The organism is Steroidobacter agaridevorans, assembly GCF_009932555.1.
Lineage (GTDB): Bacteria > Pseudomonadota > Gammaproteobacteria > Steroidobacterales > Steroidobacteraceae > Steroidobacter > Steroidobacter agaridevorans.
The window spans coordinates 445123-498069 of sequence record NZ_BLJO01000008.1 but is presented as its reverse complement, the minus strand read 5'-3'; the positions used below and the strand labels follow the sequence as shown (position 1 = coordinate 498069).

38 protein-coding genes and 1 pseudogene (1 of these 39 only partly in view) are annotated in these 52947 nt (G+C 59.9%); 12 read left to right on the top strand and 27 right to left on the bottom strand.

Annotation, left to right across the window (positions count from 1 at the left end; genetic code table 11):
• Nucleotides 1-98 precede the first annotated feature (98 nt).
• Nucleotides 99-389: pseudogene (locus tag GYH35_RS35195) on the top strand (reverse transcriptase/maturase family protein); the annotation flags it as partial.
• Nucleotides 390-446: 57 nt separating this feature from the next.
• Nucleotides 447-1118: a group II intron maturase-specific domain-containing protein gene (locus tag GYH35_RS27885; protein WP_268894965.1), complete on the top strand. Its 672-nt coding sequence runs from the start codon at nt 447-449 to the stop codon at nt 1116-1118.
• A gap of 534 nt (nt 1119-1652) precedes the next feature.
• On the opposite strand, the gene GYH35_RS27880 is transcribed toward GYH35_RS27885, so the two are convergent.
• The 9 genes from GYH35_RS27880 to zorA all read right to left on the bottom strand — a co-directional run bounded on the left by GYH35_RS27880 (nt 1653) and on the right by zorA (nt 18767).
• Nucleotides 1653-2918, bottom strand: coding sequence for an HNH endonuclease signature motif containing protein (locus GYH35_RS27880; RefSeq protein WP_161830124.1), 1266 nt, complete (start codon nt 2916-2918; stop codon nt 1653-1655).
• 370 nt (nt 2919-3288) lie between these two features.
• Complete coding sequence (locus GYH35_RS27875; protein ID WP_161830123.1) at nt 3289-6447, bottom strand: type I restriction endonuclease subunit R; 3159 nt, start codon at nt 6445-6447, stop codon at nt 3289-3291.
• A gap of 30 nt (nt 6448-6477) precedes the next feature.
• On the bottom strand, nt 6478-7602 hold the full coding sequence (locus GYH35_RS27870) for a hypothetical protein (RefSeq protein WP_161830122.1): 1125 nt from the start codon (nt 7600-7602) through the stop codon (nt 6478-6480).
• Nucleotides 7603-7631: 29 nt separating this feature from the next.
• A complete protein-coding gene (locus GYH35_RS27865) occupies nt 7632-8948 on the bottom strand; it encodes a restriction endonuclease subunit S (RefSeq protein ID WP_161830121.1) in 1317 nt (438 codons plus the stop codon).
• Nucleotides 8938-10593: a class I SAM-dependent DNA methyltransferase gene (locus tag GYH35_RS27860; protein ID WP_161830120.1), complete on the bottom strand. Its 1656-nt coding sequence runs from the start codon at nt 10591-10593 to the stop codon at nt 8938-8940. The genes GYH35_RS27865 and GYH35_RS27860 overlap by 11 nt, the downstream gene beginning before the upstream one ends.
• A gap of 153 nt (nt 10594-10746) precedes the next feature.
• Entirely contained in the window at nt 10747-14472 is a 3726-nt protein-coding gene (locus GYH35_RS27855; protein WP_161830119.1) for an SNF2-related protein, read from the bottom strand.
• Entirely contained in the window at nt 14469-16109 is a 1641-nt protein-coding gene (locus tag GYH35_RS27850) for an EH signature domain-containing protein (protein ID WP_161830118.1), read from the bottom strand. The genes GYH35_RS27855 and GYH35_RS27850 overlap by 4 nt, the downstream gene beginning before the upstream one ends.
• Before the next feature lie 3 nt (nt 16110-16112).
• A complete protein-coding gene (locus tag GYH35_RS27845) occupies nt 16113-16835 on the bottom strand; it encodes an OmpA family protein (protein WP_161830117.1) in 723 nt (240 codons plus the stop codon).
• 3 nt (nt 16836-16838) lie between these two features.
• Nucleotides 16839-18767, bottom strand: a complete 1929-nt coding sequence (gene zorA, locus GYH35_RS27840) for an anti-phage ZorAB system protein ZorA (RefSeq protein WP_161830116.1) — start codon at nt 18765-18767, stop codon at nt 16839-16841.
• Nucleotides 18768-19783: 1016 nt separating this feature from the next.
• Here zorA and GYH35_RS27835 point away from each other — a divergent pair.
• Both GYH35_RS27835 and GYH35_RS27830 read left to right on the top strand, forming a co-directional pair.
• Nucleotides 19784-21955 carry a DUF262 domain-containing protein gene (locus GYH35_RS27835; protein ID WP_161830115.1) on the top strand — a complete coding sequence of 724 codons (2172 nt, stop codon included), beginning with the start codon at nt 19784-19786 and terminating at the stop codon, nt 21953-21955.
• A gap of 595 nt (nt 21956-22550) precedes the next feature.
• Entirely contained in the window at nt 22551-22970 is a 420-nt protein-coding gene (locus GYH35_RS27830; RefSeq protein WP_235936868.1) for a helix-turn-helix transcriptional regulator, read from the top strand.
• 128 nt (nt 22971-23098) lie between these two features.
• Here GYH35_RS27830 and GYH35_RS27825 read toward each other — a convergent pair whose 3' ends face one another.
• The 7 genes from GYH35_RS27825 to GYH35_RS27795 all read right to left on the bottom strand — a co-directional run bounded on the left by GYH35_RS27825 (nt 23099) and on the right by GYH35_RS27795 (nt 32748).
• The gene (locus tag GYH35_RS27825; protein ID WP_161830114.1) at nt 23099-24439 is read right to left on the bottom strand and encodes a tyrosine-type recombinase/integrase; all 1341 of its coding nucleotides are present in this window, start codon (nt 24437-24439) and stop codon (nt 23099-23101) included.
• A gap of 570 nt (nt 24440-25009) precedes the next feature.
• Complete coding sequence (locus tag GYH35_RS27820) at nt 25010-25633, bottom strand: plasmid pRiA4b ORF-3 family protein (protein WP_161830113.1); 624 nt, start codon at nt 25631-25633, stop codon at nt 25010-25012.
• Between the two features lie 189 nt (nt 25634-25822).
• The gene (locus tag GYH35_RS27815; protein ID WP_161813475.1) at nt 25823-27433 is read right to left on the bottom strand and encodes a Fic family protein; all 1611 of its coding nucleotides are present in this window, start codon (nt 27431-27433) and stop codon (nt 25823-25825) included.
• A gap of 427 nt (nt 27434-27860) precedes the next feature.
• On the bottom strand, nt 27861-28748 hold the full coding sequence (locus tag GYH35_RS27810; RefSeq protein WP_161830112.1) for a ParB/Srx family N-terminal domain-containing protein: 888 nt from the start codon (nt 28746-28748) through the stop codon (nt 27861-27863).
• A 160-nt stretch (nt 28749-28908) separates the two neighbouring features.
• Nucleotides 28909-30267: a Kelch repeat-containing protein gene (locus GYH35_RS27805; RefSeq protein WP_161830111.1), complete on the bottom strand. Its 1359-nt coding sequence runs from the start codon at nt 30265-30267 to the stop codon at nt 28909-28911.
• Nucleotides 30268-30474: 207 nt separating this feature from the next.
• On the bottom strand, nt 30475-30717 hold the full coding sequence (locus GYH35_RS27800) for a hypothetical protein (protein WP_161830110.1): 243 nt from the start codon (nt 30715-30717) through the stop codon (nt 30475-30477).
• A gap of 144 nt (nt 30718-30861) precedes the next feature.
• Nucleotides 30862-32748 (bottom strand): winged helix-turn-helix domain-containing protein, encoded by a 1887-nt coding sequence (locus GYH35_RS27795; protein ID WP_161830109.1) that lies wholly within the window; start codon nt 32746-32748, stop codon nt 30862-30864.
• Between the two features lie 222 nt (nt 32749-32970).
• Between GYH35_RS27795 and GYH35_RS27790 the strand changes: the two genes are divergently transcribed.
• The 4 genes from GYH35_RS27790 to GYH35_RS27775 all read left to right on the top strand — a co-directional run bounded on the left by GYH35_RS27790 (nt 32971) and on the right by GYH35_RS27775 (nt 37042).
• Nucleotides 32971-33324 carry a UrcA family protein gene (locus GYH35_RS27790; RefSeq protein WP_161813470.1) on the top strand — a complete coding sequence of 118 codons (354 nt, stop codon included), beginning with the start codon at nt 32971-32973 and terminating at the stop codon, nt 33322-33324.
• An 85-nt stretch (nt 33325-33409) separates the two neighbouring features.
• Entirely contained in the window at nt 33410-34396 is a 987-nt protein-coding gene (locus tag GYH35_RS27785) for a Gfo/Idh/MocA family protein (protein WP_161830108.1), read from the top strand.
• 161 nt (nt 34397-34557) lie between these two features.
• Nucleotides 34558-36498 (top strand): HAMP domain-containing methyl-accepting chemotaxis protein, encoded by a 1941-nt coding sequence (locus GYH35_RS27780; protein ID WP_161830107.1) that lies wholly within the window; start codon nt 34558-34560, stop codon nt 36496-36498.
• A gap of 13 nt (nt 36499-36511) precedes the next feature.
• Nucleotides 36512-37042 carry a chemotaxis protein CheW gene (locus tag GYH35_RS27775; protein ID WP_161813468.1) on the top strand — a complete coding sequence of 177 codons (531 nt, stop codon included), beginning with the start codon at nt 36512-36514 and terminating at the stop codon, nt 37040-37042.
• On the opposite strand, the gene GYH35_RS27770 is transcribed toward GYH35_RS27775, so the two are convergent.
• Entirely contained in the window at nt 37039-37194 is a 156-nt protein-coding gene (locus GYH35_RS27770; RefSeq protein WP_161813467.1) for a hypothetical protein, read from the bottom strand. The two genes, GYH35_RS27775 and GYH35_RS27770, sit on opposite strands and share 4 nt — an antisense overlap.
• A gap of 182 nt (nt 37195-37376) precedes the next feature.
• On the opposite strand from GYH35_RS27770, the gene GYH35_RS27765 reads away from it, so the two are divergent.
• Complete coding sequence (locus tag GYH35_RS27765; RefSeq protein WP_161830106.1) at nt 37377-38084, top strand: sensor histidine kinase; 708 nt, start codon at nt 37377-37379, stop codon at nt 38082-38084.
• Here GYH35_RS27765 and GYH35_RS27760 read toward each other — a convergent pair.
• Together GYH35_RS27760 and GYH35_RS27755 are read right to left on the bottom strand one after the other, a co-directional pair.
• Entirely contained in the window at nt 37993-39261 is a 1269-nt protein-coding gene (locus GYH35_RS27760; protein WP_161830105.1) for an MFS transporter, read from the bottom strand. The genes GYH35_RS27765 and GYH35_RS27760 overlap by 92 nt on opposite strands.
• A gap of 79 nt (nt 39262-39340) precedes the next feature.
• The gene (locus GYH35_RS27755) at nt 39341-39784 is read right to left on the bottom strand and encodes a helix-turn-helix transcriptional regulator (RefSeq protein ID WP_161830104.1); all 444 of its coding nucleotides are present in this window, start codon (nt 39782-39784) and stop codon (nt 39341-39343) included.
• A gap of 91 nt (nt 39785-39875) precedes the next feature.
• On the opposite strand from GYH35_RS27755, the gene GYH35_RS27750 reads away from it, so the two are divergent.
• A complete protein-coding gene (locus tag GYH35_RS27750) occupies nt 39876-42761 on the top strand; it encodes an ATP-binding protein (RefSeq protein WP_161830103.1) in 2886 nt (961 codons plus the stop codon).
• On the opposite strand, the gene GYH35_RS27745 is transcribed toward GYH35_RS27750, so the two are convergent.
• Together GYH35_RS27745 and GYH35_RS27740 are read right to left on the bottom strand one after the other, a co-directional pair.
• Nucleotides 42722-43042 (bottom strand): winged helix-turn-helix domain-containing protein, encoded by a 321-nt coding sequence (locus GYH35_RS27745; RefSeq protein ID WP_161813462.1) that lies wholly within the window; start codon nt 43040-43042, stop codon nt 42722-42724. The two genes, GYH35_RS27750 and GYH35_RS27745, sit on opposite strands and share 40 nt — an antisense overlap.
• Nucleotides 43043-43103: 61 nt before the next feature.
• Nucleotides 43104-43577 carry an SGNH/GDSL hydrolase family protein gene (locus GYH35_RS27740; RefSeq protein WP_161830102.1) on the bottom strand — a complete coding sequence of 158 codons (474 nt, stop codon included), beginning with the start codon at nt 43575-43577 and terminating at the stop codon, nt 43104-43106.
• Between the two features lie 243 nt (nt 43578-43820).
• Here GYH35_RS27740 and GYH35_RS27735 point away from each other — a divergent pair, with 243 nt between their 5' ends.
• Together GYH35_RS27735 and GYH35_RS27730 are read left to right on the top strand one after the other, a co-directional pair.
• The gene (locus GYH35_RS27735; protein WP_161830101.1) at nt 43821-45317 is read left to right on the top strand and encodes an ATP-binding cassette domain-containing protein; all 1497 of its coding nucleotides are present in this window, start codon (nt 43821-43823) and stop codon (nt 45315-45317) included.
• A 130-nt stretch (nt 45318-45447) separates the two neighbouring features.
• Nucleotides 45448-45846, top strand: a complete 399-nt coding sequence (locus GYH35_RS27730; protein WP_161813459.1) for a YciI family protein — start codon at nt 45448-45450, stop codon at nt 45844-45846.
• 14 nt (nt 45847-45860) lie between these two features.
• On the opposite strand, the gene GYH35_RS27725 is transcribed toward GYH35_RS27730, so the two are convergent.
• From GYH35_RS27725 to GYH35_RS27700, 6 genes are all read right to left on the bottom strand, one after another.
• On the bottom strand, nt 45861-46631 hold the full coding sequence (locus GYH35_RS27725) for an SDR family NAD(P)-dependent oxidoreductase (RefSeq protein WP_161830100.1): 771 nt from the start codon (nt 46629-46631) through the stop codon (nt 45861-45863).
• Nucleotides 46632-46693: 62 nt separating this feature from the next.
• A complete protein-coding gene (locus GYH35_RS27720) occupies nt 46694-48484 on the bottom strand; it encodes an acyl-CoA dehydrogenase C-terminal domain-containing protein (protein WP_161830099.1) in 1791 nt (596 codons plus the stop codon).
• Entirely contained in the window at nt 48484-49917 is a 1434-nt protein-coding gene (locus GYH35_RS27715; protein ID WP_161830098.1) for an aldehyde dehydrogenase family protein, read from the bottom strand. Before GYH35_RS27715 ends, GYH35_RS27720 begins: the two co-directional genes overlap by 1 nt.
• A gap of 10 nt (nt 49918-49927) precedes the next feature.
• A complete protein-coding gene (locus GYH35_RS27710) occupies nt 49928-50692 on the bottom strand; it encodes an SDR family NAD(P)-dependent oxidoreductase (protein WP_161813455.1) in 765 nt (254 codons plus the stop codon).
• Nucleotides 50693-50705: 13 nt separating this feature from the next.
• Nucleotides 50706-51818 (bottom strand): NAD(P)-dependent alcohol dehydrogenase, encoded by a 1113-nt coding sequence (locus GYH35_RS27705; RefSeq protein ID WP_161830097.1) that lies wholly within the window; start codon nt 51816-51818, stop codon nt 50706-50708.
• Between the two features lie 25 nt (nt 51819-51843).
• Nucleotides 51844-52947 carry the final stretch of a TonB-dependent receptor gene (locus GYH35_RS27700; RefSeq protein WP_202624773.1) on the bottom strand. The gene runs 1218 nt beyond the window's last position, so 1104 of the gene's 2322 nt are visible here — the last part of the coding sequence; its start codon lies off the right edge, out of view — the gene reads right to left on this strand; it ends in the stop codon at nt 51844-51846.

Genomic DNA, 52947 nt, shown 5'->3' with positions numbered 1-52947 from the left:
AATAGGTGCCCGGGTGGGTCAAATTTACTTCGGCGTTTCTGAGCTGGGGTGGGTCAAAATTCAATCGGCGTTGACAGTCTGGGAAGCTCTTCCCGACGGAGGCAGGTACCCCACAAGGAGGCGTGGCCTCGCCCACGATCGCGAATATCGCACTGGACGGGTTGGATGCGGTGCTGACCGAACGATTCGGTCGGCCTCGATCTGCACTCGAACGAAACCGTGTGCGACTCGTGAGATATGCCGACGACTTCATCATCACCGGCAGCTCGAAAGAGCTGTTAGAGAATGAAGTCAAACCGTGTGTCGAGGACTTCCTCGCCGAGCGGGGGTTGGAACTATCCAAGGAGAAGACCCGGATCACGCATATCTCAGAGGGCTTCGATTTTCTCGGGCAGAATGTACGCAAGTACGACGGTAAGCTTCTCACCAAGCCGTCGGCCAAGAACGTGAAAACGTTCTTGGAAAGCGTCCGAGAGATCATCAGAGTGAATCGCGCGGTGAAGCAGGAAACTCTGATCCATCTGCTCAATCCCAAGATCCGGGGTTGGGCGAACTATCACCGACATATCGTCTCCAAAAAGACGTATGTGAAGGTGGACTACCACATCTGGCGAGCACTGTGGCGTTGGGCACGACGCAAGCATCCCCGCAAATCATGTCGATGGGTCCGGCAGCGATACTTCCGGACCCAGGGTCACCGGCATTGGGTGTTTGCAACTCAACCCCGAGGGTATGACGGCACACCGAGAACGCTGTCGCTGTATTCTGCGTCGAGCACTCGGATCGTCCGATATCGCGAAGTTAAAGCGGACGCTAACCCATGCGATCCGGCCTGGGACTCCTATTTCGCGCATCGTCAAGGCATGCGGATGTTGGAGCGACTACAAGGACGTGGCTTCCCAGATAATCTTTGGCGGCAGCAACAAGGCAAATGCCCGGGATGCGGCCAGCTCATCGTCGAAGACGATCGATGGGTGATACGGCCTATCGTCCCCTTCAAGGCTGGTGGCGGCCGCACTGTCACTAATCTGAAGATGCTGCACTCTACCTGTCAACGTTCCTTCCGTATCGCCGCTGGAAAAGCTTCTGGTGGCGACAACCGCGTGCCGGCTCCTTAACAAGGGGGCTTTCACCATGCTTGAGCCGGATGCCGGGCTAACCTGCATGTCCGGTTCTCAGAGGGGCGCGGGCCAGCAATGGCCCGCGCCTACTCGACGACCCGCGTCCTCGCGGGGAGGCAGCCGTTTATGCGGCGAAAGCCCGCCAGGCTTTGCTTGACGGCGAGCACGCCGTGATAATCTGCATCAGCAGCGGCAAGCTCACCGTTCTTCTCTCTTACTCCACTAGTGATGGGTGAGAAGAGGCCCTTGTTGTGGCCATGCATTTAGCGCTTCATCTTCCTAAAAATCTCGATTCATGCGCTCGGTCCGAACTGCCCCACGGCGAAGGGTTGATCCCAGTGGTGACTAAGAACTGAACCTAGCGCTGGCAGAAGTCGATCGATGATCGAGAGAACTTAGTTCGAAACGAGCGCCATGTTGTCAGGTGCACTCTGTCAGATAGAGAGCGCTAGTCGGCTCACAACCGCAAGCGACTCAGCACCATTACGAATAAGCCGGCTTCATCGACGTTTCCTTTTCGATTTCTTGCAACTAGTCGCCCTCGTTTTCATCCTCTTCCCCGTCTAGGCTTGCGAGCGCACGCTCGAAGAGTTGACGCACTCGCAAGTACGGCAAATCAGTCATTAGAGCTCCTGTTCGTTCGAGGTCAAGCCACATCTGAAGCCCAAGTCGCTTACCCCGCACTCCTTCATCGACACCGTCCAAGAATGCGTCGGGCTTGACCAACATGTCTTCGGGATGCCAGTGCAGACCATCAGTCGGAAGTGCGCTATCGAGGCCGTATTCCAGAAATTTCTTACCTTCTCGCAGTTCGCGTACTCGATCGATGGGAACCCGTCGCCCCAAGAGGTAAACATGTGCTCTCCATGCTGCCGCAACACATGCTGCCAGGTAGCCTCGAGCCTTCCAGTAGCTTGCTAACCAGTTGTTGCAGAGATGGTATCGGTAGATCTGCTTTGCGTTCAGTTCCCCTATCGGCTCTTGGATAACAATCAGAGCATCCTCCTCGTGTTCGGTTGTCTGCGCCAACAGAACGACACCGGTGCAACCGTTGGCGCGACTCGCAAGCTCGCGGACAAAATGCTCAAAGCGATCGTGCTCTTTGTAGAAATCATGAAGCGGATAGATCTCATCGACCGCCCCTTCCAACCAACCGTGGTTGATGCAAAAGAAGTCGGAAGCGGTCTCGAGGAGGTCCGTGTCCAGTGCATCTAGCAGTGCATCATTATTACGCATGTCCGCGAGCTTTAACCCATGCCCCAAGACCCGAGGTATTTGGTTCCGATGAATCCCGTGCATTTCGAACAGCTGAACGAATCTTTCTGCGATTACCGACCCTGACCCATGACTTGGATCCTTCTCACCAGCGATTACGATGTTCATCGTGCCAGCCGAGAATCCGCCGACCTGACCGACCGAAACAATCTCTTGGTTCGTGAACGACTGCTGCCACATGTGTGCCTCTTCGGCAGGAACGGACGTGGCATTCTTCTCGTGATCGGTCTTCATCGCCCTCAAAGTCTCGACCGAGTAGCGTTCAACATCCGTGTCGATCTCTCGATGATGAGTAGGACAGAGCAAAATCAGATTCTCAGCAGCTCGTCGCTGGTCAGTATTTTGCGTCTCATCATATCGAGGCGACCCTGGTTTCTCGCCGCGGATGTGGCATACATCGGCCAGCACAACATTTCTCTTCACGAGTTGCGCCTTGCAGCCGGGAAAGGCGCACTTGTTCGAGGAGAGCGAAAACAGAGCTTTTAGCGTCGAATTCGTTGGATTCATCTGGAAGAGCGCCATGCAAATGGCCAATCAAGGGCTGGCCACATCTGTCATATCTTCGACCAATGTCCCCACCTTCTCCTCCGAGACAGGGAACTCACGAGCGAATTGCTCAGACGCGTAGCTTCATAGCTAGCTCGTTACGCACAGTTTTTGACAATGGGATAACAGCTCAGCGCCGATGCGTGGCGGACTCATTCGCTTCGTTCCTTTCCCCATCACTATCTGAAACCATCGACCACGATCTCGGATGACGGTGAATATCTTCTCATCCTGCGTCGCCGCGACGGGCACATATAGACAAAATCGACCACCGGACGCCACTCGCGATACGGCTTGGTCTTTGACTTCACGGCGGACTCGTGGCATCCGAAAAGCGCAGCCGGAATCACACCCAATCCGCACACAACAACTCCGCCTGACGCAGCACCGTCTTCACCGCCTCCTCCTGCAGATCCGGCGGGTAGCCGTATTTGTTGAGGATTCGCTTCACCATGACGCGGATCTTGGCGCGGGCGCTTTCGCGCAGCGTCCAGTCAATCGTGACGCTCTTGCGTACCTGGCTGATCAGTTCAGCGGCAATGACTCGAAGCTTCTCGTCGCCCATTGCTTGGATGGCGCTTTCGTTAGCGGCGAGCGCGTCGTAGAAGGCGACTTCGTCTTCGGTCAGGCCGAGGTTTTCGCCGCGCTTCGTTGCCGCATCGAGTTCTTTCGCGAGCTTGATGAGTTCGTCGATGACTTCCTGCGTGGCGATCGCGCGGTTGTGATATGCGTTCAGCGTCTTTGTTAGCTTCTCACTGAACAGTTGGCTTTGAACGAGATTGCGTTTCGCGCGCTGCTTGATTTCATCCTTAAGCAGTTTCTCGAGCAATTCCGCAGCGACATTCTTGTGCTTGAGGCCACGCACCTCTGCCAGGAACTGGTCCGAGAGGATGCTGATATCGGGCTTCGACAAGCCCGCTGACGTGAACACGTCGATCACGTCACCTTCGGTCGTGATCGCTTTCGAAACGAGTTGACGAACTGCGGCATCGATTTGTTCTGGCGTCTTGCGACTTGCTCCTCTGTGCTTGCCAAGCGCTGACTGGATGGCCTGGAAGAAGCTCACATCGTCTCGTATCTCCGTCGCCTCGTCGCTCGCGGCACAGAGCGCAAACGCTTTCGACAGATCCGCGACGATCTGAATGAAGCGGGCTTTGCCGTCGTCCTGTTCCAGAACGAGTTCCTGCCCAGCGGGAATCAGCGCCAATCGTTCGGCGGGCTTGCCGGTCACCCATTTGGACCAGTCCAGCCCATGCAGCATGTCGCAGGCGACACCGTGCTTCTCGAGCATGACGGCGATTGCCTGTTTCGGATCGTAAGTCGGATCGCCTTTGCCGCCGCTTTCCGTGTACGTCGCGAGCGCTCGCTTGAGCTGGTCCGCGAGCCCAAGGTAGTCCACCACCAGACCGCCCGGCTTGTCACGAAACACGCGGTTAACACGGGCGATTGCCTGCATGAGCCCGTGACCTTGCATCGGCTTGTCGGCATACATCGTGTGCAGACACGGCGCATCGAACCCCGTGAGCCACATGTCCCGCACTATGACGATCCGGAATGGATCCTTGACGTCCTTGAACCGGTTCGCGAGGTCACGGCGCTTCTGTTTGTTACGGATGTGCAGCTGCCACTCCGGTCCGTCCTCAGCGCTGCCAGTCATGATGATCTTGGCCACGCAACCCTTCCGCTCCTCGGCCTCGACATCATCCCCAACGCTACTCGCCCATTCGGGCCGCAGCGCAATAATTGCGTTGTACATGTCTACGCAGATCCGGCGGCTCATGCACACGATCATTGCCTTGCCATTCATCGCATCCAGACGCTTCTCGAAATGCTGGACGAGATCCGCAGCGATCAGCTTGATGCGCTTCGGGTGGCCGACAAGAGCTTCCAGCGCCGCCCATTTAGTCTTAATTTTCTCTCGGCGAGATTCCTCTTCGCCTTCCGTGATCTCTTCGAACTCGTCATCGATTTTCGGCAACTCACTCGCATTCAGGCCCAGCTTAGCGATTCGACTCTCGTAGTAGATCGGGACTGTTGCACGATCGGCGACGGCACGTTGGATGTCATAAATGCTGATGTAGTCGCCGAACACCGCACGAGTGTTCGCGTCCGTCTTCTCAATTGGTGTGCCGGTAAACCCGATGAACGACGCATTCGGCAGCGCGTCACGCATGTGCCGCGCGAGCCCGTCAATGAGGTCATATTGGCTGCGGTGCGCTTCGTCGGCAATCACGACGATGTTCCGACGATCGCTCAAGGAAGGCATCTTCTCGCCTTTCCCCGGCAAGAACTTTTGAATCGTCGTAAACACCACGCCGCCACTCGCGACGGAAAGGAGCGTGCGCAAGGCTTCGCGATTCTCCGCCTGCACTGGCATCTGACCGAGAATCTCGTGGCATCGCTGAAACTGCCCGAACAACTGATCGTCGAGATCGTTGCGATCCGTCAGCACCACCAGTGTCGGGTTCTGCATGGCCGGATGCCGAACAACCCGTGCCGCGTAAAACAACATTGAGAAGCTCTTTCCGCTGCCCTGCGTATGCCAGACGACACCAGCGCGACGATCACCGGGCCTTCCGCCGTGCATTTCGCCAGACCAGAACACGCCGTCGCCATCTCGCACGAACATCTCACCCGTTCCGCTGGCACGCACCGTCTCGGCGACTGCTGCATTGACAGCGTGGAATTGGTGGTAGCCGGCCAGGATCTTGTGAACGCTCCCGGTGTCTGGGTCTTCATCGAACGCGATGAAATGCTGTAGTAGGTCCAGGAAGCGATGACGATCAAACACGCCACGGATCAGCACCTCTAGTTCGAGCGATCCCTTCGGTGCATCGCGCTCACCTTCTATCGTCCGCCATACCTTGAACCATTCCTGGTTTGCAGTGATCGAACCTATGCGCGCCTGCACACCGTCGGAAACCACGAGTGCCGCGTTGTACTGGAGGACCGACGGAATCTCTGCCTTGTATGTCTGCAGTTGCGTGTAAGCGCCCCAGATGTCCGCGTCCTCATCGGCCGCGTTCTTGAGTTCGACCAATCCCACGGGCATCCCATTGACGAACACGACGATGTCGGGCCGCCGATTGTGCTGGCCTTCGATGACCGTGAATTGATTGACTGCCAGCCAGTCGTTGGCTGTGACGCAGTCAAAGTCAATGAGCCGAGCGTGGTCGCCCGCAATGCTCCCGTCGGCACGCGAGTACTCCACCGGCACCCCTTCGCGCAGGAAACGGTGGAAGGTACGGTTTGTCTGTGTCAGCGATGGCGTCGCGATTCGAAGCACCTTACGGAGCGCGTCTTCGCGAGCCTCCTCGGGAATGCGGGGATTCAGTCGCTGAATTGCCGAGCGAAGGCGTTCGAGCAGGACGACGTCGGCGAAGGAAGCACGTTCTGCTTCCCGCTCGCCTGGCGCGAGCTTCGGCCCCGTTATGACCAAATATCCAAGATCCCCGAACCATTCGAGGGTGGCTTCTTCGACGACAGATTCGGTAAAGGAGGTCATGGCTGGCTCGGCGCATTCCACTATTCGAAGTTACGCCCTCGCGGTCTCGACCATGGCCTTGGCAGTGCTAGCAATCTCACCACTTGGTGTAACAGTTAGCGCGTGCTTGTCGTAGATGCGACCTGGCGGCGTAGCGATCGTGGCCAATGTATCCGCACATAACTTGATAGAAGGAGCCACGGACTCGCCCGTCCCCGCCGCAGCTTCGGACATCTGCTTGAAGAAGCCCTGAAACGAAGCGGCAACCGCGGCCTTATAGCCGTAGTCTTCCTCAAGACGCTTGGCAAGGGCCGACTCTCGGCTTGCGTACAACGCTAGCCAGATGAGCGCACCCGCGATCGGCAGCCTGGCCAACCAAAGGCGAAGCAAAGCGTCATAGGTGAGCGAGTCCTGCACCGTGTACACATGCCAAAGCCCAGTTGCCGCAAGGACAACTAGAAGACTTACCGAGCCAACGAAAAGCCACTGCCACCGAGTTGCAGGTTTCAAGAATGTCTTACGGCGCTCGTCGAAAGCATGGGCGAGCCCCGCACTGGTTGCGCCTGGAAGTAACGCCTCGATCGCTTTCAACTGTTCTTGGCACTTAGCTTCGAAGCCAGCGAGGCGCTTCTCATACTCAGCAACCTTGGCCTCTATTTGTTCCGCTTTGTCTGCAAGGCCCTTCGTTCTCGCCGCAGAGTCGTCCGCCTGCGCTTGCGCAGCGCGAACTTCTGCGATATCTCTCTTCGCTGCGGCTTCGGCCGCCGTTATCTCTGCGACGAGTTGCGTGGCGCGCTCAGAAGAGTTTAGTGCAGCAGTCCGCGCTACCTCGGCCTCAGTCTGGTGCTGCTTACAAGTCGTGAAGATCTTGTCGAGGTTTGATCGCACCGAGTCAGCATGGGTCTGCGCATTCTGTATGTGTTCAGACTTCGTTGCGATTACAGCCTGATCGCTTACTACTTGCGATTGAGCGGCAGTGATTTGTGCCACGATCGGCTGAACTTGTCCAAGCAGCGATCGAGCCTCGCCCAAGATCCTTTCGATCTCAGCGCGAGAATTGATCGCGGCGTTGCGCTCGCTTTCGGCTGACTGCCCAATCCTCTCAATCTGCTCAAGGGCGGATTGCGCAGCGGCGCGAGTCTCGTCGATCGCTGCCCTATTCGAACCGGTACTCACATTGTTTCCCTCTCGTTGAGCACGTCGCACTAATTCGATACTCGTACTTCTCCAGAAAGAAGCTTCGGCAGCAAACCATCCCGCATGACGGACAGATCGCGGCTTTCTTGACGAGCCAACGCAATTCGATCGTTCAGCGCGCGCAGCGGCTGCGAAAGGCGTGTTTGTATTGGAAGGCTCGGCATCGATATTCGGTGAGAAAGCAGGACCTCGGTGGGCAGTTTTCCCGTTCCATGCCCGGAGGTTTCGACTCGTTTGAGAAGAGAGGGTTGAGCATGCAACAGCGAAAACAGTAGCAGGACGGGATCAATGCCGTTTGGCACGAGGGCCTTTACGTCCTGATTGAATGTTACTGGCGCACGCACTTGGCTTACACGGACACCTTCGTGCAGCCCCATACCGCGAACCATGATAAGCGTCGAATCGACAGGAGCCAGCCGCGTACCAGAACCGATCGCTCGTTCTGTTACATGTGCGTCGGCCTCGTCAGCATGAATCGAGGTCATCACCTTTGGACTGACCCATGGAATCTCACCGTCCCAAAAGGTGGATTGGGCTTTCGACGGTGTGCCGCCAGAGAGAGCATTGGCCCATACCCCGAGCTCCTTCGCGCTCCAGCCTTCTGGCACCTCCCCAGGATTCGACACCACGAGGCGATCCGGAAAGAGATCGGCGATGTCTTTCGGCAGGCCGAGATCGCGGCCAGCCATCTTTGCGCGAACGGGATCGAAGTCCACGAACCATGACTTGAATAGCGCGCGGGCCATCGCCTCCAGCGTTTCATTCATTCGGCGGTTCACTTCGATCTTGTCGTCGAGGGCGCCGAGGATGTCGGCGATTCGCCGTTGATGGCCGATGGGCGGGAGGTGAACGGACAGACCCCTTTGCGATGTCAAGCTGACATAGGGAGCCATGTCAGTTTCGCCCGAGCGAGTCCTCAACTGCTCATGGAAGCCAGGCGACCTCAGAAATGCGTAAAGGTATCGACGGTCAACTCGGTCTTCATCGAGCGTGCGCCAGAAAGTTGTCTGAGGACTGCAGACGAAGGGTGGTGCGTCATCTCGCACAAGCGCCACCTTGCCGACCGTGCCCTTGTGGGAGAGCAACACATCGCCAGGTTTGCCAACCCCTTTGGTTATCCTCTTGCGAGCCAAATCGCTAATCTTGGAGGCCCCGTCGAAGAGCACTTGACCATCCTCCATATCCGCAGCTCGGATAAAACTGATCCCGCTCTGGACGAACTCATCAGGCCGAGGCCGATACTCCCCGTGGTTCCCGTCTTCCACAAGGAGCGCGCCCTCGCGCTGCAGCTCACTTACCGTCGCCGATCGCCAGTTAGCCCCCATAACCCAATTCCTTGAGATTGGCGGCGATTTCAGCGTCTAATCTTCGCGCTTCCTCTTGCTGCCGACATAGCAGTGTCGCTAGCCGCCTCATCATTTGCTCGAATGGCTCTCCATTATCCTGCTGCTCTTCTGCCCCAACGTACCGTCCCGGGGTCAACACAAATCCATGCGACGCAATCTCTTCGAGTGCTGCGGATCTACAGAAGCCGGGAATGTCGGCGTACTCGGTGACGTTGTTAGCCTCCTCCTCTCCTGGAAGTGGGAGAGAGGTAGACACAGGGTCACCACGCCATGCGTGATAGGTGCTGGCGATCTTCTGAATGTCGTCATCAGTCAGCTCGCGGTGGACGCGATCGATGAGCGCTCCTAACTTGCGGGCGTCGATGAAGAGGGTTTGTTTCCGTCGATCTCGGAGCTTTGACTCCCGCGCCCTCTCCTCGGCCCTCCCTTGCTTCACGGAGGAGGGTGCGGAAACTTTGTTCTTGCGGAGAAACCAAAGGCACACCGGAATCTGCGTGCTGTAAAAGAGTTGGCCGGGAAGTGCGACCATGCAATCGACGAGGTCGGCTTCGATAAGCGCCTTGCGGATCTCGCCTTCGCCGGATTGATTCGACGACATGCTGCCGTTCGCGAGCACGAAGCCGGCGACGCCATTCGGTGCGAGGTGATGCACGAAGTGCTGCACCCAGGCGAAGTTGGCATTCCCCTTCGGCGGCACGCCGTATTGCCAGCGCACGTCGTCGTCTTTGCGGAACCAGTCGGAATCGTTGAAAGGCGGGTTGGCGAGCACGTAATCTGCGCGCAGATCCGGATGCAGATCGCGGCGAAATGTATCGGCATGCTCCGGACCGAAATCTGCTTCGATTCCACGCAGTGCTAAATTCATCACAGCCAGGCGGCGGGTGGTCGGGTTGCTTTCCTGTCCGTAGATGCTGATGTCGCCGATCTTGCCGCCGTGGGCTTCGACGAATTTTTCGGACTGGATAAACATCCCGCCTGAACCGCAGCACGGGTCGTAAACGCGGCCTTTGTATGGCGCAAGCATCTCTACCAGTACACGCACGACACATGAAGGCGTGTAGAACTGCCCGCCGTTCTTGCCCTCGGCGCTCGCGAACTGGGTGAGAAAGTATTCGTATACGCGGCCGAGAATATCTTTGGCGCGATTCTCCTTGTCACCAAGGCCAATCGTACCGATAAGATCGATCAGCTCGCCAAGCCTATGCTTGTCCAGTGCTGGCCGCGCGTAATCTTTCGGGAGCACACCCTTGAGCCGAGGATTGTCGCGTTCGATCGCGACCATCGCGTCATCGACGATCTTGCCGATCGACGGTTGCTTCGCATTCGCCTGCAAATACGACCAGCGAGCTTCCTTCGGTACCCAAAAGATGCTCTCGGCACGATACTCGTCCTGATCCTCCGGATCCGCGCCGGCATAGTCGCCCTCGCCTGCCGCGAGCTTCGCGTGATGCTCCTCGAATGAATCGGAGATGTACTTGAGGAAGATGAGCCCAAGCACGACGTGCTTGTACTCCGCTGCGTCCATGTTGTTGCGCAGCTTGTCTGCGGCGAGCCAGAGCGTAGCTTCGAAGCCCAACGGGCTGTTGGTACCGTTCCCGGATTTCTTGGTTCGTGCCTTTGCCATCGAGTCGAGTGATTCTTCGGTTAGTGCTGAGAGACAGTCCCGGCCAAATGACGCCATCCGCCGAGCTGAGCATTGTAAGCTATTGATCCTGATAGCCAATATAGGGCATCGCAGATATCATGTCGATGCCCGAGGCGCCCGATGGCTCTTGCCCTACGAGCCGTGCCAAAGCATCCGATCAACCTCGTCCAGTGTGATGTCGTACTGATGGTGCTGCTCGGCCAGCCGCCGTCCGTCCACCAACTCCACGTCGTTCAATCGCGCGTGCCGGTGCGCGCCGGCATTGAACATCTGAGTGGCTACGCAAACCTTCTTGAATCTCACCCCCGGGTATCGCTGTGCGTAGCTCGCACAGCCGGTCACAACATCTTTGATCGCCTCCCAACTGAGTTCGCGGTCAGAGCGCTGCGATGTCTTGCATTGAATCAGCTCGCCCTCGCCATCCCTGATTGCCACGACATCGATGCCGTCGTCACCGGCAGCTGGTGTCAGCGCAACGGAGGAGTAGCCTTTCCGCCCTGAGAGGACGGCGACGTACGCTTCGAAGTATCTCGGCTGCATCGTCAGAACGTCATCGAAGGTAAGTGATCGGGATTCAGGCTTCGGGCTCTCCGGTGGCGCGACCTGGCCAATGTCGAAGTCTCCCGCGCCGAGGTCGCCACTGCCATTCAACATGTCTTCCGCAAGACTGCGCTTGTACTCGAGTAGCTCATCGAGCCTGACATCAAATGTCTTGAAGTCGTCGGCACTGACTACGGGACAATAGACATAGACATCCTTCTCTTGACCGATGCGATAAGCGCGATCAGTTGCCTGATCCTCCTTGGCAGGGTTCCACGTACGCGTGTAGTGGATGACGTGATTGGCCGCCTGGATGTTCACGCCAAAGCCAACAGCCAGCGGAGACAATATGATGACGGCGAATCCTTGCCGCTCCTGAAACCAACGGATGCGCTTTTGACGGCTTTGATCATTCGCAGAGGAAGCTGACGTGTCGCCGTTGACGATGTCCGCCGCGTAGCCGAGTTCTTCCTGGACGTAGTGACGAATCAGAATCTGCATGTCCCTGAACTCGCAGAAGATGAGAGCCTTCTCACCCCTGCTTCGAATCGTCTTGAGCGTCCGTAGCAGCCAATCCATCTTCGGAGCTTTCGCACGGTATTTCGATAGCGGCTCTGGCTTGAAGCCCGACAGACCGTAGGGTCGTGGATCTGTGCAGATGAGCCGAAGGTATTGCAGCAGCCCAAGCGCGTTCTTGAACGGAGTGATGGCATCTGGCTCCGATCGGCGCGAGTACTGCGTAACGGATTGCGCATAGAGATTGCGTTGAAACGCAGACAGCGACAGCGCGCGGCATTCCTCAACAGACACCTTCTCGGGCAGGTCCTTTGCCACATCTGATTTCAGGCGCCGCAACGTTTGAGGCGTGGTCAGCTTGCGCAGATCATCGACCTTGGCCTTCTGTTCATCGGTCTTCGCTTCGATCGGCCGTCGATAGAGCTGACCGAACTCGTTCAGTGCACCAAGCAATCCCGGCTGAATGAAATCAAAGAGACACCACAGATCGGTCAACGTGTTCTCGACTGGCGTACCTGTGCAGGCAACGCGAAATCTAGCGTTCTGCTTCTTGGCCGCGCGAGTGACGAGCGCGTTGGGATTCTTGACCTTCTGCGCCTCGTCGCAGACGACGATGGACCACTTCTCGGCGGCGAACGAGAACTCAAGGTCTCGCAGTGTTTCGTAGGTCGTCAGCACTACATTTGCGCGACCTCTCCAGCCGGGCTTGAGGAACTTGACCAATCCCTCGCGCCGGAGTTGCTCATCGACTTCGTGCTTGGGCACGCGCAAGTTGGCAAGCGTGTCTCCGTAAACCTCCAGAATCGTCAGGACGCCGGGCTTGAAGAACTTCCGGGCCTCGTCCCTCCAATTCTCCAGGAGCGCTACCGGCGCCACCACGAGAGCCGGCGGCAAGCTCGCATCCTTTTCATGAGCCCAGGCAATGAGCGTCAGGAGCTGCAACGTCTTTCCCAATCCCATATCGTCCGCGAGCAGTGCCCCCCTGCATTCATCGGGTGAGCAACTGAAGAGGTGCTGCAGCCATGCGACGCCCTCCACTTGATGCTGCTTTAGTTGAACGGTGTCGCGCAGGCCACGGGGAAGGCTTGACGCCTTGGTTGGTGGACGAAGGACTTCCGTGCGACGTTCGACGTAGTCCACCGAAACTACGTTGGGCTTGATAACCAATCCCTTTCTCGGGACTGGCTTGGATTTCTCCCGTACGACTTCCTCTAAGTTGCCGTTCTCTGCATCGATCTGTGCTCCCGCGAATGCAGAAACTACGTCCTCGATCTCATCGATCGGTAAGGGCTCAGCAATGCCCGGTACAGCAATCTCTGACTCGCCATTGCTTCGCGCCTCTTGAACGCGTCTTCGAATGTCTTCCAGTTCCTTTGGCGTAAGCGGAATGTAGCGAGGACGTTCTCCGGGCTTCTCCGGCGGAAGCTCAATGATGTTGACTAGGTTGTCTGGAAACCAACCCGCCTTCTCGTCTTTGCGAGCGATGTACGGCGATACATAGGGCTTTTCTTCGCCAATTCCCTGAATGCGATCGGAGTAACCCGAGAGATCATAGATGGCGTCGAACGTGATACTGGATTTGCGCGCCCCCGAATTCCTCCACTCTGCCGCCGCTCGTTCCAGTTGGCCAAGTTCCTGCTCGACGTTGCCCAGCAGCTCGAACTCGAACTCTTTCCACGCGTGCAACTGGCGCCCAGCAGCGAGACTTTGCCGAACCTCTTGCACAAACTCCGGCACCTGCTCGGCTAACATGGACTCCCGAATGCTGTTTGCCTCCGGACCAGCGCCGCATTCGATCAGAATCCCCATGTCTGTCGGCGCACCCGACTCGTTGCGCACCACGAAAGCAGTAAACCGATCGAACGAAAGCCCTGCGCGCTGGCGCTCCGCTTCGAACTCCGTAGGATCGATAACTGCGGAAGCGGCCTCACCAAGCGCAGCGAACGGGTTGGTGACGAAAGCCTCGGCACGCACGCCTGCCACCCGCCGCCCCGGGAGTCTCTTGATCTGCTCGAGAACCGTGCGAACCTCCGGCCTCACGACGACTTGCACAATGCCGTTGTCCGTCGGCAGGTCGTAGCGATCTCGCACGCTAGCGTGCGCATCGAAGCTCGTCAGCCAGTCTTCAGGACAACCCTCGAATCCCGGAGTGACTTCGATGACGCGTGACTGACCTTCCCCGGATTGCCGCAGACCAATCTTGAGACGTTCCGGAGACAGGACCACTGTGCTGAATAGAAACCGGTCGAGTCGGGCACCCGCAGCTAACGCCAGGCTGCGGATTTCACTCCACGCGATTCTCTGCGTTCGCTCATCCCGCTCTGCGTCTGAGCGCTGCGCAAACGAGGACACCCGCCGGATGAGTTCCCAGCTGGACCTCGACAGTAACGTCGTTCGTCCATTGATCGTTGCGGTGGCGCCGAGCACAGTGACACCGGACACAGACCGACCGTTGTGATCCACCCACCCGGCGATTGCGACTGTGAATTCCCGATCTATCAGCGAACCTCGACTGACCAATTGAGGAGCCAAGTGGGCTTCCGGCGGAACGCCCATGGACTCCAGTTGACCTCCGTTCTCCAGACCTGATAGCAGCTCATAAACCGATCGCCACGGCAGAATCCATCCTCCATCCTGTTCAATAGCGTGCCCCGAATCGGTCCATTGAACGAGTAATGACTCCAGGAGTGGATTTGAAATGAGCCCAGCCGTTGCCGCCTGCGAGTAAAAGAGCCCGCCATCCGTGACGTCCGCCCGCCATCGCTCCTGTGCACTGCCTGCATCGCGCACGAACCATTTCATGATGGCCAACCTTTTCGCCACCAGAAGCCGCGCTCGCTAAAGGTGAAGCCCCATCTCTTGAGGCGCTCGGCGAACTCACCAGAGTTGTACGGAAAGTTCACAGAGATATTCCCACCAACCGCTGACTTATCTCGCCAGCCAATTCCATTGGAATCGCAGAACTTGCGCAACGATTGCCTGCTGAGCACGGAATCGTTAGCCGACGTGCGTGGAGCATGGGCAGGGGGATCAGTCGCAAGGAGAACCGTCCGCGCAGCTCCATGCCGCCGTAGCGCATCTGCGAAGTGCTCTTCCCAACTTCCATGCCGCGTATCAACATGTGTCAGCCGCTCAAGATTGTCTGGCGATCGCAAGCCGTCGTCGGCGGTACCGCCGTTAACCTCGCCTCGCAACTCAAACGGCAACGAATCTCGTTTGTAAAGAAAACAGGCGTGCCCAATAACCCCGAATTCCACGGCAGCAACATCGCCCATCATCATGATGAATGCGTTGTTTGAACTTCCACCGGCATTCCTAAGACCAAGGAGTCGATCGCCCATCTCACGGCGCATTTCCTTCACGGCCGAGTTGGATGAATAGCGGGTAGCGCTTCCAAGCGCAAAGTACATATCGTTGATCTGCTCGTGGTACTGCTCCCAAAATCTCACCCGGCGTTGGTCGGTTTGGCGATCATCGGACATGAGCTCGAAGAAGGTCCGAATAACGTGGAGCTTGAACCAGTTTGTGACGAGCGCACATGCAGCGTCACTAACCCGCGCCCACTTCTTCCGGTTGCCTGTAATCCAAGGATTGCCCCACGTTCTCACCGACCGATCACGAAGCCCTGCATGAAGCGATGGGCTTCTGATGGCTGCGTAGCGATTGAGGATGAGACCTAGGCCCTCATCCTCAAGACCCTCGTGACTGTCCAAGAGACTCAGTAAGTTCTGAACATTTCTCGCAAACGGAGCATCCGCTTCTCGAGTCGAGTGCTCAATCTGAGCGAGGATCAGCCTTCGCATCAGCCAGTAGCGGTCACCGACATCGAGCCGAGATCTGATCTCTTCGACAGCATCATTTCTTCCCCGCAATAGATCGGGCGCGTAGCGACTCGCTGGATCTGCAGTCAGGAGATTGGAGTGCTCACTTATACACTCGACCCAATCCGGTTGGGTGCCCTGCACCACAATATCCTTTTTTCGATCGTGCAAATAATCGCGAAGCGTTCGCCAGTTTTCGCGCCCCTCGACGCATGTATCGCGATGCTCCCCGTCGTACGCAATGTACGTGTGCAACAACCCCCGGAAGCAGCGCCGAAATCCCCTCGGCTCAGGACGGTAGTCGTCGATCAAACCCAGCAATCTCGAAAATCTATCCCGCTCTTCGATCAGAGGTGGCTCGCGAGTTGCAAACCGCTCGGCTGCGCCAAAGCAAACGAAGCGCGCCGCGGCAGGATTCTGCAACTCATTCGTCTCCCTAAACTGAAGAACGGCTTCGCGCATCCGATCCTTGGGCGGGCGATCCCCCCCAGCGCTTCCCAGCATCTGCTTCAAGATGTTGTTCTCTGCGTCTATCACCGAGTGATCAAACACAAAGGCCTCTTCGCTCAGGGCGAGTGCCCTCTGAATCGCCTCATTGAGTTTGAGTATGTCGCTCATCGATCACCTCAGCGCGCATACGCCGAAGTCGCCCGCCGGCGCCGCCGGCGCTGACACCCGCTCATCCCCAACCGCATAGAGCTCAAGCCGAAGCTCCACTCGTCGCGACTCCTCTGCTGTCAGCCGTGCGTCATTGAAGGAATAGCCACCGACCACAAAGAGGTCACGAATTTCGGCAAGCTGAGCATCTGTCAAGGGGACTTCTTCGACAGACGGAGGCGCAAACAGTGCACAGAGAACAGCCTGGCTTCGCCTCAAGCTCAGATCGAGGTTGTACAGGTACGTTCCTGACTGATCTGCGAATCCCTCGACTACGACCCGCTTCAGAATTTTCTCTCCTACATCGCTCGAAGCGATTTTTAGCAACTCCGGAACGAACTCGCGCAGCAACCCACCTTGTTCCGCGCTAAGCCGGTACACGTTCTTTTCGAATCTTGCGCGATCCTGGAAATCAATGACGCGTCGATCGCGATCAACGCGCACTCCGGTGAATCTCACTGTTGCACGCTCGACTTCGTCGAGAAATTTCTCGATTGCCTCTCGGTGCTGCTTCTCTTCACGCTCCTGCTGCGTCACAGTCTTCGTAACTGCCAGCAACGCAACGCTCATCACGACGAGAAACAAGACCATCAATGCGGTCATTAGATCCGCGTATGAGATCCAGAATGGCTTCTCAGCTTCATCGCGAGAACGCCCTCCGGCCTTTACGAGCCTCAAAAAGGCCATGACTTATCGGCCGCGAGTCGCGACGCGCGGCATCGCGCCGCCGAGCGCGCTTTCAAGCTCTGCTATCACTTCACGGAGCCGCTTCGTTGCCGTAGACATCTTTTCGTAGAACTCACTGTTGGCCTTGCCAAGAGTCTGCTGCATCGAATCCGCGAACGACTTGTGCGAGGTCGCCAGAACGTCGGTGACTTGACTGAGATACTCATCTGCTGAGCGTTGAGCTACGGCTAGTCGTCCGGCAGACCCCTCCAAGCGCGCCAGTACGTCGGCAGTAATCGAAGCCTCCTTCTTGGCCGCCTCCACAGCAGCGCTTACTGCTCCCAGCATTTGGGACAGCGAGTCTCTCACTGCTCTTGACTCTCCTAGCACCATTTCGATGGAATTGCTTGCAGCTGCAAGCGAGCTAGCGGATTGTGTTAGCTGGCCACCCACTTCCTTCGCCCCCTGCATCACAGCCGACACCCCGACGCCTGCCTTCGCAAAGTCGTCCACAGCGATCGCCAGTGTTTCGGCGCCGTCATTCATTCGCGTAATGGCATCCGAAGTCACCGATTCCATACGCGCCATACCGGCACTCATCTGTGATACCGCTTCAGCCACCTTGACCGTCAAGGATTCGACCTGCCCGTTCATAGCCGTAACAGCTGACTGGCTCTTGCTGGAAAGATCTCCCACGAGGGCACCGGTCTGTCGTGATAGATCGGCCAACAGTGACTGCAATTGCTGGTGACTCTCCGACTGACTCTGACCGACTGCCGCGCGTATCTCGTGGACGAACTTTCGCATCTCCTCGTTCATCACGAGCTGCCGCTGATCGAGCTTGCCCAATGTGTGCTCGAGCTTCTCCATCAATGTTTGGCTTGCACGCTGACCAGCACCCTCGACGGTGGCCGACATTTGCTGCAACTGGCGCACTGCTTCGTTTAAAGAAGCCATCGCTTGCTGCTGCATCTGTTGGATACCGGTTACTTGGCTCCCGAGTAGACCCTCCAGCCGATCGGTGAATCTGGAGAGCATGTCAGCCATCAGCTGCTGAACTGCGGACGATTGATCCCCTCGCACTCCTTCTGTGATCGCAGCCAGTCGTTCGAGCGGTGGCCCGATCTGGCTCGCAACAGATTCGCCAATCTGACGACCAAGCTGCGATTGAGACGTCGCGAATGCAGCTATCTGCTTCTCGGAGATCTCTGTCAGGATAGACTTCAGATCACCAACCAGCGCATCCTTGAGAATCCTGCTTTGGCTTGCCGACTCCTCCGCCGCCCCTACCAAACGCGCAAGATACTCCTCGCCGACACCAGCCTTGAAGCGCTCGTCAATCGCCTGTGTTAGCTCTTGAACCTTTCGATAAAGTCGTACGAGCGAGACCTTCTCTATCAAGGTCACGATCATGGCCAGAGCGATCGCCGATGCGGATACGAGAAATGCTTCCGAAACAGAGCCCAATAGGATCTCGAGACCAGCTCGAGCTTCGCCTGGATTCTCGGAAACATGAAACCCCTTCAATCCAAGCAACAATCCCGTGAAGGTGCCGATGATTCCTATGCCTGTGAATATCCCGGGCAGGTGCTTGAAAAACTCGACTCTAAGAGGGCCATTTACGATGGTGTCTTCGGTGAAGAATAGTTCCGCCGGTACTGTCGCCCTCAGAGCAACGACTTCGGAGATGGCTGATCGAGGGTCGATGTAGCGCTCCTCGTGCAGGGTCTCTCTGAATTCCGACCACAGATGGCGCAATCGTAGGTGGGGTTCGAAGATTGGATCCAAATCCGACGAACTCTTTGCCTGAGCAACTTCCTTGAGGACACGTCGCAACTGCCGACCAACCTGCCATGCTGGAATCCAGAACAGCCAGATAAAACTCAACAGCAGAACTGAAAGAAAGCCACCGACCAGCAGGTGCCACGACTCTCCGACCAAGACAGAACTCATAGTTGGTCCCACCATTTCGACGCCACGGCGTTCCGTATTTATCCGCCAGCCATCGACACGTTGTTCGAGCGGCCGCCGCAAGGCCGCAAAGAAGTTGTGTGACGTTCTTATCCCAACTGCGCCAAGAAATCCGCCTGTCGAATCACAATCTGTGTGTTCGACACAAGAATCATCCGACTGCGAGCTTTATGTGGTGATGTGGCTCGCCGAGCCTTCCCTTAAACACCCTTTTAGGCAGTGCCGCAATCATGCGCAACCTGAAATCCGAACCGATTCTTGTAAGGTCCTCCGACATTTTCTTCCCTTGGATCCGGAGATGCCGTGACTTGCAAAGAGCCCGATGCCTAAAACTTGCGAGATGAGGCTCGACGGGGCTCACGTCATTTCGAAAGTCCAGTTTCGGCAGACCGAGCCGAGAGCCTCGGGCGCAACGGATTGCCGCCTCCCGCTCGCGAGGCCCGCGGGTAATACCAGCGCCAGCCTTTAACAAAAGGGCATGGGTTTTACAAATTCCAGCTGCATGTCTGGCTCGCCATCGGTCCAAGGACTCGTGACCGCGACTCACTTACCCCTCGATGCGATTCGCGCACTGTTCCGCCGAGCAAATGGAAGGGCGGAGTCGAGCGCCATCGCATGGACGGAGCCTCTGTGCCCATCTTCTCAGCTGCGAATACGTTGCGGACACGTTTTCGTATCGACGCACCGCCGGCCTCTGTGTAGCTATTGACGGTCTGCGCGAGTCGCTACACGAACGTATAGCGACTCCGTCCGAGATCGCATGCTACGCAGCGGACGGCGGCGCAGAAAGGTTGTGGAGCCCTACATAAGCGCGCGGACGCATGACAAACCAGACCAAGAGCCGTACATCTACTAGCCCCCTTTCCTCACCCGCCTTTGGGCGAACTGGTTCAAGGATTCGATGCTCCTGCTATGCGATCATGGGTTAGAACAGAACAATCAACACGCGCCATCGGGCGGGCACGGGAACTCGAGGCGCATTGAGCGAGCCAACTGGAATGAGCATCAAGTACGACTCAAAGCGGGAGCCCCTGGCGGAAATCATCAGGAAGGCAACGGTCAATGCGACTTATGTGATTCCTGACTTGCAGCGCCCGTATGTATGGACGCCGCGACAAGTCACCTTGCTCATCGACTCGTTGTTCAAGGGATGGCCGTTTGGATCATTGCTGCTCTGGGAAGTCAAACCAGACTGCTTTGATGGCGACGAAGGCATCCCTCACCGTCCCTTCTGGCAAATCGTGGATCGGGTCAACCCAAACGGTGGTACCGGAACATCTGCACTGGGCCAGCCTGCGACGTATCAGATGGTCCTCGACGGGCAGCAGCGCGTTCAAAGCTTGGTGCTAGCTCTGGGCGGAGATCAATGGGGATTCCAGCTGAATGACGCGGATTGGGCAGCAGATCTTCAAGATCGTCGCATGAAGCCGAGCGCCCACTGGTCTCGAGCATCGCTTTGTCTGGATGTTACGCTCTTTCGGTCCGAACTCGGGGCGAAGGACAAGAAAGTGCGAAAGCTGGAGGCTGGAAAAATCCTGGATTGGGTCGTCCTCGACGCAACCAATGGACGTTCCACCGAAGTGCGTCCACCGAACTACGTACACCCACTGTTGGCGGCCAAAGAGCATCCTGGCAGATTTATCCGACTGTCGCGCCTCTGGGATCTTGCGCAGAAGGATCTCTCGGAGAGCGAATACGAAGAGATCCTGGTGCCGTTGCTTGAGCAACACAGCATGACGGATAGCGCCCAAGCGGAGCTCCTGCGACCATTAGCACAGTTCATGAAGGTGATTGAGAACGTTAAGGCGAACAGCTTCGTACACGCGCTTCAGATCGAGTCGTTGCAGCTGACGCCGCAATGGAGCAAGGATGACTACAGCGATGCGATCGTCACGATCTTCACACGGCTAAATACTGCCGGCCGCACACTCACTCGCGAGGAGATCACCCTCGCGTGGCTGAAGGTGGGCTGGGTTCTTTCGCAAACCGATGGGAAGACTGCTGGCGAGTGTTTGAAACAGCTAAAGGAGTGCTTGGAAGACAGCGGATTCAAAGTTGAGACAGACGAGATCGTTCGCCTGATCTCGTTCATCTGGGCTGTGGATCATCGCAAGGGAAACCTGCTCGATTCGAAGGATCTGCTGAAAGGGGATGTCGTCCGCTCCATGGCTGGCGCTGTCGCCGGCGCCTGGAAAGCGCTTATGCCCAGAATCGCAGCGGTCTCGCAGCTAATCGAAGACCGAGATCTCGTCGAGAACCAAGGATCGTTCAATGCAGTAATCGTGTTTGCCACGTGGTATCGCCTCGTGTTCGATCGCTTGGATTCGCTGCAGGTCGTACCTCTCGTAAAGCGAGATGATCTTGAGAAGCTGCTTCGGCAACGTTCCGCTCATTTCCTCGACAGGTGGATCTTCGGCTCTCAATGGGCGAATGTCTGGGGCGAAGCTGCCGTCCGAAACTTCCAGGACTTCGCCAGCGATCTGCACTCTCTATCATCTAATTTAAATGCTTGCACCGCCGAAACGTTCTTGACGACGGTCGACAGCGGCATCCATACACTGATGGAACGAGTCTCGCAGCGCGCGATCTCGCACATAACAAACACCGTCGTTCGCGAGCGTTCGCGCGTATACAACTACTATCCGTTCCTCTGGGTCTGGCACAGGCTGGAGAAGGCACGCTGGGAGTGCTCGTCCGTTCCCATGCGTACCGGGCGCAAGCGCACGAGCAAACTCGAGGTGGACCATACAGTCGCCGACGCTTGGTGGCAGCGGCTCGTGAATCGGCTTGTCGCCGCGAAGCAAGCCAGCTTCGAAGGCCCCGACGAGGAGAAAGCGAAGCTCGCGCCAGATGGATTCACGTCGCGCTACGACGCCGCGTGCTTTGTGAACGCCCTGGGCAATTGCTCTCTCCTCGACAAGTCTTTCAATATTTCGAAGAGCGATAAGCCAATGTGGGCGTTCCTCAAGGAAGTGCATGAGTTCAAGCAGAAGAAACTCATGCGCATGGATTGGGAGAATGCGCTTGCATTGAACAGCCAACTGACCGAACCAGACGGAGTGCCGTTTGACGATATCGTCAAGGCAATATCAGTCCGGGACGCACAGATTCGATCCGAACTCACTGAATTCATCAATGGTGGTAAGGTTCGTCTCGATACTGTCGACTGAGCAAGTAGGCCGCCGTGTGGTTTCATCCGGTGGCTGCGCGGGCAAGGCCAGGAGGGCGTCGCTCGATTCGTCGAACGTGCACGGGCCGAGTATGGCTTGTGACGGGTAGGTGGCAATCGCAAACGGTCGCGTGGCGTCGCAAGTTGTCGCGCGACCGTTAGTTGGCGATGTCTCACTCCCGCCGGACTTGCTGAATCCGCAACCGCACTAGCTCATCGTCTCCGGGCGCGAAGGTTCCCGCCGGCCAGCCTTACGCCGGGCGCACCATCAGCAGCTCGCGAGCACGAGCCGACTACCAGTCCCGTCAAGTTTTGGACCGAGCACCGAAACGACGCGCCGCCCCCACCCGCGCCCCTTGCAATCCCTCTCCGAAGAGAGCTAACACAGCATCTGTTTTTATACATTCTCGTCAATTTCTCCACCTGACATTTCCCTGCCCGTCAGGAATGATCTTTATCGAGTAATACCGTCCCGACAGTTGAGTAACGCCACACGTAAATGGGTCGAAACTCGGCACATTTATGGGATTTAATTCGCCGAATTTTCGGCGAAACTCCCCGCTGACATTTCCTCGCCACTGAGGGATGCTGTCTCCATGGAGTGGAACTTCGTCCGCTCAATCATCGAAGTTACATCAGGAGTAACGATCATGAACTCGCATCCATCCCGAACGCTTCGTTCGATACCCACCTCACCTGCAGCTGCGCGCCCAGCCCGCATGACGGGGCAAGACGAGGCGCGGGCGCTCGCCGGCCGTCCGATCGCTCCAATCACTCCGGCACAACCGGAAGTACAGCAAGATGCACCGCGCGCCATACCGATCCGCATGCTCCGGCTCTCACAAGTCGCAGCGATCACCGGGTTAAGCAAAACAAAAATCTATCAGCTGCAAATTCAGGGTGACTTTCCAATGCGAGTGCAGCTATCTCCCAGACGTGTCGCCTGGGTGGAGTCGGAGGTGCAGGCCTGGCTTGCCGCACGCATCACATCCAGCACGCCTCTGATTGAACGCTGACTCGGTCCCTCCGTCATGACCCGTCAGCTTCAGCGCTCGGCAGCGCCGCGCCGTTGCGGCCTCCGAGCGGTCTTTTAGTCCCCGACCTGCGTGCGCCGCTGACGCCCGGCAGAACGCCGCACGCCCTCCTACGCCGCTTCGGTCGGCTCCACGATCACATACGCGTCCGACTCCCGCCATAGGCTCGCAGCATCAAACTCAGCGCCGATAAGATCCTCCGCCCAGCGCTCGAGCACTTCGCGCATCTCCTTCACATAGCCATATCGGTTGTAGATCGCCGTGACGCTGCCATCGGCGTGCCCCAAAACTCGCTTTATCAACTGCTCACCACCAACACCCAACTGCTCCGCAATCCGAGTCGCGACGGTGCGTCGCAAGTCGTGCGGAGTCCACGGCACCAAACCTCGCTCGCCGGACACCGCCGTCACAGCCTGCATCATTCTGCTGTGCCCCTTCGACCAACCAGATACCGGCGCGAGACCGTCGGTGCCGCTGAAGACGAAGTCGCCCTGTCGTCCAGCGTAGTTCGCCAAAGTGTGTTCGAGTATCTGAACCGCGACCGGCACAAGCGGCACCACATGCACGTGGTCGCTTTTGTATGCCTGCGCTGGAATGACCAGCAGGGACTGCTTGAGGTCGATATACGACTGCCGACATCGCGCCCACTCGCCCGGTCGGCAGCCCGTTAGCAGGATCAGGCGATAGAGCGGACCGAACGGATAGCCAAGCGTCCCAGCGGCATGCCAGACGACCTGCGCCTCGTCCAGTGACAGGACACGCTCTTTTTTCCTCTTCTTCGGCAGGTTGTCCTCCATTCCCGAGACTGGATTGTCTGCGCGCTTCAGCAGCCGCTCACGAATGCCCCAATTGATCATCTTACGAAGCACGGCCACTACGCTTCTCGCTGCTTCGATGCCACCGCGACGGCGCGTCTTTCCTTCACGAGTTGAAGGAACCTGAACCATGACCTCTTTCATGAGGCTGCGCACCTGGTCGCGAGTGAGCATGTCGGCCACCACCCGACCTATGCCTCCAATGATGTGAGCTCGAATGGCCATCTCGTATCTGGCCGCGGCGCGCAGTTGCTTGAGATGGACATAGTCGGTCAGAAATTTCTCAGCCAGACCTTCGACAGTGAGGCGGCCGGTAGCTACCCGCTCAAGCGCTTCAACCGGACTCTCACCGCGTCTCGCCTGATCGATATACGCGTTGGCCTTTGCCCGAGCGGCGTGCAAAGAGACCTGCGGATAGGAGCCGAGCGTTAGACGTCGCTTCGGACCCATGAGCCCATGGCCGCGATCGGTGATGCCGCCCTCGCCGAAAACGCGGATCATCAACGACCATGTCGCGCCCCGCGTTTTTCCAATTCGCAGCGTGAGTCCGGGCACTGCGCCGTCAGGCAACTCGACGCGGCCGTTCCGTGGCTTCGCCAATACCGCGCGTATCCCTACGTCTGTGAGCTTGTTCATAAGCCACCTCGCTCCTGGGGTGTCACTCCAAATTCGTGGGTGCCAGCCCCAAAATCGCGGTTTCTCAACATCGCTCTGGGGTGCCACTACAGGGTGATACTTTGCTCGTCTCGGGCTGAGAAAGCGAGCACCTCCGTGAACTACGAAAGACGCGAAATGCCTATTTTTATAGTCTTTGCGACACTTCCTCACATCCCCCTAGAAACGCCAGAAGATAATTCGGGACATCTACATCCTGATCTGGACACCCGACGATGTTTCTATTTGCGTATCGATCGCAGGTTTAAGTCTTATGAATGTGTCGCTCCACGATGACGACGGCGCTCGAAGAGAACACTACGCGGACCTAAGTCACTTCACTCAACGGTTGCGTCGACAACGAGTGGCAATAGATCTGGTGGAGGCTTTCATTACCCGCTCATGAATAGAGTGAACGCGTGGCCTCGGATGCGCGCTCCCCGGATGTCCACAAATCTCAACCTGCGAAGCACTCCCTCCGAGCGGCGTCGTAAGACAGGCGGGTTTGCGCCGCCACAGCACGCGCTCACTCGCAGTCGATCGCCGGTATTTCTAGGCTCCGGGCTCCACAGGTTGTCGAACGCCTCGCCGGCCCGGCTTCCAATCCCGATTGAGACGATTGAGGTCGAACCCCTTCGGATCGAACACGCCACCGATCCATCGAAGTGTGTCCGCATACTCAGGATGCGATCGATCGCCGATGCATTCCAGGAAGTGCGCATAGCCATGAGAGCCGCCGACGTCCTCCGGCGGACAGGCGTTCTCACCACTAGTGCAAGCTGGGGTAAGTAGCTCGAGCTCTGGCCAAGCCGCAGGAGTCATCTCGATGACGCAACGGTGCACCCAACTGTCACCCATGTCGTAGTGATATTCGAACTCTCCACCAACACCACCGAGTTCGCGAACTACTGCCGCGACCGAAACGCGACGCTCGTCTTGATAGCTCTGCGCCCCGCCATCGAGTTCGATCTCTTGAATCCACCAATCGGGAGCGATGCAGCGTTCGCCGACGCGAAACTCATGCGCATGCGAATCCTGCCAGCCCATCACCCACTGTAGATAATTATGCAGAGATCCAAACGTCCACTGATTGGAGACAACGATCCGCCGCCACACGAGCGGCGCGATCCCCTGCAGTTCGATTCGTAATGCAACGGGCTGTGCTTTTGGAGGCATGACTATGAGGCGATACTAAGATTGTCGTGCGCGAGTTAGTGCCGTGACCGGGGCAATCAACCGCGACAATACTATGTCAGGAACAATGTGCCGGCCGCGTGAGCACTAAGTGCCTCCGCGCGTCGTCAAAACGTCGCACATCATCGTCGGGGCACTGGCCGCCCGACAAATCATATCGAAGGTCACATATCATCGTCCCGGTGTCCGCTCCGGCCGATACCGCTCAATGACACTTTCATCGACCACAGCAGTCTCACCCAAAACTCGCGACGCAGCGTCAACGACGGCCTCCCACACGCCGGCCTCTTGAAGTACCGGCATTTCCTTCGAAAGGACGTTGCTGAGCTTACCTGCGTTCTGCTCGATCGAACGCAAGACTCGATCGATCTGATGGTCAGGCATCTCCACTATTTCTTTCACCGCCGCACGCGCCTGCGCATGGCGTCGCAGATAAATCGACTCCTCGCGCATCTGCTCTGTGAGCGTGCGGCTGATGATGTCTGACAGATAGATCACATGTGACCCCAAGTCCGGATAGCGCCACATGGGCTTCGCTAGATCATCGCCGCTGAAAGTGAAATTGGATGCCACTCCGTCAGGGTAGACAGTTTGCTTAGACTCGAACACCACGTGCTCCCGTACCGACTGCATCAGCGGTTTGGAAACTCGATCCAGGATTCGGTCGTAGCTGCGCCGTTCTCCGGCATCATCGGTAATAACGGCGGACACCGGGAGAATCACCGGGTCGGGAATCGCGTCGTCACGGCGTAGCACATCATTGATGAGGAACCGGTGCACCCGGCCATTGCCATCAGCTAGCGGATGGATGTAGACGAAACCGAACGCCGCTACGGCGCTGCGCATGACTGGCGACTGCCCTTCCGTCCGCTGCAGGAAAACGTGCAACCCCTCGAGCATCGCAGGAACTTCCGCCGCTGGAGGCGCTACGTAATGAACGATCTCTTGTTGTCGAATCATCTCGCCGACAAACACGGGAGATTGCCGGATACCGAACTGAGTCAGGGTGGTCTTTCCCAGGATCTCACGCTGCAATTCAGCGAGTATTGCGGAGGTGAGCGGCGGATCACCTTGACCGGTGCGTCTAGCCATCACGTCTGCGAATCGCTCGATGCGATTGGCCTGGTCGGCTTCTCCTTCGATCGCGAAACTGGCTCGGCTCTCACGGAGCGTCATCCACGAAGCTGCACGCAGCAGCAGATCCTCGCCAAACTCCGCGGTCAGTTTCTCGAATAACTCAGTTACATTGACGTTCGACGCCCGAGCGACAGCATCGGTCTTCACGACGATAGGACAGAAATGTCTCGTACCGGGGAGATTGTTATTCACTCGCCATCGCTGGATCTTGATCACGCGGCCCGGCGAAGCGGCGACCAGTTTGGCATCATCGATCACATCGACATAGTTGCCTCCAAGTTTGGCCGGCAGGTCCAGCGCATTGCCGGTCAGCCACTCATAGAGGAACGCCGCGCGGCGTGCGTATTGCCCCGTGGGCTCTGCTGCCACCCATGATTGAATGAAGGCTGGTCCCGTTTTTCCGAAAAGCCGAACCAGAAATTCCAGATGGGGAACTTCGTGGCGCAGGTGAAATTGCAATTGGGCGGCCGGCTCCTGCGCGGGTCTCATGAGTTCTTGGTAAGTTTCGAGCCGGAGTCCATCGTTGATCTCGGTCGCTCGTCGACCACCGATCTGGCTCAATACTGGCAAATGCCCTAGGGGCAGAACGTTATAGGCTCGAGCCAGCCATGCAGCGCCGATTGGATCAGCGGGTAAGTCGTTCACGGGGTCTCCCGATCGCTTGCTTCGCATAAAAACGCAGATGTAGCCCGCCAGGAAGGCGCCACCCGATTATGGACGCATAAAATCGATTATGGAACGATCAATTTGCAGAATTTCAATTATGGATGGCAATCCGAGGCGATCTCCATGAGCGGAGAGTCGACCTACAGCCGGACTGTCCACTCAACCATAACTCATTAATTTTATTAAATTTACCCTGGGGTCCCGCACCCATCGGACCGGCGCCCTGTTGTCCCCGAGGGGCGATAGCGATGAAAGCGCACACATGAGGCGAGGTCCTGTCTACGCTTTCATCGGGCTGCTCCGTAAACGGAAGCCAGCTGGCCAACAGGAAGGCACCTCCGATGGCTCCAGCCGCCCCATTTAAAAACCGCGCTCCTGGAACGTGTCGGGCATCGGGCGAGTGGGACTATCGGCACGCCCCCGATGCCACCTTCCCATTCCAATACTCGACATATCGCTCATACGCATGAGTCGAGGTAAGGAATGGAACATGGAAAGGGCAAGCGACGCGATGAGCGGGCAATGTCGCCACCTCTTCTCTCCTTGCCCTAGCAACGCGGTGGTGACCATCGATCAAGTTGAATCGCCCGGGTGAAATCTCCGCCAATAGAATCGGCCGTATCAGATCAGCTGTCCTGATGGCTTCTTCGTCCAGCTTTTCACTTCCGTAGTTCGGAATGTCCGCGACCCCAATGCTCTCGATAGGAAATCGATCAACATCTCTAAAAGAAGCCTGATGCAACCGTTGTTTTACCTGCCGAAGGGCATAGCGTCGCTCGCCTCGGGTAGCGGGGTATTCGGGTACTGCCGACTTCTCCGCTGCGCCGAAGGCGATACTGGCCTTGAGTGCCGAAGCATCCCAACCCACGACGTAGGTAGGAATAATTGCCTTGTATAGGCCCGGCGCGACCCCGAGGAAATAGATGATTGGAGTCCGACTCTCCATCGCCTCCCGTAGCCAGCGATTGTCGGCAGCATTGGCATCAGTGCCCATGAATGCATACTCGACCTGCTCTTCGCCTTGATAGATCTGACCATGCACCGATCGTTGGTCGTCGTACCACACGCGCGCGCCGGGTTTCGGAAAGACCGTCCGAATTGACAGCAGATACTGCATCTGCTGTGGCTTGAAGATACCGCGCCTAGGATTAGTTAAAGGAACGCGCACCCCCTGAAACTGAAAGCCCGCGCTGAGATCAGCGAAGGTCAGATCACCCTGTACCTCGGAGATCTCTCGGACTGCCTCGAACGCGGCTTCTCGTACTGCTGAGTCATCGTTAGCGACCACGACCACCGTGACCTCCGTTCGCCCTCAGCTAATATAGCTATTCGTTTCTACCTGCACCAACAGCTTGGCAAAGACCCAACTGGCACCGAGGCCCAGGCTGCAGCTACGACAGCGAAACTGGAAACGGAGCCGACACTTTAGCGGTGATTGACGGGAAGTCTTCCGGTTACTCAAACACCTCCGCCCCCGCCACCGCCCTCCGCGCCTCATCCAATCCCCCAACGATGAGCACCTTCCCACTCCGCAGCGGCGTCACCGTATGCAGGAACCGCGGCCTCGTCATAACCGGCCCATCCCGGCGCCCACCATCAACCCCCACGATCTCTGTCGTGTCCGCCCCCGCGCCCGCGATGGAGTGAGTTCCGCCCGGGAGAAGCAGCCGAGAATCAACCAACCTGCCAACACCAAACGACGCCCGCGGCGTTGCCATCGAGGCGAACGGCGAGAACGTACTGGACGCCGGGTCGAACCGAAGAATAGAGCTCATCGGCTGATCATCTGCATCCAAACCGCCCAGAATCAGCACACCGCCATCGATCATCGTATGAGCAACGTGCCGCGCCCTGGCGCCAGACTCAGCTGCAGGCAGCAATGTCGACGTCGCAGCGACCGGATCGTACAGTTCCGGCGGCGCCGGCTGGTCATCCACTGTGTAGCCACCATAGATGAGCACACGGCGTTCGTTGATGCGAACTGAAGTGTGCTCCGCGCGAGCAACCTGCAGCGACCCGGGCAGAAGAGTGAAGGTATCGTTCGCCGGATCGTAGATCTCGACCGTGTTGTCCGGGATTGCTCCTCTCAATCCACCGGAAATGAGCACGGTGCCGTTCAGCAGGAGGCTCGCAGCCGCGAACACCCGCTCTCGTTGCGGAGCGTTGGGCAGCGGGCTGCTTACGCCAGTGTCGCCATCGATGAGCTCGGCACCTGGGGAACCGGTCAACGCACGAAGGCCGCCGGCGACCAGCACGTCGCCATCAAACAACGTCACAGAGACGAATCCCACCCGCCCCGTGGCCAGCTCACCAATTTGCGAGAAGCGCTCGGTGCCAGGATCGAAGACCCAGACGCTGTTGGGGAACACCGAGCCATTGTCTTCGCCACCGAAAATGATCACGCGCCCATCCTGCAACGTGGCGGCAGCGTGCTCTGCTCGGGCGAAAGGCATGTCGATAGCGCGCATGCGTTCGCGATAGCTGACGTTCAGATCGAGCTCGCGCGACACTGACTGGCCGCCGCTCGTAACGATGAGCTTATAGCGGATGGTTTGTGTCAGCCCGTCGATCGTCACTGGTTGCCCGCTCTGAACAGGAACATCGTCCGGCTGGAGAACGCCGCTGCCGTTCGCGAAGACTGCCGTCAACTGAGCGCTATCGCCGACGTGGTAGGCGGAACGATCGGAGGTGAACTGATTGATCACCGGGCCTGCAGGTGGGGCGGACGCGCTGCCGCCCCCACCACCGCAGCCGCTAAGAAAAATGCCAATGGTGAGGATCGCCGCCGCCGCTCGAGGGGTATGTGCAATCACGTAGCTGCCCGCTGAGTGAATATCAGCGCGCGAGAGTGGCAAAGCCCGTAACCGAGCCGCATCCGCCGAACGGGCTATTGCATGCGCCTGTATGGCCGAAAAGCACTCAGTGCATCGTGTGATGCTTGGGCGCAGGAGCGGGAATCAACAGCCGCTGCCCTGACACCGCCGGGCAACGGCCTTCTATCTAACAACCGATCCCTACTCTCACTTCGGCCTCTTCCCCCTCAACAACTCCTTCGTCTCCTCCTTCCCCACATTCGGATTCGCATGCCTCTCCATCGGCCACTTGCCGAGCTTCGACGACTCCGAGAACGGTTGCGCCTGCAGCGTCTCCTCCGTCCCCTCATTCTTCTCCTGCTCCCGGACCTGCGATGTCTCCGCAACGCTCACTCCAGCAAGCACCACGCATCCAGCGACCGCCAGGACTCCACAGAACAATGTATTCACGCGCTCTCCTTGTCGTTGCCAACCCGAGCGCAACTCTATGAGCGAGTGCGACGCGATATCTGTGAGTTAAGACATAAGCGTCACGCTTCCTGCGAGCGACTTTCCACTAGGGGTGTGGCCACGCGTAACAACGAAGTCACATGACTAGCAGCCTTGGAGCTGATCCCCACGCAACACGCAGTTGTCCGGCGGCCCGTACTGACGCCAGTAACTAAACAAGCCAAGCCGCGACACGAAACTCTGGAACCGCGGCGAATCGCGAAACGCATGCATCTCCTTCGTCCACAGAATTCCCCAACCGTTCCCGATCGTTCCATGAACTGACAGCCGATCGATGGTCCGCTGCGCGACATCGTGGGCAGCATCGACCGCACCGAGCATGGTGAACCAGACGACCAGCCTTTGCGCCGCGCTTGGCTCCAGTTCTTCCGGCGGCAGTTTCGCTTCCCACGCCTGCAGTGCTGCGATAGCCCGGTCGCTTCGCGACGGGTCGGACTGCGCTCGATAGAAGGATTGGATCGCCTCGAAGCCTCCTGCTTCGCGCGAAGCAGGCGACAGAGTCTCGGTCAGCTCCTGTGCTGCCTCATCGAAGCGTCCTTCGAGCATCGCCAATTGCGCGCGTGCCTCTCGTATCGCGGTGAGACTGCGCGGATATCCGTTCGCGACGGCCAGGTCGATCCATTTGCAGGCATCCGAGCCATCGCCATCGAGCAGCTTCTGAGCGCCCAAGTGCAACGCGAGCGCCGGGGCCGAAGGCGTCAGATCGTAGGCCGTTTGGATCTCGGCCAACGCCTTGCGCTGGTGGCCGGCCTGTCGCGCGATATAGATCGCATGGAACACGAGGGCGTCGGGATTTCGGGCGACGAGCGACAGCGCGCGGCGCAATTCGGTCTCCGCCTCGAGCCAACGCCCACAACACGCATTGATCAGTCCGAGCACCCCGTGCGCTCTGGATATCGAGGGATCCAGCGCGAGCGCATGGCGGGCATCGCGCTCGGCATGATTGAGCAGCATCAACGCGCAGCCATCGTTTGCGGCGCGATGAGCGCGCGCCTCAGCGATGGCGTACCACGCGCGGGCAAAATCCGGATCACGCGCCAGCGCACGATCCAGGGTCTGTATGGCCGATTCGAGATTGTCCTCGGTCGGCTGAGCACGCAGCGCCATGGCCTGCAGATAAAGGTGATACGCCTCGAGATCGCGCGTAGGTGTTTTGCGCCGAGCGTTTCCCATCACGAAATGGCTCGCCGTTGAGTCGACAATGGCGACCGTCAACTCGTCCTGCACCCTCGCGAGGTCCTCGCAGCTGCGCTCGTAGCTCTCCGACCACAAGTGATGACCGGTGCGTCCATCCACCAGTTGCGCCGTCACCCGGATGCGCTCGCCGATGCGGCGGATGCTGCCTTCCAGCACCGCTTCCACATCGAGCTCGCGTGCGATCTTTCGCACATCCACGTTGCGGTCCTTGAAGGCAAAGGTGGAGGTTCGCGATGCCACTTCGAACCAGCGCACTCGCGCGAAGGTGTTGATCAACTCCTCCGCCATCGCTTCGCCGAAATGATCGGTGTCGGGGTCGCCAGTCAGATTCGCGAAGGGCAGAATCGCCAGTGGAATGCGCGTATGCGCGCGAACCGCGGGACGGGCCGGCTCACTGAAGTTCGCAACGGGCGCAACGTGTGGCGATTCGTCCGACGGTTCCGAGACTGTCTGCACGTCCGCGACAAAGCGATAGCCGCGACCCGGGACGGTGACGATGAAGCGATATTCTCCCGGACTCTCACCGAGCACTCGCCGCAGCAATGAGATGTTTTGATTGAGGCTGTTCTCTTCGACGACCACGTCCGGCCAGATCGCGCCGATCAGCGTGGCCTTGCTCAACAACTTTCCGGGGCGCTCCACCAGATACAGCAGCGTATCGAATGCCCTAGCGGTTAAGGGCAGCGCCCGATCGCCATTCTTCGGCAGCAGCAACCGCCGCGCCGCGTCGAGACGAAAGTCTCCGAACTCGTAGGTAAACCGGCCGGCCGCCATAACGAGCCATATGAACACAAGATGTCAGGATCTCTCGCAAAGCCTGGCTTCCGTACCCCGGCGGAATTCTAGCGCCACGCTTCGAGCCATCAACCGGATTTCCCCTACAGGTCAGCCGCGCGGCGAGCACGCAATTCACAAACGTTCAGAGTATTTGCAAAGCCAATTCATACCGCGGCTCGCACGCTACGCCCCGACTCCGCCACACACAGGGGAAAAGCAATGAACGCTGCGATCACAAAATCGACTCTCACTTTGACGCTGGCCGCGGCGCTCGTCGCGCCGTTCGCCGTAGCTCATGCGGATCGCGTCGGCCAGCTGGAAGGCACGCCGAAGATCGTCGTCAACTACCAGGATGTGGATATCTCCAATCCGCAGGGCCTCGCGATTCTTTATTCCCGCATTCAATATGCCGCGATGAACGTCTGCGGCTACGATCGCTTGCACAAGGAGCTCGCGCGGCAACGCCGCCCGCAAGCGTGCTATCGAGCCGCTGTCGACGATGCCATCAACCAGGTCAATCAGCCCGTGCTGACGGCGTATCATCGAGCGAAGTCCAAGTCGATCCCCGGCTGAGTGGACTGGCGAGCTGAACAGAATTGGCGGGTGACGAACTGGGTCATCCGCCTGGCGCCCGCGGCGCGCGTGATACGCTTGCTGAATGAGCAAGCTTCGCATCGGCCTTCTCGGCGCGGCCCGGATCGCCACTCCCTTCATCGCCGGCGCCAAACTTTCTTCTCGCGCAGAAGTCGTCGCCGTAGCGAGTCGAGATCCCGCACGGGCAAAGGCCTTCGCGGACACACACGGTGTGCCGCATGCATTGACGTATGAGCAGCTGCTGGCGGCGAAGGAAATCGACGCAGTCTACATCCCGCTGCCCAACAGTCTGCACGCACATTGGTCCATGGCGGCCGCGCGTGCCGGCAAGCATGTCCTGTGCGAAAAGCCGCTCGCGTTATCGGAGGCCGAGGCGATCGAGATGTTCTCCGCCGCCGATGCTGCGGGCGTCGTGTTGTTGGAAGGATATCCGTTTCTGTTTCAGCCGCAGACGCTGGAGATCGAGCGACTCATCCAGGCTGGTGAGATCGGCCGGGTGCAAACCATTTTCGCGACCTGCGGCTTTACCCTAAGCAATCCCGATGATTTCAGGCTCGATCCCACGATGGGCGGCGGTGCTCTGCTGGACGTGGGCTGTTATCCGGTGAGCCTGATCCGTCAACTCACCGGCGCCCGGCCCACGCGAGTGACGGCGACGGCTCAATGGCACGGCGGGGTCGATCGAACGCTGGCCGCCACTCTCGAGTTTGCGAGCGGCACGATCGCTCAGCTGAGCTGCAGCTTTGCGAGCGGGCTGGTGCGTACGGCGGTGATCGCCGGGTCGGAGGGCATCATCGAGACGGACTACGGCAATCACACGATCCGCTCGGCGGCGCCGAGTTTCGGCTTGCGCCGTGGCAGCGATTGGCGGCGGCCGACGGAGCGCATCGCCGTGCCTCGCGAAGACGGTTTTCGCCTGGAAATCGATGCGTTCGCCGCGATGATCGACGGCAGCGATCGAGATCAACAAGCCGCGCGGCGGGCCGCAAGCATCGATATCGCATGGATCTTGGAAACCATCCTCGCTCGAGCCCGAGTCGCGTCGTCGTAATCCCTTCAGCCGTGCAAGCGCATCGCATGCATCGTGCGTGCGACATTCCCTGAGTTTTGCCGAATAAAAAATAGTTGTGCCGCACGGCACTTCAGTTCCCGAAGGAACGTCCGCTACACGACTTCAGTGAGCACCGGTGCGTGCTTTGGAGTCGAAGGTCGATGTTCAACGATATGAAGGTAGGCACTCGCCTGGCGATTGCCTTCGGTGTGGTCCTGGTGCTGCTGGTAGGCGTCGTCATGGTCGGCGTCAGCCGGATGGCCAACATCAATGAGCAGCTGCGCTCCATCACGGACGAAAACATCGTTCAGATGCAGCTGGCGCAGGAGATTCGCGCGGCATCGTATTCGGTGAGCTCGACCATCCGCAGTCTGATCATCCTCACTGATGAGGAAAATCTGCAGGCCGAATACCTGAAGCTGGAAGAAGCCTTCGAGAAGGCGCGCCAAGACCGGGAAGCTCTCAACCACATGTTCAACAGCCTGGCCAGCACCAGCGCGCGCGAGAAAGAACTGTTCGCGAAGCTGCAGGAGCTGAGCGCGCCCCTTCAGGCCGTCGTCGAGAAGGTCGCCAAGCTCGCTCTGGCAAACAAGAAAGCCGAAGCGACGCAGGTCTATATGAGCGAGGCCTCCAAGCCCAACGCGCTGGTGCGGGACGTCGCCGAGGAACTCGTCAAGTACGAAAGTGAGCTCAACGATCAGGCCGCATTGGAAGCGGTGAGCACTTACCACGCTGCTCGCAACATGATGATGGCACTCGGCGCGCTCGCCGTATTGCTGGCGATCGTTGCCGCTCTGCTGGTCACGCGTAGCATTCTGAAGCAGCTCGGCGGCGAGCCTTCGTACGCCGCGCAGCTGCTCACGTCCGTGGCGAACGGCAACATCAATATCGAAGTGGCCACCAAGAACGGCGACAACAGCAGCATGCTGTTCGCCGTGCGCAATATGATCGATCGCCTGAAGCAGGTGATCTCCGGCCAGCAGCGCGTGGTCGAGGCCGCCAACCGCGGCGATTTCAAGGAGCGCGTCGACCTCAACGGTCTGAACGGCTTCCAGAAGGAAATGGGCGAAGGCCTCAATCAGCTCGCGACGACCACCGGTCAGAGCATCGACGACGTGGTGCGCACGATGCGCGCGATCTCCGAAGGCGATCTCACCAAGACGATCGACAAGGAATATCAGGGCGCATACGGCGAGATGAAGGAATACGCCAACAACACGGTGCTGAAGCTGTCGATGATCATCAGCGAGGTCAACAGCGCGACGGATTCTCTGTTGAGCGCCTCCGAGCAGGTCAGCACGACGGCGCAGTCGCTGTCGCAGGCCGCGACCGAGCAGGCCGCGGGCGTCGAGCAGACCAGCGCCGCGATCGAGCAGATGACTGCCTCGATCGCTCAGAACACCGAGAACGCGAAGGTCACCGACACCATGGCCGCCAAGGCGTCGTCAGAGGCGAGCGAAGGCGGCGAGTCGGTGAAGGCCACCGTCGCCGCGATGAAGCAGATCGCGCAGAAGATCACGATCATCGACGATATCGCGTACCAGACGAATCTGTTGGCGCTCAACGCCGCGATCGAAGCGGCGCGCGCCGGCGAGCACGGCAAGGGTTTTGCGGTCGTCGCCGCCGAAGTGCGCAAGCTCGCCGAGCGCAGCCAGGTCGCCGCGCAGGAGATCGGCACGGTAGCGACGGGCAGCGTGGAACTGGCGGAAAAAGCTGGCGCGCTGCTCAGCGAGATCGTTCCGAGCATCAAGAAGACTTCGGACCTGGTGCAGGAGATCTCGGCGGCTTCGCAGGAGCAGTCCTCGGGCGTCGGTCAGATCAACTCGGCGGTGACGCAGCTCAACCAGACGACGCAGCAGAATGCCGCTTCCTCCGAAGAGCTCGCAGCCACCGCGGAAGAAATGAGCAGCCAGGCCAGCCAGCTGCAGCAGACGATGTCGTTCTTCCGGACCGGCTCCAAGGGCTCGCAGACGACTGCTGCTCCGGCTCGCAAGACTGTCGGCAAGGAGCAGCAGCGCAAAGTCGCCGCCGCGCCGATGATGGGAAATCTCGCGGTCTCGGGCAACGAGCCGGACGCGTCGCAGTTCGCGAAGTTCAACTAAGCGAGCAGCGCGAATGACTCAGGCCAGCTCACATCAGGCAACGGCGGCAGCAATGCCGCTCGCGCCCGGCGCGGAAGCGCAGATCAATCAATATCTCACATTCATCCTGGGTGCCGAGACTTTCGCCCTCGGCATTCTGGCGATCAAGGAGATCATCGAATACTCGAGTCTTACCGACGTGCCGATGATGCCGCCCTATGTCCGGGGCGTCATCAACCTGCGTGGCGCCGTCGTGCCGGTGATCGATCTTGCGGTTCGCTTCGGCCGCGCCTCGGCGCCGGTGACCAAGCGCACCTGCATCGTCATCATCGAAATCATGGCGAACGAGGAGCGGCAGGTGATCGGCATCGTCGTCGATGCGGTGAATGAAGTGCTCGACATCCCCGCGGCGGACATCGAGCCGCCGCCGGCGTTCGGCGCCGGCATCCGCACCGACTTCATCCTCGGCATGGGCAAGGTGCACAACAAGTTCGTCATCGTGCTGGACGTGAATCACGTGCTGGCATTCGATGAGCTTGCCGGCCTGGCGATGCCCGCCGCCTAGGGCTTGCGCTTCGAGGCCACCGACCACGCCGGCGGATCGCTGGCTGGGAACGACTCCCAGCCGGCCTCCTCGACCGGATCGTAGGCGTCGGTCTCTTGATTCTGCTCGACAGAGTCTTCGGGGGTGACTTCGTCACGAGGGGTCTCGGACATCGTGCTCTCCTGCGAACGCTGCCCGCGATGATCTCGCCGCGCTTCGCATCGAGTCTTGGATGAGCGTGCCGAATCATGGCGCCGATGCGCGAGTCTGGAATCCGAATAACGCGACAGCGCAGGCCAATCGCCCGGGGATATAGTGAGCCGTAACACCCCTTAAGCTCACCTCCGGTGATCTCATGCGCACCCAGGCCGCGACGCGCGTCGTCGAATTGAGCGCCGCCCCGCCGATAGACCCGCTCCGCATCCTCGCATCGATGTCGCACGATCTGCAGACCCCGCTGACGCGCATGAAACTTCGCGCCGAGGCGATGGCCGACTCCATCGAAAGAAACAAGCTGATCGCGGATCTCGAGGAGATGCAGCACCTCGTTCGGCAAGGAATCGTTTATGCGCGCTCGCGCCACGGCGCTGACGTAACGCTGCGACGGGTCGATCTGGATGCCTGTCTGCAGAGCCTGGTGAGCGACTATTGTGACATCGGCAAGGCGGTCACTTTATTCGGGCGAATCGGCATGCCATGGGTCACGTGCCAGCACTCGTTACGACGCACGCTGATGAACCTGATCGACAACGCTCTCAAGTACGCCGGCGCCGCCGAGCTGTCGGTGCGGCGCCTGCCGGGCAACTCCATCTCGATTGCCGTCGCCGATCGCGGCCCCGGCATTCCGCCCGAGGAGCTGGCCGCTGTCATGCAGCCGTTTTATAGAGTCAGCTCATGCATCGCCGGCATCTCCGGCGCGGGCCTCGGCCTGTCGATCGCGCAAGAGCTCACGGCGTCGCTCGGCGGCACGCTCAGCCTGGCGAATCGGGAAGGGGGTGGCCTGTTGGCAATGCTGACTCTTGCGGCATGCCCCGCGTCTCGGGCAACGCCAGCGCGCCGATGATCACCAGCGAGAAGGCGGCCGTGGCCAGCATGCTGATAGAACGGCCCAGCGGCACATCGAGCCACGACGCCGCGACCAGCACCGGGAAGATCGAGCCGAGCGCTCGCCCGAAGTTGTAACAAAAGCCCTGCCCCGCCGCGCGCAGCTCGGTGGGGAACAGTTCGCTCATCCACGGGCCCAGCCCACTGTAGAGCCCGGCGGCAAAGAAGCCCAATGGAAATCCCAACGCCGCAGAGGCCGCGTTGGGTATCGGCAGCTGCGTGTACAAGAGCGCGAGCACGCCCGAGAAAATAGCGAACATCAGGAACGTGATGCGCTTGCCCGCCGTGTCGACCAGGTACGACGCGACCATGTATCCGCAGAACGCGCCGAGAATGATGATGCTGGTGAACGCGCCGGTGCCGATGAACGACAGCTGTCGCTCGGTGCGCAAGTACGTCGGCAACCAGATCGCGATCGTGTAGTAGCCACCGTGCGCGCCCGCTGCGAGCAGGCACGCATAGAACGTCGCCGCTCGATACGGCCGCCCGAAGATCGCGAACACCGATGGATGCGCGTCACGCGTCGTGCCTCGCGCTTTCAGGAACACGCTCGACTCGGACACTGAGCGACGCACGTACAGCGCCACCAGCGCAGGCAGCAAGCCAGTAAAGAACAACACGCGCCACGCGATCGCTTCGGGCAGCTGAGTGAACAGCAGCGTCGCAAGCACCGTGGCGGCGCCCCAACCCACCGCCCATGCGCTCTGGATCGAGCCCATGACTCGACCGCGATAGCGCGACTGAACCGCCTCGCCGATCAGGATCGAGCCGACCGCCCATTCCCCGCCGAACCCCAGGCCTTGCAGACATCGGATGACCAGCAACTGCTCGAAATTCTGCGCGGCCCCGGACAGGAACGTGAACACCGCGAACCACAGGATCGTGATCTGCAACAGGCGCGCGCGGCCGAAGCGATCGGCGAGGATGCCGGCGATCCAGCCACCGAACGCGGAAAAAATCATGGGCGCGGTGGCGAGAATGCCCGCGTCCGTCTTGGAGATGCTCCACAGTCCCATGAGCACCGGCATGACGAACGGATACAGATGGACGTCCATCGAGTCCGCGGCATACCCGGTGAAGCAGGCCCAGAACGTGCGGCGATCTTTGAGGGTAAAGGTGTCGAACCAACTCGGCATGAATCCTTGCCACGAGCAGCAAAGGATTCACCAGTCTAGCAGTCGCCCGTGGCCGTCCGGGTGAACATTCGTGCTTTGTTCAGATCGCGGCTCGCTCATCGCGCACGCCCGGGCCGCCCGTGTACACTGCCGCCCGCAGCGATGGATCGACTGCCTGAAACTTGCGGAATTGCGATGGCGTCATCCCGGTGAGGCGGCGGAACGTGTTGGCGAACGCCGACGGCGTCTGGAAGCCCACCGCCAGAGACACGTCGGTGATCGAGACCGTTGGATCGGTCAACAGCTGTCGCGCCCGCTCGATTCTCAGTGCACTGAACGCCGCGAACGGCGTGCGACCGGTCGCCAGCCTGAAGGCCGTACAGAAGTAGGCCGGACTGAGGCCGACCTCGGCGGACGCTTCGGCGAGGCTGATGCCCTCTTCCAATCGATTGCTCATATGAATCATCACGCGGCGAACCTGCCAGGCTGCCAATCCTCTGCCCGACACCGTGACTCCGCCGCGCTCGCCCTCTGCCATGAACATGACACCGCTCCTGACCGATCCTGCCCGGCAGTCTCGCAAACCCCTCGCGCAGCCGCTGTGAGGTCTCGGGAGTCGGCGTGAGATCGAAGTCATGAGCGCCAGGGTTGCGCCCTCAAGCAGTACCGCAGTGGCCTTCGGGCCCTATGTGCTCGAGCCCCGTCAACGGCTGCTGACCCGCAATGGCGAGCCCGTCGAGCTGGGCGGTCGTGCGCTCGATCTGTTGATGGTGCTGATCGAGCGCGCCAACGAGACGGTCAGTAAGCGCGAGCTGTTGGCGGCCGTGTGGCCGGACGTCGTCGTGAGCGAAGAGAGCCTGCGGTTTCATATGAAGACTCTGCGCGGCGCGCTGGCCGATGGCGATGATGAGGCGCGCTACATCACCACTCAGGTTGGACGGGGTTACTGCTTCGTCGCGCCGGTTCGGCGGCATGAGCCGGCGCCTTCGATTTCCGAAGTCCGCGAACCGGCGCCGCTTGCAACGACGCCGCTGCGCAGCTCGTTACCCGTTCGATCGCGGCGGATGCTCGGCCGCGAGCAAGACTCCAGGTTGCTGTTGTCGCACGTACTCGCGGACCGTTGTGTCACCGTCGTCGGGCCGGGCGGCGTCGGCAAAACGACGCTGGCGGTGGCGGTCGCGCATGATCTGGAAAGCACTTTCCCGGGCCAGGTCTATTTCATCGATCTGAGCGCGTTTCGGAATGCGGCCCTGACCTCGACGGCGCTGGCCTCGGTGCTCGGCATGTCCGTGCCGACCGACGATCCGACGCCGAGCGTGCTCGCCTTCCTGCGCACCCGGCGCATGCTGCTGGTGTTCGACAATTGCGAGCACGTGATCGACGACGCGGCACGTCTGATCGAGTCCATCGTTCATTCGGCGCCAGAGGTTCACGTCATCGCGACCAGCCGCGAAGCGTTGCGGATCGACGGCGAGCGCATCTATCCGCTCGAGCCGTTGCAGGCGCCGCCCGACTCACCGGAGCTGTCGGCCGGCACTCTGATGCATTATTCGGCCGCGCAATTGTTCATCGATCGCGCCAACGCCGGCGGCTGGCGCCACACGCCGAGCGATGCGGACGCGCGCATCATCGGCAGGATCTGCCGCAAGCTCGATGGTCTCGCGCTGGCGATCGAATTCGCGGCCGGCCGCGTCGCCACGTTCGGACTCGGACAGACGGCCAGCTTGCTGGATGAAACATTGGGCCTCGCATGGTCCGGCCGCCGCACGGCTCGGCCCAGGCAACAGACGCTGGAGGCGACGCTCAGTTGGAGTTGCGCCCTGCTACCGCCGATCGAGCTGCGCGTGCTGTATCGGCTGTCGATCTTCGTCGGGCATTTCTGCCTGGAAGTCGCGCAAGTGGTTGCGGCCGACGACGAGGTGGACGCCAGAAGCGTGATTGCGGCGGTCGAGGCCCTGCACGCCAAGTCGTTGCTGTCTCTGAGCAGCTACGCCGGGCGGACAACTTACCGGCTGATGGAGACGACTCGCGCGTATTGCATGGAGCGGCTGCAGGCGGATGAGCGAGAGCATCACGAGCTGGCGCTCCGCCATGCCCGGCTGTTCCAGCGGCTGCTCGAATATCCCGAGAGCTGTTTCAAGGAAGATGCCCAGAGCTGGCGCAGCTATCTGGCGGAGAACCTCAGCAATGTTCGCGCGGCGCTCGAATGGGCGTTCTCGCCGCGTGGGCATGCACCAACCGCGATCTCACTCGCGCGAGTCGCATCCCGACTGTTCCTCGAGCTGTCGCTGCTCACCGAGTGCCGCCGTTGGTGCGAGCGGGCTATCGCGTCGATGGCCGACTCGCAACGCGGCGATGCCACCGAGCACGAGTTGCAAGCGGCCTATGGCCTCTCGGTGACGTTTACCTTGGGCAACAGCGACACCGCACGCATCGCCTTCGAGCGTGCGCTCGCAATCGCAACCGCCTTGCACGACGCTCGCAATCAAGTGCGAATGCTGGCGCGCCTGCACATCTTCCACGAGCGTCTGGGCGATTTTGCGGGCTCGCTGGCGAAAGCTCGACAGGCGGCCCAGATCGCCGCTGAGCTCGCTCAGCCAGAACAGCGGGCCGTTGCGAGCTCGCTGCTGGCGGTCTCGTTCCATTTGATGGGCGATCAGGCGCGGGCTCGTACCGAGTCGGAAGCGGCGCTGGCGCTCAGCGCCCCGTCGGAGCGCTGGCAGACGATCGATGCAGGATTCGATCATCGCAATCGCTCGCTCATCACCCTGGCTCGCACATTGTGGCTGCAGGGATTGCCGGATCAGGCGCGCGCTCGCGCAGCCGCCGCGGTCAGCGAAGCCGCCGGCCTCGACCATCCGGTCACTCACTGTATTGCGTTGATCTGGGCCGTGTCCGTCGATCTGTGGACCGGCGATCTCGAGCAGGCCGAACGTCACATCGACGAGTTCATCGCCGAGGCCGAGATTCATTCGCTGAGCCCGTATCTCGCCGTCGGCATGGGCATCAAAGGCGAGCTTGCCATCCGCCGCGGCCAAGCCGAGTCGGGCGTGCCGGCGCTACGCGAGTGTCTGCGGCGGTTGCATGCGGTCCGTTATGAGCTGCTGACGACTCATTTGAATCTATCGCTCGCGGAAGGTCTGATTGCAATTCAGCGTTCCGCGGAGGCGCGAGAGCTGATCGACTCGACCATCGCGCACAATGAAGCAAGCGGCGAATTGATCGCCCTGCCGGAGCTGCTGCGAGTCAAGGCGAGCCTGCTCGACGATGGCGCGGCCGAAGAGACGCTGAGGAATGCGCTGGAGCACAGCCGGCGACAACATTCCATGTCGTGGGAGTTGCGCTCGGCCATGGACCTCGCCCGCCTTCTCGCCAAACAAACTCGAGTGGGCGCCGCGCACGAGGCGCTCGCTCCGGTGTTCGCCAAGTTCACCGAAGGTTTCGACACTGCCGATCTACGCGCCGCGCGTTTGCTGCTCGATCAACTATCCGCGAATGTCACTCGCGCCGAGAAGCGATAGCCGCGGCCGGTGACGTTTTCGATGTATTGATCGCCGGCGCCGCTCTCGCCCAGCACTTTCCGGAGCGACGAGATGTGGACACGGAGCGTCCCTTCTTCCACGATCATGTCGGGCCACACGTGCGCCATCAGGTCGCGCTTTCTCACGACCTGCCCCGCCTGCTCGACCAACGCGCCGAGAACCTCGCGCGCCCGACTGCCCAAGCGCACCGGCGTATCGCCGCGAAACAGCCGTCGCTGGTCGAGCTCGAATCGAAACGGGCCAAATGCTGTCGTCGTCATAGAATGCGATCTGACGACAGCAGTGTGTCTGCAATGTGTCCGGATTGTATCGAAGGCGCACTCAGCGCAGGAACGCCGCCAGTGCGCGCAGGACTTCCGCCGCCGGATCCGCAGCGTCGGAGCTCGATGCGCAGCAGATGCCACCGAATTTCTTCGTCACCTCGGCGGTGAGCATCGCAAGCTCAGGATGTCGTTCGGGCCACGCAAGCGTGAGCACATCGGCGCCAGCGGCGCGCAACGCGGAGATCATGACGCTCAGCTCGCTTCTCACCAGAGCGGGATTGAATTCACCTCGGGCAATGTCACTGCCGCCGGCGACGACGATCGCAAGGTCGGGCTTCAGCTCCAACGCGGGCGTTAGTTGAGTGATGCGCACCTCCGCGGCGAGCAGATTTCGGCGAGCGAGATTGAAGGCCTCGAATTCAGGCTGGGCAGCGGCGAGCGCCGCGCTGATCCGATCGGTCCATGACATGTCGCTGTCGCCCAGAATCACCAGGCGTTTCCAGCGCGCGCCCGCGAGCATCGAAGCTGACATGGAGTTCTCCGAACGAATTGCCGGCCCATGGAAACACGCGCCGTGAGCATTGTTGCCACACGCTGCAACACTTAACAGGTGTTGCCCATCCCAGATCAGGCACCGCCTGCTGCAATCCGGCGCGATTCCACGTACACTGCCCGCCTCTGGATGCAAATCCAGAGCCCTATGCGCCAATAAACAACCTCTGCATTTCCTACTTGCTTCTCCTGCAGACGCGCACGCCGGTGCGCGGAGGTTGTTATGTCTCCAGTTATCGTGGCGCGCGATGTCGCGTACGAATTTTCCAATGGGCGCGAGCTGTTCAAGCACCTGAGCTTTTCTCTGAATGCCACGCGCTCGGCATTGGTCGGTCCCAACGGCGTCGGTAAAACTTGCCTCGCCCGGCTGCTTGCCGGTGAGCTCGAGCCGACCAGTGGCGCCATTCAACGCGATGGTCCTGTCTCGCTGTTCGCCCAGCGCGAGCCGCCCGAGCCGATTGCTGTGGCGGACTATCTTGCGTCCGTCGATCAATGGTCGCTCACGCGAGACCGCCTGCTGACAAACATCGATCAGCAGGCGCTGTGCACCTCACTCAGCGGCGGGCAGTGGATGCGAGTGCGGCTGGCACGCGCGCTGGACGACGGCTTCCTGATTCTCGATGAGCCCACCAATGACCTGGATCGGGAGGGTCGCGAGGCGGTGTTCCAGTTCCTGCGCTCGCATGCCGGCGGTGTGCTGCTGATCTCTCACGATCGCGAAGCGCTCGAGTCATGCGATGAGATCCTGGAACTGTCCAACCTCGGGCTGATGAAGTTCGGCGGATCGTGGTCGGAGTATGTGGTCGAGAAAGATCGCGAACGTGCGCGGCTCGGCGCGGCGCTCGATCAAGCCAAACGTGAGCGCGACGCTGCTGTCATCCATCGTATCGAGCAACAGGCCCGGCAGGAAAAACGCAATCGTCGCGGGCAGGCTGCCGCCGCCCGCGGTGGCATTCCCAGAATCCTCGCCGGCGGCCGCAAGCGCGCGGCCCAAGTCACCACTGGAAAGCGAGATGTCGCTTTGGTCGAGCGTGCCGACGCTGCCGTGACCAAGGCACACGAAGCGTTCGCGGACCTGAAGATCGATCCGGTGATGTATGCAGACCTGATGGGCCAGGAACTGCACTCACAGAAACTCATCGCCGAAGCTCGCGGCTTCAACATTCGCTTTCGCGACTGGCTCTATCCTCGCGATCTCGATTTCAGCTGGCGCGGCAATGTCAGGCTTGCTTTGCAGGGACCGAACGGATCGGGTAAGTCCACTCTGCTCAAAGCCCTGACCGGCGCGCCTTCGATCACTCGCGGTGAGTTGAACCGTGGTCAGCTCGTTACCTTATATATAGATCAACGCTGCAGCGCGCTCGACGACACCTTGAGCGTCCTCGACAACGTACGCTCGGTCGCTCCAGGCAACGAAAGCGAGATCCGCACTCATCTCGCCCGCTTTCTTTTCCCCAGGGACACCGTCTTCCAAAAAGCCCATTCTCTCAGCGGCGGCGAACGCCTCCGCGCCACCCTCGCCCGCGCCCTGCTCGCCACCACCAAACCCGAACTACTGCTACTCGACGAGCCGACCAACAACCTGGATCTGGCAAACATCGAATTCCTGGAAGCCCTGGTTCGCGAGTTCCGCGGCGCCTTGATCGTCGTCTCGCACGATCAGAGGTTTCTCGAGAACTGCGGGGTGACGGCGGCGTTTGAGTTGCCAGGGGATGGTTGATTGTCGCGCCGGGTACTCCGGAGACCGGTTCACCGTCTCAATAGTTGCGCCCTGCCCCGGCGGACCCACCATCCGCCCCACCAGTCTGCTACTCTGTGTATCCGTACAGTAACCCAAGCAGGGGACGACGATGAGCAATGCGAAAGGGTTGTCCGAGTATCTGGTGATTTCCAAAGGATATTGGGACGAAGATAAGTCCCCGGAACAGATCCAGACCGCGATCGATGCTTTTTATAAATGGCACGACGTGTTGGTGGCGCAGGGCAAGATGATTTCCGGGCAGCGATTGCAGCCGGCGAAGATGGTGGTTTCCAAGCATGGCATCACCGATGGGCCGTTCGCCGAAACCAAGGAAGTCATCGGAGGGTACTGGCATTTTTTAGCAAGTAGCCTGGAAGAAGCGGCGGCGCTGGCTGCGCAGAATCCGACCCTGGCGTGTGGGCTGAGCATGGAGATCCGGCCGATCGAGCCCACCAAATGCTCGGCGTTCGATCAGACAACCGAGACTCCGCACAGCCGTCGCAAGTAACGGTTGCGACCCATTCATAACGTGCTGACCACATGGCCGCCATCGACGGTGATGACACTGCCGGTCATGAAGCGCGAGGCGTCGCTGCACAAGAGTAACAACGCGCCATCCAGATCGGCAGGCTCGCCGAGATGGCGCTGTGGAATGCGCCGGACCAGTGCTTGTCCGGCGTCCGTTTCGAAGAACTCGGAATTCAAGTCACTCGCGATGTACCCGGGGGCGATGGCGTTGACGCGAATGGAATATCGCGCGAGTTCCAATGCCATCGTCTTGGTAAGTTGAATCAGCGCAGCTTTCGAGGCGGCATACGGCGCGACCATCCCCGCCTGTCGCAACCCAAGGATCGACGCCACATTCACAATACATCCTCCGTGCCCCGCGGAGCGCATGTAGCGGGCGACCGATTGGCTCATGAAGAACGCGCCACGCAGATTGGTATCGATGACGGTGTCCCAATCGGACTGAGTCTGATCGAGCACGGGTTTGCTGACAGTGACGCCGGAGTTGTTGATGAGAATGTCCAGACGCCCGAAGCACTGCCGTGCCTCAGCCACCGCACGTTCAACGGGCTCCGCATCGCTCGAGACGTCGAGAATCAAGGGCGCCGCCCGACCGCCCTCGGCAACGATGTCCGCCACCAATGCATCGAGCAGCGAAGCTCGCCTGGCCGCAACGACGACACTCGCACCAGCGCGCGCCAGAGTTTGAGCGAAATGCCGGCCCAGGCCGCTGGACGCGCCCGTGACGAGCGCGACCTTGCCGGCAAGATCGAAAGCGCCGTTCATGGCCACATCCCGGCCATCCATACAACCTCGCCCGGCATGAGGATCATGCGACCGAGCTCACATCAAACACCGAGTCCAAAGCTCGCCTCATCCATGCTCATCAGCGACGCGCTGCCATTCCGGATGCTCTGCGCGTGCGTGTGAATCCTCGGCAGCATCTTGTCGAAATAGAACTGCGTTGTTTGGATCTTCGCTCGATAGAACGCCGACTCCGCATCGCCAGCGTCGAGCCGCTCCTGAGCCACCAGTGCCGACAGGGCAAGCACGTAACCCACGCACACATAGCCGGCAAGCATCAGATAATCCACGGCCGCTGCCCCCACACTCGCAGAATCCGAGCGGTTCTGCTCAGCAACGACGTCCGTGATCTCTCGCCACAAGTTCACACCGCCGACGAGCCCCGCCGACAGTCCCCGCAGCGATCGCTGCCGTTCAGCTCGCGCGGCAAGCGCAAGGATCTCGTCAGTGAACCCATCGAACTCCTCGCGCAACGGACCGAGCAGCTTCCGACCGAGCAAGTCCATGCCCTGAATCCCAGTCGTGCCTTCGTAGATCCGAGTGATGCGCACGTCGCGCACGCGCTGCTCGAGGCCCCATTCTTTCATATAGCCATGGCCGCCCAGAATCTGAATGCCGAGATCCGTGGCCTCGGTCGCCCACTCGGACAAAGCGCCCTTCGCAATCGGCGTCAACAACGCAAGCCGTCGCTCCGCACGAGCACGCACGTGAGCATTGGGGCTGTCGGCAAGGTCGACCCACTTCGCGCAATAGAGCACGAAGGCGCGCCCTCCTTCGGCAATCGCCTTCTGCGTCAGCAGCATTCGACGAATGTCGGGATGAACGATCAACGCCGCCGGCCGAACATCCTCGGCAGCATCCAATGCTCGCCCGGCGAGGCGCTGCTGTGCATACGCGAGCGACGTTTGAAACGCGCCTTCGGCATGTGCTTGCGCCTGCTGTGCCGTACCCAACCGGGACTTGTTGATGAATACAAACATCGCATTCAAGCCGCGCCCGGGCTCGCCCACCAGCCAGCCCTGCGCGCCTTCGAAGGCCATGACGCACGTGGCGCTGGCCTTCAAGCCCATCTTGTCCTCGATGGACAGGCAACGAACCGAGTTGACCGCACCCAACGCACCGGACGCATCCGGCACACGCTTGGGTACTGCAAACAGCGAAATGCCTCGCGTGCCGGAAGCCGCGCCTGGCAAGCGCGCCAGCACGAGGTGCACGATGTTCTCGGAGAAGTCCTGCTCACCCGAGCTGATGAATATCTTGGTGCCCGAGATCGAGTAGCTGCCGTCTGCTCGCGGCTCGGCCCGGCAACGCACCTGGCTCAGATCCGAGCCACAGTGCGGCTCGGTGAGGCACATCGTGCCCATCCATTCGCCGCTGATCAGCCGCGGCACGAAGCGCTCGAGCAACTCGGCACCCGCGAATCCGAGCAACGTCTTGATCGCGCCGTCGTTCAACAGCGCATACATGCACCACGCATGATTCGCGGCCTGCATGAACTCGGAGACACAGAGCTTGAGCGAATAGGGCGCCGCTTCGCCGCCATACTCCGCTGGATTGCCGAGCCTAGGCCAGCCCGCCTCTACATACTCCTCATACGCATCGGCAAAGCCTTGTGGCGAACGAACTTGTCCAGCCTCGAAATGCGCACCCTCCTCGTCGCCGCCTTGATTCAGCGGCACGAGGACATCTTCCGCGAAGGTCGCAACGGCCTGGACCACTGCGTCGACTTCTTCCGCCCCAAGCTCCGACTCCAGAGCGCGATAGTGTGAAACGAAGTCGAGCACCTCGTGCACACAGAAGCGCACGTCGCGAAGTGGCGCCTTGTAGGTTTGCATCACTGCTCCGCGAAGTGACCGAGCACGGCTTTGGTCTCGAGGAATTCCTTGAGGCCCTCTCGACCCCATTCGCGGCCATTGCCGGATTGTTTGTAGCCGCCGAAGGGCGCATTCATGTCGAGCGCCGCACCGTTGATATGAATCATCCCCGCCCGCAGTTGCTTGGCCACATTCCGGGCTCGCTCGAGGCTTCCGGAGTGCACATAGCCTGCCAGCCCATAGACCGTGTCATTGGCGATGCGCACCGCCTCTTGCTCGTCCTGATAAGGAATCATCACGAGCACCGGGCCAAAGATCTCTTCGCGCGCGATGGTCATCGAGTTCGTCACATCGGCGAAGATCGTCGGCCGCACAAAATAGCCGCGAGTCAGCTCGTCCGGGCGTCCGAGTCCGCCGGTGACGAGTCTCGCACCCTCATCGACGCCTCTTTGAATCAAGCCCTGGATCTTGTCGAACTGCGCTTTGCTCGCCACGGGCCCCATGGTCGTACCCGATGCCTTCGGATCGCCGACGACGCAGCGCTCCGCGACGCTCTTCGCGATGCGCACGGCTTCATCGTAAAGCTTCGCCGGCACGAGCATGCGCGACGGCGCGTTACACGATTGACCGCTATTGATGAGCATCGGCATCACGCCGCCCTTGATCGCCGCGGTCAGGTCGGCGTCATCCAGAATGATGTTCGCCGATTTGCCGCCAAGCTCTTGTGACACGCGCTTCACGGTGTCCGCAGCCATCTTCGCCACCTGAACGCCGGCGCGCGTCGAGCCGGTGAAGGAGATCATGTCCACGTCGGGATGCCGCGCCAAGGCTTCGCCCACTGTCGGGCCGTCGCCATCCACGAGATTGAACACGCCCTTCGGCACGCATGCCTCCTCGAGGATCTCGGCGAACACATGCGCGCACAGCGGTGCGATCTCGCTCGGTTTCAAAACCACAGTGCAACCGGCCGCGAGCGCGGGCGCCACTTTGCAGGCGATCTGATTGATCGGCCAGTTCCAGGGCGTGATCAATCCGCAAACGCCGATGGGCTCGCGCCGGACCAGCGTGCCGTTCATCTGCTCTTCGAATTCAAACGTCTGCAGGGCAGTCAACGCCGCCATGAAGTGGCCGATGCCCGCGCCGGCCTGCACCTGCACCGCCAGCCCCAGCGGCGCGCCCATTTCATCGGAGATCACCTCGCCCAGGCGCGGCAAATGTTTCTGCATCACCTCGATGATTCGCTGAAGCAAGGTAATGCGCTCTTCGCGAGATGTCTGTGAAAACGACGCGAAAGCCGCTCGCGCTGCTTTCACTGCCTTATCTACATCCACGGCCGATCCGAGACTGATCGCCCCGACCGGCCGTTCCGTCGCCGGACTGACGACTTCGAGATCGCGGGGGCTGACCGGCGATACCCAGGCGCCGTCGATATAGAACTTGCGGAAGTCGTACATGAGTAGTCCCTTACTTCGGTGGCATGCGTTGTGCGCCGTCGAGACGAATGGTCTCGCCGTTGAGGAATGGATTCTCGGCGATCGAGATCACGAGCTGTGCGAACTCGGGCGGCCGGCCCAGGCGGTTTGGAAACGGAATGGACGAGGTCAACGCAGTCTGTTGTTGCTCATTGAGCTCGCCACCGAGCATCGGCGTTTCAAACACGCCCGGCGCAATGGTCACGACCCGTATGCCGACGCGCGCGAACTCACGAGCCAATGGCAGCGTCATGCCCACGACACCCGCTTTCGATGCCGAATACGCCGGCTGACCGATCTGTCCGTCGAACGCCGCGATCGATGCAGTGTTCACAATCACACCTCGCTCACCACCCTCGAGCGCAGCCGCATTCTGCAGCCGCGCAGCCGCCAGGCGAATGATGTTGAACGTGCCGACGAGATTCACATTGACGATGCGCGAGAACTCAGCAAGCGACAGCGGCCCGTCGCGCCCAACTGCCTTCCCGGGCCTGCCAATGCCGGCGCAGTTGACGATGACGCGCGCCACGCCGTTGCGCTGTTCGGCGGATTCGATCGCGCGGGCCGTGCTCGCCTCATCGGCGACGTTACAAACCTCGGCGTGACAGCCGAGCGTCTTCGCTTGCGCCGCCAGCGTCGTCTCGTTCAAGTCGAGCAACGTTACTTTCGCTCCCGCCTTCAACAAGGCGGCCGCCGTGGCGGCGCCGAGGCCGGAAGCGCCGCCCGTGACAATGGCTGCATGACCCGATAGATGCATTCGAAGACTCCGATTAACCCGTGTGAGGCGGCTGCACGATGGCCTTGATCGCAAGACCACTGGCGCACGCCGCGGCCGCTTCGTTGAGCTGCGCCAGACTGAAGTAGGACACCAGGCGATCGAACGGAAACGTTCCGTCCCGCCACCAATCGATCAGTTGCGGAATGAATCGCTGCGGGACGCTGTCACCCTCGGTGACACCGCGCAGCGTCTTGCCGAACAGAAATCCATTCATGTGAAGCTGAACTTCGGCTTGATGGCCGGCGACACCGAGCGACGCGCACACCCCGCAAGCGCGCAAACTATCGACGGCCTGCCTCAGCACCGCCGGCACGCCGGTGCACTCGACGCTGTAGTGAACGCCGCGACCTTTCGTGGCAGCACGAATCGCCGCGAGGGCATCTTCGACCTGCGTGTTGATCGTGAGCGTCGCGCCCAACTCCGCAGCGATTCCCAACCTTCCCGCGTTCTTATCGATGGCGATGATCGTTGCGCATCCGGCGATGCGCGCCGCCATGATGGCCGACAAGCCAACGCTGCCCGCGCCAAAGATCGCGATGCTCTCGCCTCGACTCGGTTTAAGCGCATTGATGACCGCGCCGGCGCCCGTCTGCATGCTACATCCAAGCGGTCCCATCAATTCCAATGGCACATCGGTCGGCACGCGGACCGCGTTCGACTCCAGCACCAAAGCATGCGTGGCGAACGCACTCTGCCCGATGAACCGCGCCGACAGCGGCTGCCCTTGCCGATCTCTCGCGAGCGCACTGCCATCCACACGCACGCCGCCGAAATTGAGACGAGCGTTGCGCGTGCAGTAAGCCATTCGATCGTCCTGGCAATACTCACAATCGCCACAGTATGCATAGGAAAGTACGACGGCATCGCCGGGCCGCAAGCGCGTGACGCCCGCGCCCACCTGCTCGACGATGCCCGAGCCTTCGTGGCCCAGAATCGCAGGTAATTTGAACGGCAAGTCCTGGTCGCGAGCACTCAAGTCGGTATGACACAGTCCGCAGCCGACGATGCGCACCAGCACCTCGTGCTCCCGAGGTGCGTCGATCTCGATCGGTTCGAGTTCGAACGCACCCGGGCGACGGACGACAGCGGCGGTGGCAGCTCGCATTCGGCTCTCGACAGCGCACGTCCGCCTAGAACGACATCCGCAGTGTCAGGCCGTACGTGAGCGGCGCGGACACATAGCCGTTCGCGTCCGCTCCTTGCAGCGGCGAATTGAAATGCTGAATCACATAGCGCTGGTCGGTGCAGTTCTGACACCACGCCGTCACCGACCACGAGTTGTCCGAGGCTTTCAGGCCCAGGCTCAGGTTCAGCTCGGTCTGCGCGTCGCGCGTCAGATCGTTGGACGTGTTGGTGAACTGATCGCCCGTGTAGGTCGCCGCCACGCGACCGGTCAGCGACAGGCTGTTGCTCAACGGCTGATCGAGACTCAGTGAGGCGTTCGCCGCGAGATCCGGCGCCTGCGCAAAATCACGGCCCGAGAGATTGAGAATCGACGCCGATTCGCCGAACTCCGCCTCCGCGAGCCACGTGGCATCGAGACCCAGCGTCAGCGTGTCGGTGAGCGAGAAGCTGTTCTCCGCTTCGAGGCCATACACAGTGGCCTCCGGCGCATTCACGATCGTGAACTGCGTGCCCAGGAACTGCGCCACCTGCAGATCCTTCATCTCATCGTAGAACGCGGCGAAGTTGCTGCGTGCCCGACCGTCGGCGTATTCGGTCTTGAGACCCAGTTCGTAACCGTCGACGTACTCCGGCTTGTAGCGCGGATCGAGCGGCACGGCGCCAACAACTTCGGCGGGATTGTTCAGTCGCGTGCCTGCGGCCGTATTGTCGATGTTCACGCCGCCTGCTTTGAAGCCGCGGCTGTAACTCACATAGCCCATCACGTCGGAGGTGAATTGATACTGCAGACCCAGCGTGCCGGTGACCGCATCGTCCTCTTGCTTCGCGCTGTACTCCGGACCCGGCTGCACGTTCAACAAGCGGAACGCAGCGTTCGGCGCCGGCGTGAAGTAGAATCGCTTGAACGCGCCCGTCTTATCTTCACGCGAATAGCGCGCGCCGACGATCAGCTTCAGCGGATCGCTGAGCCCGATGCTCCAATGTGTAAACGCCGCGTACGAGCGGCTGCTCGCCGGCAGAATGGCGTCGCTCCACAAACCTTCCGGCGCGGCGGACGTGCCCGGCGGCAACCCGGCCTGCGCACCGAACAGCGCATCGAAGAACACCTG

Bases quoted from the DNA above. Each gene is read 5' to 3' on its own strand.
- GYH35_RS27880 (WP_161830124.1), bottom strand. From the start codon at position 2,918: ATGGCGCTCTTCCAGATGAATCCAACGAATTCGACGCTAAAAGCTCTG.
- GYH35_RS27875 (WP_161830123.1), bottom strand. From the start codon at position 6,447: ATGACCTCCTTTACCGAATCTGTCGTCGAAGAAGCCACCCTCGAATGG.
- GYH35_RS27865 (WP_161830121.1), bottom strand. From the start codon at position 8,948: ATGGGGGCTAACTGGCGATCGGCGACGGTAAGTGAGCTGCAGCGCGAG.
- GYH35_RS27860 (WP_161830120.1), bottom strand. From the start codon at position 10,593: ATGGCAAAGGCACGAACCAAGAAATCCGGGAACGGTACCAACAGCCCG.
- GYH35_RS27855 (WP_161830119.1), bottom strand. From the start codon at position 14,472: ATGAAATGGTTCGTGCGCGATGCAGGCAGTGCACAGGAGCGATGGCGG.
- GYH35_RS27850 (WP_161830118.1), bottom strand. From the start codon at position 16,109: ATGAGCGACATACTCAAACTCAATGAGGCGATTCAGAGGGCACTCGCC.
- GYH35_RS27845 (WP_161830117.1), bottom strand. From the start codon at position 16,835: ATGGCCTTTTTGAGGCTCGTAAAGGCCGGAGGGCGTTCTCGCGATGAA.
- zorA (WP_161830116.1), bottom strand. From the start codon at position 18,767: ATGAGTTCTGTCTTGGTCGGAGAGTCGTGGCACCTGCTGGTCGGTGGC.
- GYH35_RS27835 (WP_161830115.1), top strand. From the start codon at position 19,784: ATGAGCATCAAGTACGACTCAAAGCGGGAGCCCCTGGCGGAAATCATC.
- GYH35_RS27830 (WP_235936868.1), top strand. From the start codon at position 22,551: ATGGAGTGGAACTTCGTCCGCTCAATCATCGAAGTTACATCAGGAGTA.
- GYH35_RS27825 (WP_161830114.1), bottom strand. From the start codon at position 24,439: ATGAACAAGCTCACAGACGTAGGGATACGCGCGGTATTGGCGAAGCCA.
- GYH35_RS27820 (WP_161830113.1), bottom strand. From the start codon at position 25,633: ATGCCTCCAAAAGCACAGCCCGTTGCATTACGAATCGAACTGCAGGGG.
- GYH35_RS27795 (WP_161830109.1), bottom strand. From the start codon at position 32,748: ATGGCGGCCGGCCGGTTTACCTACGAGTTCGGAGACTTTCGTCTCGAC.
- GYH35_RS27790 (WP_161813470.1), top strand. From the start codon at position 32,971: ATGAACGCTGCGATCACAAAATCGACTCTCACTTTGACGCTGGCCGCG.
- GYH35_RS27785 (WP_161830108.1), top strand. From the start codon at position 33,410: ATGAGCAAGCTTCGCATCGGCCTTCTCGGCGCGGCCCGGATCGCCACT.
- GYH35_RS27780 (WP_161830107.1), top strand. From the start codon at position 34,558: ATGTTCAACGATATGAAGGTAGGCACTCGCCTGGCGATTGCCTTCGGT.
- GYH35_RS27775 (WP_161813468.1), top strand. From the start codon at position 36,512: ATGACTCAGGCCAGCTCACATCAGGCAACGGCGGCAGCAATGCCGCTC.
- GYH35_RS27770 (WP_161813467.1), bottom strand. From the start codon at position 37,194: ATGTCCGAGACCCCTCGTGACGAAGTCACCCCCGAAGACTCTGTCGAG.
- GYH35_RS27765 (WP_161830106.1), top strand. From the start codon at position 37,377: ATGCGCACCCAGGCCGCGACGCGCGTCGTCGAATTGAGCGCCGCCCCG.
- GYH35_RS27760 (WP_161830105.1), bottom strand. From the start codon at position 39,261: ATGCCGAGTTGGTTCGACACCTTTACCCTCAAAGATCGCCGCACGTTC.
- GYH35_RS27755 (WP_161830104.1), bottom strand. From the start codon at position 39,784: ATGTTCATGGCAGAGGGCGAGCGCGGCGGAGTCACGGTGTCGGGCAGA.
- GYH35_RS27750 (WP_161830103.1), top strand. From the start codon at position 39,876: ATGAGCGCCAGGGTTGCGCCCTCAAGCAGTACCGCAGTGGCCTTCGGG.
- GYH35_RS27745 (WP_161813462.1), bottom strand. From the start codon at position 43,042: ATGACGACGACAGCATTTGGCCCGTTTCGATTCGAGCTCGACCAGCGA.
- GYH35_RS27740 (WP_161830102.1), bottom strand. From the start codon at position 43,577: ATGTCAGCTTCGATGCTCGCGGGCGCGCGCTGGAAACGCCTGGTGATT.
- GYH35_RS27735 (WP_161830101.1), top strand. From the start codon at position 43,821: ATGTCTCCAGTTATCGTGGCGCGCGATGTCGCGTACGAATTTTCCAAT.
- GYH35_RS27730 (WP_161813459.1), top strand. From the start codon at position 45,448: ATGAGCAATGCGAAAGGGTTGTCCGAGTATCTGGTGATTTCCAAAGGA.
- GYH35_RS27725 (WP_161830100.1), bottom strand. From the start codon at position 46,631: ATGAACGGCGCTTTCGATCTTGCCGGCAAGGTCGCGCTCGTCACGGGC.
- GYH35_RS27720 (WP_161830099.1), bottom strand. From the start codon at position 48,484: ATGCAAACCTACAAGGCGCCACTTCGCGACGTGCGCTTCTGTGTGCAC.
- GYH35_RS27715 (WP_161830098.1), bottom strand. From the start codon at position 49,917: ATGTACGACTTCCGCAAGTTCTATATCGACGGCGCCTGGGTATCGCCG.
- GYH35_RS27710 (WP_161813455.1), bottom strand. From the start codon at position 50,692: ATGCATCTATCGGGTCATGCAGCCATTGTCACGGGCGGCGCTTCCGGC.
- GYH35_RS27705 (WP_161830097.1), bottom strand. From the start codon at position 51,818: ATGCGAGCTGCCACCGCCGCTGTCGTCCGTCGCCCGGGTGCGTTCGAA.